The organism is Mammaliicoccus sp. P-M58, assembly GCF_022386165.1.
In the GTDB taxonomy this organism is placed as follows: domain Bacteria; phylum Bacillota; class Bacilli; order Staphylococcales; family Staphylococcaceae; genus Mammaliicoccus; species Mammaliicoccus sciuri.
The window spans coordinates 173,015-230,685 of the sequence record NZ_JAJNJI010000002.1 but is presented as its reverse complement, the minus strand read 5'-3'; the positions used below and the strand labels follow the sequence as shown (position 1 = coordinate 230,685).

Here is a 57,671-nt window from a genome sequence, read left to right as displayed (position 1 = left end):
CAAAGTATATCACACGTTTGAAAGCACAAAGACAAAAACCCTCCTAATAAATTAAGAGGGCTGAATTTTAAAAGTTGAATTTAATTTTTATCAATAATTTGCTTTGTTTGCATATGTGGATATCTAAAATCCCAGTTTTCATTTTTGAAACGATTATATATATAATGAGTTTGTAGTATATTGAATGGTTTATTAGAAATAACATAATAATTTGCTGTATTAATAGTTGCTTCATTTAAATACCTAGTCTTTTCAGGCGCTAACATTACCACCAAGTCTTTAGAAACGTTAATAGAATCTTCTTGAAATTCAATACATAAGTATGGAGAAATTGGTAGGATCATTTGTTTCCACTCATTAGTACCAATTATTGGGTTATCACTTGTTAACAGATTTCCTTCACTTATTGCAATATGGAAAGTCATTGTAGACGGCTTAGCAATTCGTTCTAAAAGATCCTCTAGCACACCTTCTTGTTTAAATAACCAGTTGAATTTTATTATTTTATCTCTATTATTTTTTATTTCTTCTAATTCAATCGGACGTGTTCTTGGAATATATGAATTAATATTTTCAATCATATCAATATATTTAATTCTACCAGAATCCGTTCTGATATATTGTAACCACATATATTTATATATGAAATCCTGTTGTTCTTCCGAAATATATACTTCATCGGACAAAATATTCTTCAATATGTCATCAATAATAGATCCCATCTGCGATTCATAATCACCTAATTTACTTTCTAAAATATTATCAATTACTTCATCACTTTCATATGAATTATTTTTAGCGCAAACTTTACTATAACTCATTTCACATTCTTTATTAGACTGATTTATATAAACATGAACCTTATCTTGCTCATTAGCAAAATGTTTTAATAAGCACCTTGGATAATAATGTTGTTTTTTAGTTACCATAAACCCTCTCCTTATAATTACTCAAAATAATTTACTTCTAAAAAATGGCTTGTTTAAATAATATTTTTATATACATATTTACACAAACATTTTTTGTAAGAGCCCTTGTTTACGTTCTTTTAAAGATTCAACTTTATTGGATTGTTTATCAATAATGTTATCGATTTTTTTAAAGAATTCACCGATTTTTTCTTGTTCTTTTTTAGAGCTTGAAAATTTCATGCTTTTTGTTTTTAAAATACTAAAATGTCTTTTATAACCTTCTGGAATAACATTAAAATATTGTAACAACACAAAAAGATACTGAACTAAACTGCCGTCTTTACTTGTTAATAATTTAACACCATCTCCTCCAATAATAAATGGTTCATCAATTTTCTTAATTACGGTTGTATGGTCTCCATAAACAATTAAATCATTATAATTTTCAATTCTTTTACTCATTTGATTTGAATATCCTAAAAATTTGTTTTTTCCCTGATCAACAACGGGAATATTACCATTTATCATTACTTCAGAGGATTTTATCTGATTACTTTTACTAGGTACAACTTTGAATATATCCAAGAAGTTTTTCTCTTCCCACTCCGGATACTCATTTCCATTCTCATCTTTAAAACGCAGTTCTTGTGAGAAAATCTTTTGCATATATCCCTTTTTCTGTTCTTCTAATTTCGCTAACTTTTGTTCCTCTAATTCAATTTGTCGGTCAAGTTTGCCGAAAAATCCACTTATTTTTTTTTGTTCTTCTCTAGAGACAGGTATATTTAAATTTAATGTTTTTAGATGTTCATTATACAAGTGAACTACGGTTTTTCCTTGAGACAATTTAGCTATTTTCCACTTATTTATTCCGTTCATTGATAATGAAATAAAATTACCATCTTTATTTATAGGTGTTAGTATGTTTAAATCTCCACCTATATAGACATCATCCTTTACATTTAGAGATGATGCTGTGGCAATATCTTCAGCAGTTTCACCGGATGATGGAAGTAAAACTTGGTTATTTTCTCCTTTCACTAATTTTTCTATGTTAACGTTTGTTTTACTTTTAACTTCATTTATAAAAAAGCCGTATTTTGTATAAAGTTCACCATATAGAATACAATAGTTTTCTCCACTCTCGTCCAAATCTTTCTTACCCAATAATTTTCCTTTTGAAAATTTTACAATTTGATTCAATTTCTTCTCTTCCCACTCCCCATCAAACTCTGGGAATCTCAATTCTGGTACTTTCTTTTCTTGATTAGTCATGTGTCACCACTCCTAATTCTTTTAAGTAGCTTTCTATTTCTTGTTCTACTTCTTTTATTTCCGCTTCTATCGTTTTCAAATCTGATTGTACTTGTTCTAAGTCTACTGGTTCTTCTTCTTCAAATGTATCGACATATCTTGGTATGTTAAGGTTATAGTCATTTTCTGCTATTGCTTCTAGGCTTGCTGTATGACTATATTTATCTATTGCTTCTCTATTTGTATAAGTATTGATGATTTTTTCTACGTGTTCGTCTGTTAGGTTGTTTTGATTTTTACCTTTTTCAAACTCATTTGATGCATCTATAAACAACACATCTTGATCTAATTTACGGCATTTTTTAAATACTAGAATACATGTTGGTATACTTGTTCCGTAGAAGATGTTTGCTGGTAAACCGATTACTGCGTCTAGATAGTTCTTCTCTTCGATTAAGTACTTACGTATGACACCTTCTGCTGCGCCACGGAATAAGACACCATGCGGTAAGACTACTGCCATTGTTCCTTCATCGTCTAAATAGTGCACCATATGTTGAATAAAGGCGAAGTCTGCTTTTGATTTAGGTGCTAGTTTACCGTAATTACTAAATCTTTCGTCATCGTCAAATTTACTATCCGCACTCCATTTTGCACTGTATGGTGGGTTTGCTACTACTGCATCGAATTTCTCATCTAAGAATGCTGGAGCTTCTAAAGTGTCACCGTTATGAATATCAAAGTTCTCAAAGCGTACGTCATGTAGTAACATGTTCATTCTAGCTAAGTTATATGTCGTATTGTTTCTTTCTTGACCATAGTAACGATATACTGTTGTTTCTTTACCTACACGTAATAGTAATGAACCTGAACCACATGTTGGATCATATACATTTCTTAGTTTATCTTTGCCTAATGTTACGATTTTAGATAAGATTTTTGAAACTTGTTGAGGTGTATAGAACTCTCCTGCTTTCTTACCAGCGTTTGCAGCAAATCGTCCAATTAAGAATTCATAAGCATCACCTAACATATCTATTTCCATATCACTATGTAAGAACGGTAAATCTTCTAAATTAACCATTACTTTACTTAATAAAGCCGTTCGGTCTTTAACTGTATTACCTAATCTTGTAGAACTTAAATCCATATCACTGAATAGTCCAATAAAGTCTTCTTCACTTTCTTCTCCAAGTGTAGATGTTTCTACTTTTCTAATTGCTTGTGCTAAATGTTCAATATCAAATCTTTGGTTTTCAATTTCTTTAACCATATTGCCAAACAAGTCTTTTGGCTCTATGTAATAACCAACATTTTCTAAAAGTTCTGCTTTTAAATCTTCACGATATTCTTCATCTTCCCATGCTTCTTCATATGTTAGATCTTCACCAGATAATGCTTCAGCAACTTCTGATTCTGCTTTTTCTGATAGAAAGCGATAGAAGATTAATCCTAGTATGTAATTACGGAATTCACTTGCATCCATATTTCCTCTTAAATCATTTGCTATAGACCATAAACGTTTATGTAATTCTGCTTGCTGTTGGCGTTGCTTTTCTGTAATTGACATTTTATTTCCTCCATTAATTTGGTACATTTTAGTTTTATTTTACTTATTTGAGTTTGTAAAAGCATATCAAAACCTCTGTAATATACTATTACAAAGGTTTTAATTACTATCTAAAAACTATATTTTGATGTCACTTCTTCAATAAATGATGCAATTGCTTTTTTAGTTTGTCGTTTTTCTCTAAGTTTCTTATCTCCGACAAGGTCCTTTAATTCATCTTGATTAACGATACCACTAAATTCAAACTCTCCCGTAATTGCCTTAAGTATTTCTTCATCTACTGCTTGTTGATGAGCAAACTTTTTAAACTCTTCTTCCCGTTTCGCATTTTCAAACTTGAGATAAACTTCATCTATATCATCTTCTTCAGATAACTTAGGCACTACTTCATCTATAAACTCACGTATTAAATCACGTTTAAGTCGAAGCGTTGGGTCGTCTGCATTGTCTAATATACGTCTAATTTGTTCACGATTTCGTTGTTGTTCTTCTTTGTCTTTCAAATCGATCTTACGTACGAGTTCCATGATATACGAAACATTAATTAAGTCATTACGCAGAATCTCTATTTCAAAATCTATATCATTTAATATCGTTACTTTTTCATTTTCGCCGTGTTTATTCTTAACTTCATCGTATATCGCGAAGTATTTACTCTTGTAGTCTTCAAACTCTTGTTCACCCATACCTATATTTTCATTCGTAAAGTTGAATTCTTCGAAAGTTTTCAGTCTTAGCACTAATTTAGAAACGAGGCGGAACGCTTCGACAAATGATTTTTTATCATTTTCATCAAAGACATTATCCATATCTTCTGGATTTTGAGCGATTGTTTTCAATTCAGCTAACGCATCTACAAACTCAGATAAATACTCTTCATAACTTCTCATTAATATACGATCTGTATCCTCTGTTTGAGAGAATAGCTTTAACGCCTCATCTGTTTGGCGTTTCAAATTACGATAATTAACAATTTTCCCGAATGGTTTTGTTTCTTTTTCCACTCGATTAGTTCTTGAGTAGGCTTGAATTAAGTCATGGTGTTTTAAGTTTCTATCTACATATAAAGTGTTCAACACTTTACTATCAAATCCAGTTAAGAACATATTCACAACGATTAGGACGTCTATTTTGCTATCTTTAACACCCTTTTTAACACTATTTGAAATATGATTGAAATACCCTTGGAACGTATCTGTTGAAAAGTTTGTACCAAATGTTGCATTGTAGTCCGCTATTATTTCATCTAATGAATCTCTAGAATGTTTTTCCTTTACATTACCTTCTGTACTTTCTTCATTTGGTGAATACGAATATACACCTGCGATATTAAGCGGTTTATCATAATCTTTACTAATCTCTTTAAACACATTATAAAATTTAATAAGTGCTGGGATACTTTGAACAGTTAAGATTGCTGAATACTGTCTATTTCTAGTATATTTATCATGATTTTCAACTATATATCTTGCGATGAGTCTAATTCGATCATCTGCCAGCCATACTTCATCCTTATTGATACCTTCAACCAATTCCTCTGAATCTAGATCTATATTTTTTGTTTTTATTGTATTAATATAATCCACTGAAAAGCCTAATACATTACCGTCATGAATGGCATTTTTAATTAAATAAGTGTGTAAACATCTACCGAAGATATCTGCCGTACTTCTACCATCTTGACTTTTATTTTCTTCAAAGCGAGGTGTTCCTGTAAAGCCAAAGTACTGAGCATTATTGAAATGTTGGCGAACAATACGGTGCATATCACCAAATTGACTACGATGACACTCATCAATAATAAATACGACTTTATTAGTCTTATATTGTTCTAATGCTTTCGGGTTACTTTGAATCGCTTTCGACATTTTTTGTATAGTAGTAACGATAAGCGGTAAGCTTCTATCGTTTAACTGCCTAACAAGTTGCGAAGTATTATTTGTTTTATCTACTGCACCCTTAGCAAATTTATTAAACTCTTCTTCTGTCTGACTGTCTAAATCTTTACGGTCAACTAGGAATATCACTTTTTGGATATCATCTTGTTCTGATAATATTTGACTCGCCTTAAACGAAGTTAATGTTTTACCGCTTCCAGTCGTATGCCAAATATAACCGTTATTGTTTGTTTCAGTCGCTTGATTGATCAATGCTTCAACAGCATGTACTTGATAAGGACGCATCGCCATGAGAATATGATCAGTCTCATTAATTATCATATAGCGTGAAATCATTTTAGCTAATTGGCATGGTCTTAAAAATGAATTAGTAAAGTCACTCAAATTATTAATACGCTTGTTATCTTTATCACTCCAATAAAACATATGGCTTTTTAATATATCACCATCATTATTAGATAGATAACGCGTTTCTACGCCATTACTTATAACGAATAATTGTATATATCGAAATAGTCCTGTGTAGTTTTGTTTACGATAACGCATAACTTGGTTAAATGCTTCATTAATATCGACACCACGACGCTTAAGTTCAATTTGAACTAGTGGCAATCCATTCACTAATATAGTGACATCATATCTTGCTTTATATTTATCGTTTACCGACACTTGATTTGTAATTTGGAATTTGTTTTTACACCAATTTTTTGTATCTAAAAATGATAAATATTCTTCAGTTTCATCATCACGCTTTAAAGGCAACTTATCGCGTAGAATACGTGCACTTTCAAAAATACTTTTCCCATTAATCATCGTCAATAAGCGTTGAAACTCTTTATCTGTTAATGGTTGATCTTTGAATTTATCAGCATGACGTTCATTGAGAATAGCACGGAAATTATCCAATAATTGTTGTTCATTTCTAATCGTTACAGTTTCATAGCCATTTGATTCTAACTGTTCCATCATTTCATTTTCTAGAGCAAACTCACTTTGGTATACCATAACATCCCCTACCTTTGTTTCTATTACAATTAATTATAATATATAACTCATTTTATGTGGTGTAAATTTTAAGATTATAGAATATATTTACCAATTATTTCGTTTTTCAAATGTATAACTACTGGGATATTTCGTTTACCGCTAGATTTCCCTACCTTCCCCACAGAAACTCTACAATCTCATTCGCGACTTGTTTGTTTTCGTGTAGTTCGCTGTGCTGGGCTGTTTTGCCTTCGTATTTGGATTCTTTATAGCTTTTTGGACTATTTCCTAGTAAATATTTTAAAGACATTAATAAATTACTAACCTTAAAATTACATCTTATAATCGAAAATAAATATATGTACTTCATACTATAGTTCTATATGACAAGTCATCAAACCTTGAAAATTATCTATCATATTTTTCTTCTTTAACATCAATACTGACAAAAAATATAAAAGTAAAAGCTATGAATCCCATAATGTTAAACATATTAAAAATTGAAAATAAATTTGTACTATTAGACATCATAAATATTATTAATAATATGTTAAATTGGTGAATTATCAACATAAACAACCACCCGAAAATCTCTTCCACTCTATGAATCACTTTAAAATTTGTAAAAACTAACATAAAAAGCAAAATACAAAACATAACGGTAGTTACTATAATGAGATATGTGTAAAATGCATAAAGGCCATGAATCATATCCAATTCAATATTTCCAAACAATTTATTAATAAGATTTCCTGTAATTACATTTAGTAATTTATTAAGACTAATTAAAATTTTTGTATCTAAAAAATACATAATAAAAATAGCGAAATTCAAGTATGTAATCATAAATAAAGGTGTTCCGAACTCTAGCCACTTTAATTTAATTTTAGGCAAAGTATGTCATCCCTTCTTTTTTTAATATATTTATTAGTATATTAAAAATTTAATACGCTTGATATAGATACACCTAAATATATCAAGCGTATATTAATCCATAAAAAAACTGTGCAAGTAGTATGCAACTTCTCTACTTACACAGTTTATTTTTTTACTATTCTTCTAGCTTTTTCATTACTTTCTTCGTAATATCATCTATCACTTTATCCATAGTTTTATTCTTATTTCTACTTCTATTTAAGTTATCAATATGATAAGTAGATATTGTATAAATACCTGATAGGTTTAATGGATATTTGAGTACATGGTATCCCATTCTTTTTTTCATTCTATGAAATACTTCTGGTCCGCCTTGTGTATATACAATAATTGCTTTTTTATCTTTCCATAGTCCTTTTCTGAAATACCGCTTCTGCTTAAAGCTAAATGCATATTCAGGCCAAAATGCTAAATCTATAAAACTTTTCATGATTGGTGTGACATTAAACCAATAAAGTGGATATATAAATATTAATGTATCAGACTGTTCTAGTTTATTAAGTATTTCTTGATGTTCATCTATGACTGTTGAATGATAGCCATTCTCTAATATAAGAGGTAAGTTCATTTGTTGTAAATTAAACACATAACGATTACTTTGATGAATATTCTTTATAATAGATTCATACACTTTAAAACATACCCCAGATTGATTACCACCATAAATGACACTAATCATTAGATCCTCTCCTTTGATTGAGCTCATTTAATATCAATTCTTTATTTAAGGCATACTGATTATTTTTAGATAAGTCATGAATGTTCTTTAGTTTATTAAGGATAAATATTTGGTTATTTAATTCTTCTTCTTTTTCTTCAATAACTTTATTGATATAGTCCATAGAAGTAACGTTACATGCTTCTGTAGCTGGTTCATGAAATAGTTGAATAATATATTTGATATCCTCTAAATCAATATTTAATGCCTTTAAGTTCATAATCATTTTGAGATCAATCATCGTTTGTTCATCAAAGTAACGATATTGATTCGCATCTCTCGGAATCTTTAGTAAACCTACTTTTTCATAATACCTAATTTGTGATTTAGTAATGTTTAAAGTTTTGGAAACATCGTCAATTCTCATACAATATACCTCCTTCATTTAAAACCTATCATTAAACCACACTTTAAGGTCAAATACTTTTTCAATTTACTTATTCATTCTCCCTACCTCCCCCACAGAAACTCCACAATCTCATTTGCGACATGCTTGTTTTCGTGTAGATCGCTGTGTTGGGCTGTTTTGCCTTCGTATTTGGATTCTTTATAGCTTTTCGGACTATTTCCTAGTAAATATTTCAATGACTTTGATGAGCTGTTGGACACGCGACCGTCTGAGTTGGTGCCGTCTTGTAAGTCACCATATATGTTTAATACTTCTATTTCTTGTCCTTTATAGATGTCTTTCAATTGTTGTAGTTCTGGATATGGTGGGTTCATGCGACTTGGTTTACCGCTTCTATCCACACTAATTTCATTTACTTGTTCATTCATATTTAATACACCATTAAACGTACCGGCAATGTTCACTTCTTTATTCAACTGCGGTAATGTTTCATCATCTCCGTATCTCAACATATATTTAGCAAATGATAAATTCCCCATTGAATGTCCGACAAAGTTAAATTTCTTAATGCCGTATTCACTTTGTAATTTCGCTAGTACGTTTTTAAACCACTCTGCATTGAGATCTAGATCGCCTTGTTTATTATTTTCAAGTTCTATTTGTACAATAGGATTAGTCGCATCTTTTTTAAGTTTGCCTTTTAATTCAACTTCTCCATCTTCAGATACATATGCTGTGATAACTTCTTTTGTGACACCTTTTTTCTTCGCTTGTTGAACCATATATTTTTCTGAGTTCGCACTTCCTGCATAACCGTGTAGAAATAGTGTCGGTATTTGGCTTTTTATATAAGTTGAGTCTGTTGATTTAACTGTTGTTGAATGATGTTCATTAGATGGTTTCGTCATAATCATGATTCCAACGATCATCAGAATAATGATACCCATCCCCAAAATCCATAACTTCTTCACTACGATAACCTCTATTCTGTCATTTTGATTTAAGTATAAAGTATGTCTACATAAATTTCCTTATGAAACAATTCATTTCCTTATGTATTACTTTAAACCCCGCAAGAGTCAGTCTGAGGGTTGTCTGATGTCATACTGCTTTCCTTATAAAAACAAGCATAAGACTGGGACATAGTGTATGTCCCGCTCCCATGCTTTGTTTCGCTATGCTTCTTTATAGCCTTTTTTAGATGTTGGGTTGATAATCGCTAATATTAATCCGAGTATTGCTACGATACAGATAACAACGTATGCGACGCGTACGCCATGCACTAATCCTTCTATTCCATATTCATGTGGGTTTAAGATTGCTGTGTTCATAACTGTTACTAATATTGCTGAACCCATTGCTGCGCCGACTTGTCTCATTGTATTATTCATCGATGTTCCATGTGGTACTAATTCACGTGATAAATTGTTTAATGCTGCTGTTGTTAATGGATTAAAGACCATCGCATTTGCTGCGAGTGAAATAGCAAAGAATATTGTGACATATGCGAATGATGTGTGTGCATCAAGTTGTGTGAAAGCAAATGATGTAATTACAACGATTGAAACGCCTATGATGGATAATAACTTACCGCCGTATTTATCGAATATTTTACCTGTGAATGGTGAAAGTAAACCTGTTATAATTCCACCTGGCATGAGTGCTAACCCTGACATCAATGGTGAATATCCGTGTAGATTTTGTAAGTAGAATGACAATACTGTTTGACTACCTATAAATGAAACAAAGACGATACAAACGATAATCATATTGATCGTAAAGGATTTATAGGTAAAGACGCGTACGTTAAGAAACGGCTCAGTCATGCTTAATTGTTTCACGATAAACATTGTTAAGATGAGAATACCTGCAATGATCATTGAATAAACTAATGGATGATGCCAGCCTAAATTACCCGCTTCGCTAAAGCCAAATAACAATGCCGCAAAGCCTAATGTAGACAGTGTGACAGATAGTTTATTAAGCTTCGGTTTCGTAACATCTGTTACATTCTTCACGAATTTCAACGCAAATAATAAGTCTATAATGACTACGATTAATAAAATATAAAATATCACTTTCCAACTGTAGTGAGAAACAACCCAACCTGACAATGTTGGACCAATTGCTGGTGCGAAGCTGACAACTAATCCAAACATCCCCATAGCTTGCCCTCTTTTATCAGCTGGATAAACAAGAAATAGGACTGTCTGCATTAAAGGCATCATAATCCCAGCACCCATTGCTTGAACTGCACGTCCTACGAGTATGACACTGAATTGATCCGTTATAACACAAATAATAGAACCTACTATAAAGAATGTTAAAGCTGCAAAGTATAACGTTCTAGTTGTAAATCGCTGTGTTAAATATGCAGTAATCGGGATCATAATACCGTTCACTAACATAAATATAGACGTTAGCCATTGTACCGTACTACTCGTTAAATGCATTTCTTTCATAATACTTGGTAAGGCTGTAGTCATGAGTGTCTGGTTCAAAATGGCCACAAATGACCCTACCATCAAAATCGTAATAAGCAAAGTCTTATCCCGGTGTTTCAACTCTTCCACGACGACATCTCCTCGAAATCTTTCTCTAATATCATCATGTTATACAAAGGCACACGATAAAGTCAAAATGCATGCTTTACGTCTCAAAATGTTTAGATGTTATGACAAGTAATCTGAATTAAAATGAGTAAATATCCTTTTGTATAAGTTGCACTTTTATGGTAATATCATCATGGATAAATATTTAATAAATTAATAAATAAGAAGGTTAAAATATATTATGAAAGAAAATTTTTGGAGTGAATTACCACGTCCATTTTTTATTTTGGCACCTATGGAAGACGTTACGGATATCGTCTTTCGTCACGTAGTCAGTGAAGCAGCGAGACCGGATGTCTTTTTCACTGAATTTACAAATACGGAAAGTTTTTGTCACCCTGAAGGTATTCACAGTGTTCGCGGACGCTTAACATTCAGTGAAGATGAACAACCTATCGTCGCACATATATGGGGCGACAAGCCAGATCATTTCCGAGAAATGAGTATCGGAATGGCAGAAATGGGCTTTAAAGGTATTGATTTGAATATGGGCTGTCCTGTAGCAAATGTTGCAGGCAAAGGTAAAGGTTCTGGCTTAATACTAAGACCTGAACGTGCTGCTGAAATTATTCAAGCAGCAAAAGCTGGTGGTCTACCGGTAAGTGTTAAGACACGCCTCGGTTATTATGACATAGAAGAATGGAGAGATTGGTTAAAGCACGTCTTCGAACAAGATATCGCAAACTTATCTATTCACCTTCGTACGCGTAAAGAAATGAGTAAAGTAGATGCACACTGGGAATTAATCGAGGCTATTAAGAATTTGCGTGACGAAATCGCACCTAATACATTGTTAACGATTAACGGTGATATACCTGATAGAAAGACAGGTCTTGAACTTGCTGAAAAATACGGCATAGATGGTGTTATGATCGGTAGAGGTATTTTCAATAATCCATTTGCATTTGAGAAAGAGCCTCGTGAGCATACAAGTAAAGAACTACTAGACCTACTCAGATTACATCTCACATTATTCGATAAATACGCAACAAGTGAAACAAGACAATTCAAAAGCTTACGTAGATTCTTCAAAATATACGTACGTAGCATGAGAGGCGCTAGCGAATTAAGACATCAATTAATGAGTACAGAAACAACAGACGAAGTACGCGCATTATTAGATGAATTCGAAGCCCAAATGGAAGACACCGTAGAATCTTAAAGTTAATAAATAAATCATCCCCTGTTAACGTTGGAGTTAGCAGGGGATTTTTTGTGTTAGTTAAAGTGGGATTGTCGGCTGAGTTAGTTACAAAACTCAACAGAAGTGTTACTAACGATGCCCTTAAAACAAAAAAGTGCCCATCATATGGACACTTTATCTTACGTTATTACATTGTGCTTGTATCTATTACGAAACGATATTTAACGTCTGATGATAAGACTCTTTCATATGCTTCGTCTATTTGATCTGCTGAAATCAGTTCGATTTGTGGTCTAATGTTATGTTCTGAACAGAAGTCTAACATTTCTTGTGTTTCTCTTATACCACCGATTGCTGAACCTGCAAATGATCTACGGTGACCTATTAAGTTTGCTACACGTAATGATACGGGTTCTGCTGGTGCACCTACGTTAACAATCGTACCGTCTAATCTTAATAGTTTAAGGTAAGCATCTATTGGTAAATTAGCACTTACGGTATTAATAATTAAATCAAATGAGTTAGCAAGTTCTTCAAATGTTGACTCATCAGTTGTTGCATAATAATGAGAAGCGCCTAATTTTAAGCCATCTTCTTTTTTATTTAATGTACGTGATAATACTGTTACGTCAGCGCCCATTGCATGTGCAATTTGAACGGCCATATGACCAAGTCCACCCATACCAATAACAGCTACATTTTTACCTTCGTAAGCTTTCCAGTGATTTAAAGGTGAATACGTTGTAATACCTGCACAAAGTAAAGGTGCCGCTTCATCTAAAGGAATATTATCCGGAATACGTAGTACGAAATCTTCATGTACGACGATATGTGTTGAATAACCACCTTGAGTAGGTTCACCATATCTGTCAGTACTTGCATATGTACCAACCATTCCTTTTAAACAATATTGTTCTTCGCCGTTTTGACAATGTTCACATTCACCGCAAGAGTCAACCATACAACCAACACCAACACGGTCATCTACTTGATATTTACTCACATCAGAACCAATTTCTTTAACAATACCCGCAATCTCATGACCCGGTACTAAAGGATAGTTCACTGGTCCCCATTCTCCATGTGCAGTGTGAATATCCGAATGGCATATCCCTGCATATTTAATTTCTATTAAAATATCATGTTTATCTAAATCTCTTCTCGTAATTTCTGTCGCAAAAAAATTAGAATCCGGACTACTTACTGCTCTCGCTTTAGCATTTAGCATCATAAATTCCTCCGTTACTTACTGGATAGAATACAGTGATTCGTATTCTTCTTTGCTAATATTAGACCCGTGTGTAAGCAAGGTCAATTCAAAAGTCTTGAAGGCTACTTTATACTATTTATACTCTATTTTCCGAATTAGTGCCCATCTTCATAATCGTTACTCTTTTAATTCTAAGCTAATATTAAAGGATAGCTTTCTGTTTACGATAGCTTGATCGGCTCCTTTTTTAGTACCTCTTTTTTGATGTGTGTTTTTATATTCTTGAGAATCTTGCCATTGTTTATATGATTCTTCGTTTTTCCAAATAGTTATGATTACATAATGTTCATTCGTACTGCATGGTTTTAAAAACAATAAACTTTCAAACCCTTGAGTATTTGTTAGGTTTATATCTCGATTTAGAAAAACACGCTCAAAATCTTCTTCAAAACCAGGATTTGCATATAAATGGTTAAACACGACATATCCATTTTGAGGTAAATTATTAATCTGTTCTAAAATAATATACTGATAACTTGCATTAAATTTATTGATTGTAACCTCATTGTTATTTTGAGTTAGATAAATACCGTGCATTTCATTTTTCAACAAATAAATCACTCCTTTTTAATGAATAACATATCAAAATTGTTTGAACTTATCCATCACATAATCTCTGCTTTTTTTATGATTCACGATAGTCTCTGGATATTCTTTTCCAATTTCGATATGATAAATTTCTTGCAAATTGTCTTTATATTTAGTTGGATCATGAATATATTTACTTGCCACATCATTAAATATTTCGAGCTCTGTTTTAATAAAATACCCTTGGGCATCGAAGCGCTCACTTTGACGTATAGGATTAAACATTCTAAAATAAGGCACTGCATCTGTCCCAGTTGATGCCGACCATTGCCAACCATGTACATTAGATGCATTATCATAATCTATCAAATACTGTCTAAAATAGTCCTCCCCCCCAAGTCCAATCGATAAATAAATTTTTAGTCAAAAATTGTGATACGACCATTCTTAAACGATTGTGCATATATCCTGTACGATTTAATTTTATCATTGCAGCATCGACAATTGGATAGCCAGTTTGTCCTTTTTTCCATGCTTCAAAATGTGCTTTATTATAAGACCATTTCATGTTGCGATATTTCTCAGAAAAAGATTTAGTGGAAGCTTCTGGATATTGTGTCATTAATACATAATAAAATTCCCGGAATATAACCTCTCTAATAAAAGATTCATAACTAATTTCATTGCTGTCGTATCCTTCAATTAAGTCATTTATAATTTCATTAATATCAAGCAACCCATATGCTAAATATTTACCTAAACCACCTACAAAATCCAGTGATACATCATCAGTCAATTTATCATAATGAGCTATATCACCATTTAAAAATTCACCCCATGCTTTGCGCGCTAACTGTTCTATATCTTTATTATTTTTAAAATTTAAGTCACTTTGATTTGAACCCTTTTCAGCAATTTGGGCCAAATGCTTAAATTGATAATTTTTTTTAGGTGTATGTACTAAATCTTGACGATTTGCTTTATAGAAACTCGTAAATATTTTATAAGGCTGATTTTGTTTATTAAAGGTCTTTGTTGGCTCAAAATAATGATTCACGCGCTGCCCAATTACTGTAATTTGATGATTTTCAAAAGCTTGTTTAACATGAGGATAATCGTATATGTCTTTGTGATAACTCATAATATCTTTTGCTACTAATACGTGAGATAACCCCAATGTATCAGCTAAGTCACCTAGCTTGTCATACGTAACAATATGGGGATGTATATCATACTTTTCTAAAGCATTTACAAACCCTTTTACTACTTTATAATAATACTCACGCTTTACTGCTGATGCATCATTTAAATCTTCTAATGGTAAGATAAAATATAATTTATTTAGCTCGTTTTGATGCTTCTCTATATAATGAAAAAGTGGATTATCTTGTGTTCTAAAAACTCTGTTTAGTATGACTCCTAAATGCATTTGAACGCCTCCTGGATTATTTTTACATAGTCACTTTATAATTTCGCTAAAAAGAGCGCTAAAATCACTTTCTTATGAGCAGTTTTAAGCGCGGTTTATATCCGTTTATTAATATTTTTCATTTGTGTGACTAATAACTTTATCAGATCAATCCTTATCGCCTGCCTCCTAAAAGATAACCTGTAAAAATATTTAAATACCTGTATATAATCTTTTTACTAGATTTTAAAAAGATTGATACAAGTATTTTGGGTTCAGTTATCTACTAACAATATAAAAAATGAGTCTGGGAAATCATATTATGTCCCAGACTCTCGAAAAATTGTATCGCTATGAAATTAATTATTAAATATGAGTCACATTTCATAGTTTTTATAAATTCAAAGCGGGTGACCAGAATCGAACTGGCAACCTCAGCTTGGAAGGCTGAGGTTATACCATTTAACTACACCCGCACAAATATTTCATTCGATTTATTACCTTTAAAAACAAATGAAATATTTACTATTTAGAATTATATAGTACCAAACCATAAATTTAAAATCAATATATCTAACAGCTAACTCTATATAAAAGCGAGTAAAATCCATTTCACTATCTTTTTATATTAGTTATATTTAAACAACTCATACCAACAAGAATCTTTAAATTAAAAACTACTATTTACACCAATTTATTATTTATACACATCTTAATATACGATTTATCGTCATGATTGATTAAACCACCCCTATAATGCTGTGGTTCATTGATACCGGTTAATAAAATAATACTTTCATCACTTTTAGTTTTCTCAACAATTTTTTTGATTGCTTCCTTTCTCGAACTCGCAATCATAATATTATTTAAATCATAATATTCCGGTAAATATTTAATCATCGTTGCAATAATATGGTTTTCATTTTCAAAACCTACTTGCTCAGAAGCTAAAATAATTTGATCAATATTATTAGGAATTAAATTCATTGTGTCTCTTATTTTATCTAAACCGCGTAAGCCTATACCTGTAAGCATTACTGTAAGCTTTTTTCTCTTTTTTGAAGAATATTTTATGGCTTCGCTAATTGATTCATTAATTGCTAATGGTGTATGTGCAAAATCTAATATAAATTCAAATTCTCTTATTTTAAATATTTCAAATCTATTATCAGGTGGTTTGATATACTTAACAACCTCTAAAATATTTTTTATATCAAAATTCAATTTATGTATTGCAAATATACTAATAGCAAGATTAATATAATTATGAATTCCATTCAATGCTATATTGATCTGATAAACATTTCCATCTATCCAAATAGATAACTTATTCTCCTCTATAGAATATTTATAATACATATCATTTTTTTGGTTATTAGAAAAATGATACCTGTCATAACCTATTTTTCTGTATTCTTCACTATCATAATTGACAATACTTTTTTTACTTAACGAATTCAGTTTTAATTTAGCTTCTAAATAATTTTCAAGTGTATGATGATACTCAAGATGCTCAGAGCTAAAATTAGTAAATATTGCTAGTTCGTTATATATAAAATTAACCCTTTTTTGGTCTAGCGCAATAGATGTAGCTTCATATACAATGTAGTCATAATTTTTTTCTGCAAAATACTTTATAATTTCAGCAAATTCAATATGCATTGGTGTAGTTGGTGTAGTTGGTGTAGAATGGTTAAAATTCATTTTGTTAAATTTAGAATCATAAACGCCTAATGTACCAACAACAGCTACTCGTTTATCTAGTTTTGATAATATTTTTCCTACCATATGACTTGTAGTTGTTTTACCATTAGTACCCGTTACTGCAATAAATTTTAAGCTTTCGATATATTTATCATAAAATAAATGTACTAATTTATTTATCGCTGATGCATAGTTAGATAAATATATAACTGGAATATCACTCTTCATATCATCCAAACTGTTTTCTTCCATATTCGTCAATATTAATATTGGATTTTTACTTATAGCCTTTTCTGCATAAATTTTAGAGCGATTAGACGCCTTTAATATAAAAACAGAAGAAGTTTTAATATTTTGGTACATGGTTGTAATATCAGTACACTCTTTATCTATATTGATTTTATAATTATTATTACTAACTAATATTTCTTGTTCAATTTGTGATATTACATCGAGTATTTTCATATTTTCTCCTTTTTAATAAATATAATATCCTTGAAAATTCAAAAAGAAAACTAGATTCAAATTTGAATTTAGTTTTCTTTATTCTATATAACGAGCCTATTTTTGTGCGCCTGTGTCCGGCATTTCTTTTGGCATATTCATTTCAAATTTTGATTTATTTTGCATTACGATTGCTTGACTTAAACCTTTAGCTGGCATAAACATATGCGCATACGCTTCTCTTACTTTCATTGTTGATGTTTTATAATCTCCTTTAGTGTAAGCATCAAATGAAGCTAACAACTGATTCACATGCATACCTAATCCTTCAGCTAACTCATCACTCTTTAATTGATTATCTGTAGCTTTAGATAGAAATGCGCCAAACTCTTTACTATAATTATCTAAGTTGCTTTTTGCTTCTTTTTTAGCGTCTTCGTCTTTATTTTTTGAAGCTTCTACGTAATCAACGAAATACCCAATATGCTCTGTCCACATTTTATCGAATTCCATACCCGCTTCTTTACCATACGCACCTTCTATTGCTTTTGATAAATCTTTTGTATTCATTTCTAACGCTTTTACTGATGCTTTGTAATTTTTAGATCCATCATATCCATTTTGCATAGCATCGGCTGCTAAGATGGCATGTTCACTCATTAAATAATTTAAATCTGATCTTAAGTCGGCTGCTTTTGTTGTTGCACTTGTATGGTGATAATCTTCAGGAAATTGTTGTGTTATAGCATTTGATAATCCTTTACTAACCATATACATGTGATGAATGGATTCTCTTTCGTATTTGTAAGCTTTGTCATAGTCCCCATTTACTGAGGCATCAAATGCGCTTACTAATTGATTCACGTGCATTTGTAAACCTTCTGATAAACCTTTCGCTTCTAATTTTTCATCTGTTGCTGATGCTAAAAATTGAGAGAAGTGCTCTCTATAATTATCTAAGTTCTTTAATGCTTCTTGTCGTGCATTTTCATCATGATCATTTGTAGCATTCACATAATCTACAAAGTACCCAATATGTTCTGCCCACATTTTCTCAAACTCTTTACCTGCTTCTTGGCCATATACATCACCGATAGCTTTAGATAAATCTTTAGTATTCATATTTAGTGATTTTACTGATGCATCAAAATCTTTAGACCCTTCTGCACCTTTTCTCATTGTATCAGTAGCTAAATACGCATGTTCACTTAGCAACATATCTAAATTACTTCTTAATTCAACTGCTTTACTATCTGTTTTTGTAACAGATTCATGTGACGCATCATGTGCTTGTGCAATTTGCGATACACTTGTTCCAGCTCCTAACAATGAAACCGATAATGACATGGCTAATACTTTCTGTGAAATATTCATCCAATCACTCCTTTGTTTTTTTGTTCATATGGTATACGCAATAAATAAAAAAAGAGATCACATTAATTAATGTAATCTCTAAAAATATCTAACCTTTTTCACCAGCCATAATAATATCACCTTCAGGAGCCTTATTATTTGGTGATGGTTCTAAAGTAATTGCTATTTTATCTTGCTTATCTAATTCGATATCACTTAAATCAAAGATAACTATTCCAGAATTTTTACTGGAAACAAAAGTACCTGCTCGATATGGCTTTTCTCCTTTAAGAATCCAAACTTGATATGCTTCATTGCCTTTCGTTTCTTGTAAATTTTGTGCTTGTACTACTAATTGTCTTTCTTTTTTATTTTTAGCTATAAACGCTTCGCCTTGAACTTGATTTTTTTCAGTAGATTTTAATTTTATTATTTGTGCACTGCTTTTATTGATTAAATGATGGTCTTTATTCTTACTTCCATGATCTTTTATATTAAAATGATATAAATTGCCTACTATAGATATTAATAATAATGCGGCCATACTAATGAGAGATACATTTTTAATGATATTTCGCTTTGTATTTAAAGGTCTATGCTGACTGTTATCATTATATTCTTGAGCTGAATTATCTACATTATTTTCATCATTTAGAATATTATTCATTATTCTACTTTTCATATCTTTAGGAGGAACAATATTTTCAACATGATAAGGAAGAGATTCATTTAATATATTCAGTTCATCTAATTCTTCTTGACAATTTTTACAAGTTTTTAAATGTTCTTCAAATTTTTGTTTTTCATCTTTACTTAATTGATCATTGAAATAATCATATAATTTTTCACATTCCATATTATTTCCTCTCTCCCTTCTTGTTTATTTTTAATTTGTGCTTTAAATGTTGAATAGATAATCTTAGCCTACTCTTTACAGTTCCCAAAGGTATTTCAAGCGTTTTCGATATTTCTTTATGATTGAAACCTTTAAAATAAAATAAATACACAATAGCTTGTTGCTTTGCGTCTAACTCATCTATACATCCTTTAATCTGTTCAGCTTCTTCTTTAGTTATGAGTTCTGATTCAGGTACATTATCCGTCTTTATATTATCCCTTTCTTCATCATATTCATAAGACGTTGTTTTCCTCTTACGTATATAATCAATTGCTAAGTTTCGTGAAATCGTAATAAGCCATGTCGACATCTTACCTTTACTACTATCAAATTTAGCTTTTTGATTCCAAATTTTCATAAATACATCTTGAAGTACTTCTTCACTCGATTGCTTATCTTGAGTGATTTTATAAATAAAACTGTATAGCAGCGATTCGTAACGGTCATATAATGTTTCTAAGCTATCTGTATCTTTAGATACTATTTTATCGTATAATTCTATATCCGATTCGCGCATTGTTTTACCCCCCGACAGTTACTATTATATGTTAGTAAATGTCCTATGCATAATTTCAACCATTTATTAATTTCGTATAAACCACTAATCTATTTGGTGTACTTCCTAGAGAAGTATTATATTCCCCTTCACAAGTAATCAAATTTAAATGTCTATTACTAGAATATCCAAATATTTTATCTACTGGTGCTTCTCTTAATTTATATAATTCTTTATCATATACTTTAAATACTAATTTCTTATTGTTTCTATCGCTAACCTCAACTTTATCACCTTTTTGAAGTTTATGAAGATTTGTAAATACACCTGGATTTACGCCATCATCAACATGTCCCGCAATCACAGCATTACCAAGTTCACCAACTTTAAAACCATCTTTAAACCAACTAGGTGTATGGATATCTTTAGGTACCGCCATTTCATTCTCTTGATTAGTTCCAGTGTGATCTAATTCGTGATTTACATTTATTCTTTTAATGTTTATTTTCAAAGGTACGATACCTTTTTGATATGTTTCGAATGCCTTTGATTCTACAGTTTGAACATTTTTCTCTTCGCTTGTTTTTTTATCTACATGATTCATTTGATTATGACATCCACTGAGTATTAAAACTGTCATTAATACCGTTATCATTTTACGCATAGCAATCACATCCTTTTATATATATACGTATATTTTTATGAATAAGATCACTCTATGTATCGATATCTAGACATACTTGGATTTTCTACTTATTTTTATAAGTTTATATTTTTCTAAAAAAAGGTATATATACTTCATACGGTTAACATAAATAGGAGTGATATGATGGGTAAAGTAGAAAAATTAGAAGAATTTGTTGAAGTCGTCAAAAAAGAAAGTGGTGTAGACTTTAAGAATTTCTACTCTTCAGAAAAACAATTAAAAAGTTTATTAGGTTTTAACAAGAATTTAAGACCACAGTTCTTAAAAGACTTAAATGATGAAGAAATATCATTTATTTATTCTGTCGTATATAATAACGGTTCTGAAAACGAAAAAGTTGATACTATGAATCATAATATTAAATATGAACTAGAAAACATGTCGGCAAATGATATCATTAATCATTATGAAGCGTTTAAAAGAAATAATAAATAGATAGTTGAAAAGCTCTGATGCAAGTGTATTTTGGGTTTAGCTATCCAATGCATTATACAAAAGAAATCTGGGAATAATATTATATCCCAGATTCAATGACTAATTATTTAACTGATAACTACTTTATAAGTAGTTCTACTATTAATTAATATACCAGCAACTATTAATATCTTTATAATATGCCTTTCTTTTGATTGATACTATTGACTATTTCCATCCATACTGTAAGTATTACTTAAAATACTTTTTGTTTTCGAAGCATTAGCTTTATATGTAAAAACACGTATTTTTTTTAATCTACTAAAATTTTGCTCAAACGATATATTACTATGAGTTTTGAGCACAGTCGAAAAATCTTTCTTGAATAATAACACCCCTTTAAGATTTAATGATATTAAATGTATTTGATTCCATTTCGGAAATTTTGATTTATGATATATGATATTTCTTGTCTCAAGTGCTATAAATTCATTACACCAGCTTCTCTTATGAATGATTTCTGTCATGGCTGGTATATTATTTTGTATCATAATACTTTGAAATTCTTCTAAATATTTATCTGCAACATCCACATGTTCAACAATATTTAAATTACATTTTAAAGACTTCAAGCTTTTCACATGAGCATTAGGGGTTAATTCCATGCATTCACGACGTATAGTTACATTCTTTGTTAAAGGTATTGTATTTATGATATCTCTATTATATTTAGACAAATCAATTACACATAATAAATTCCATTTATCCCCTCTACTATTAAAAAATAAATTAGATTTATAAAAAGTATATGTTTCTATATTTATATCATTTAATTTTTTTGAGAAGATTCTTTGATATTTCTTTTTTTCAGATTTACTATTAAAAATCAAAGTATCTATAAGATACATAAAAATCACTCCTATATTTTTTAATTAATATATTCAATTATGTTATGTTATGTCTTATATATTACACTCACACCTATTTTACTAACCACTTTTATTTAGGTATATATTAATATGCCAATGTCACTTTATTAATCTTTTTAACTTCTCCTACTAATCTAATTTTAGAAACCCTTATCACCATTTATCGTTGCAAACTTTTAACACGTTATCATTATTATAAACTTTATATTCAAACATATATATATATTCTATTTTTAAAAGTTATTTATTTGAAATTAACTTTTAAAAGGCATATTATTAAATTAAATACTATAAGGAGGTTTTATAAATGAAAGCAGCAGTTTGGTATGGTCAAAAGGATGTACGTGTTGAAGAACGAACTACGAAAGAATTACAAAGTAATCAGGTTAAAGTTAAAGTTTCTTGGGCTGGTATATGTGGTACAGACTTACACGAATACTTAGAAGGTCCTATATTTATTTCAACCGATAAACCGGACCCGTTCCTTGGACAAAAAGCGCCTGTAACATTAGGTCATGAATTTGCAGGTGTAGTAGAGGATATTGGTTCAAAAGTTACTAAATTCAATAAAGGCGATCGAGTTGTTGTTAATCCTACAGTTTCTAATCATGAAAAAGAAGAAAATATTGACCTTTATGATGGTTATTCATTTATAGGCCTAGGTTCAGATGGTGGATTTGCAGAATTTACAAATGTCCCAGAAGAGAATGTGTATAAACTGCCAAATAATGTTTCTGATAAAGAAGGTGCCCTTGTTGAACCAACAGCTGTAGCAGTTCAAGCAATTAAAGAAGGAAATGTCCTTTTCGGTGATACTGTTGCTATTTTTGGAGCTGGACCAATCGGATTATTGACAACTATAGCTGCTAAAGCTGCAGGTGCTAGTAAAATATTTGTTTTTGATTTATCTGAAGAAAGATTGAAAAAGGCGAAAGAAGTAGGCGCTACTCATACTATAAATTCTGGTGAATCAAACCCAGTTGATGTTATTAATAAACATACTGATAATGGTGTTAATGTGTCATTTGAGGTAGCAGGTGTAGCACCTACATTTAAATCTGCCATTGATGTTACTAAACCAAGAGGCACTGTTGTTATTGTTTCTATATTTGGACATTCAATTGAATGGAATCCAATGCAGTTAACAAACACTGGCGTAAAACTTACATCGACTATTGCTTATACACCTTCTACATTTCAACAAACAATAGACTTAATTAATGAAGGGAATTTAAAAGTTAAAGACGTCATAACTGATGAAATTGAGTTAAATGATATTGTAGAATCAGGTTTTGAACAACTTGTAAACGATAAATCACAAGCAAAAATTCTCGTTAAATTATAGTACAGTTTATAAAAAATAATGGATGGGTAAAATTTCAATTTATTCTTCCATTATTTTTATTACTTTTATTATTCTATAAAATTTATAATTGCTTATTCATGTTAATTTAGTAACCTCTTCTCCCCCCTCTATTTTTCATCATATAAAACCAAATTAAAAAAATAACATATTCATCTTTCCTCCGACCACTTACATACTTATATCTTTTTTTAATGTAAGTGATATATTGACATACATATTAGAAAATACTAATATGAAAACATATTAACTATAGATAATATGAGGTGATTTAAATGAACGACATACAATTAAAAGCACATTTTATACATGGACTATCTAATAAAACAAGATTAACGATATTAGAGTTGCTTAAATTAAAAGAAATGACTGTTAATGAAATTGTTGAAAAATCACAAATTAGCCAATCTAGTATTTCTCAACATTTATCCTGTCTTAAAGGATGTGGCTTGGTCATTTCAAGACAAGATGGTAAATATGTTTATTATCAAATAAAGAACAATCAGATTTTAACATTGCTTAAACTAATTGATTCTGTAGTAAAAGATACTGAAGAAGATATAGCTTGTTGCCAACACCATACTATTTAAAGAAAGAAGGTAACATATATGAGCAAGCAATGTTGTAGTAATCAAGAAACAAATAATAATTGTTGTACCAGTAATAAAGTACAAGAAAATAATTGCTGTAGCAATGAAATTAAAGCAACACCATCAAATAATAGTTGTTGTACAACTCATGAAGTTTCTAGTCATTCAACTGAGAACAATTCGAATATCACAAATCATAAAATAACTGAGGAAGAAGATGAAGTTGCCACCTCGGCTTCTAATTATAATTTTAAAGTGAGTGGAATGGACTGCAATTCTTGTGCTATAACAATTGAAAAAGCATTAAGTCTTTTAGATAATGTGACAAAGTCTAAAGTTAATTTTTCTACGGGGAATCTAACAGTTGAATTAACATCTCAAAATAATATCAATCAAGTAACGCAAACAGTAAAAAAATTAGGCTATGGTATAGAAACAAATCATAATCGAAAGTATACAACTTTCTCAGTAGAAGGGATGGATTGTGGGAGTTGTGCTAAAAGCATTGAAAAACATTTGAATAGTTTATCCTATGTGAATGATGCACAAGTCAATTTTTCTACTGGAAAAATGCAAGTTTATTTTGAAGGAAATCAAGTAAAAAATATAGAAAAAGAAGTTTCTAAAATCGGTTATATCGCAATTTTAAGTTCAAATGATAAAAGTAGTGATACCAAATGGAAATTATTTAAAAAGCCTATTTTATCAGCTATATTTCTCTGTATTGGTTTAGTTCTTACTGAAACAAATTTGCCAATTTGGATTTCTAATCTAATGTATATTTTAGCTATTGTGGTTAGTGGCATAAAACCAATGAAAAGTGCATATTACGCCATTAAATCTAAAAGCTTAGATATGAATGTGTTAATGTCTGTAGCTGTCATTGGCGCTATATTAATTGGTGAATATTTTGAAGGTGCAATTGTGGTCTTGCTATTTACGATTGGAACTTTATTACAAACTATTTCAATAGACAAGACACGTCATTCTATACAATCATTAATGAATATTACGCCATCAACAGCAACTGTAATTGCAGAAAATAGTTTAATTTCAAAAGACTTAAAAAATATTCGTGTAGGAGAAATATTGCTTGTTAAACCGGGTGAACGTGTGCCATTAGATGGAACGATTACTGAAGGTTACTCAAGTTTAAATCAAGCACCTATTACAGGTGAATCGATACCTATTGATAAAACGATCAACGATGACGTATTTGCAGGTTCCATCAATGAAAATGGCACTTTAAACATCCGAGTATCAAAATTAATAGAAGACACAACAATATCTACAATCATCCATATGGTTGAAGAAGCTCAAGAGAATAAAGCACCGACACAAGCTTTTATTGATCGATTCTCTGAAGTTTACACACCTATTGTCTTTGTATTAGCATTATTAGTCATGATCATACCACCTATATTCTCTTTAGGTACATGGGGCGAATGGTTCTATAAAGGACTAGAGTTACTTGTTATTGCATGTCCTTGTGCACTCGTTATTTCAACACCTGTAGCCATCGTTACCGCAATCGGAAGTGCTGCAAAAATTGGCGTGCTTATTAAGGGTGGTAATCATTTAGAAGCTTTAGGTACTTTATCTGCTTTAGCTTTTGACAAAACAGGTACTTTGACTGAAGGTCAGCCAAAAGTGGATACAATTAAAAGCATCGATTCTGGTGAAGAAACATTATTAAATATTGTGATGAGTTTAGAATCATACTCAACCCACCCTATCAGCAATGCAATCGTAGATTATGCTACTCAGTTTAATGCTAAAGCATCTTATATAACGAATTTTAAAAATATAGTTGGCCAAGGTATTAAAGGCAAAATAAATGAAAGTGACGTTTATGCCGGAAACTTAAAATTAATTACTTCTATCAACAAACAAATTGAAAATTATAAAGACGAAATAAACACATATGAGCAAGAAGGATATACTGTTATAATTGTTGCATCCTCCCATATCATTTATGGTTTAATAACAGTAGCAGATTCATTACGTTCAAATATCAACAAAACATTACAACAAATAAATGGTACACATATTAAAAATACTGTAATGCTTACAGGAGATAACAAAGGAACAGCTCATAAAATCGCACAACTTGTAGGTATTAAAGAAGTGTATGCTGAATTAATGCCTGGAGATAAATTATCTGCTATTAAAGGTTTACAAAATAAAGGGTATCGCGTCGGTATGATTGGTGATGGTATCAATGATGCACCAGCTTTAGCACAAAGTGATGTAGGCATTGCAATGGGCGGCATTGGTTCAGATACAGCAATGGAAACAGCTGATGTCGTACTTATGTCAGATGATATCAATCAATTAACACGTACAATTTCTATAAGTAAGAAAACTAAAAATATCATTAAGCAAAATATATATTTCTCAATACTTATAAAATTAATTGCTTTTATATTAGTGTTTCCAGGATTACTAACACTATGGTTAGCAGTGTTAAGTGATACAGGAGCTGCTATATTGGTTATATTAAACTCTTTGCGCTTATTAAAAATAAGAACTTAATAAATATTTTATTAAATAAATCCTTCAATTGCTAATAAATAATCATAACCCAACAATTGCAAAAAGCCACTTTTAAAGCGAACATTACACATATAGTCTTTGAAAGTGGCTTTTTTATTGATATCCAAAAATAGAAATATTTTCTATTTTAATATACTGATATATCTATAACACGCTATTTTAGTCATATATTAGGCTTTATAAATATACTGATATAACAAAATAGGATTGAATTGATTTTGAACATGGGTTATGATAGCGGTATTGATATTTATAGTACATGTCATGTACTAATGGATAAGGAGTTATGATTTTGAAGAAACCATTTGAAATTTTTATTGAAGATATTAAAAATATCAGACGTGTGCCGTTTGTGATTATATTATTATTAGGTCTTTCTATTTTGCCCTCATTCTATGCGTGGTTTAATTTAAGTTCTACGTGGGATCCTTACAACAATACGCAAGGTATTAAAATTGCGGTTGTGAATGAAGATAAGGGTGCTAAGGTTGAAGGTAAAGATATTAATGTTGGTGACCAATTAGTTGAACAATTGAAGAAGAACGATAAGTTTGGATGGGAATTTGTGAATCGTAAGAAGGCTGACGATGGTGTTGAAAAAGGTGATTATTATGCCTCTATATATTTACATAAGACTTTTTCTGATGAAGTCACAAGTATCTATCATAAGAAACCAAAGAAAGCCGTTATTGATTACAAAGTAAATGAGAAATTAAATGCGATTGCACCTAAAATGACAAACGCTGGTGCATCATCCATTGTAGATTCTTTAAATAAAGAGTTTGGCGAGAATGCAACGCAAGCATTATTAAAAGAAGCGAACCAAGTCGGTTTAGATCTTGAAAATGAATTACCTACTTTAAGCAAAATTAAAAATGCTGTTTATACCGCTGAAGATAATCTTCCAAAAATAGAAGAATTCAAAGAGAAAGTCATTGAAATTGATGAACATCAAGATGACATTACGAAGTATAAAGATGAATTCGAAGCGCTAGGAAATTACAAAGGCGACATTAATGAAGGCGTAACAAAAATTAATGAAGTAAACAGTAAAATGGGTGACATTAATCAAGCTGCTCAATTAATTACGAAGCTTAATGCCAAAATGCCTGAAATCGAAAGTGCTTTAGCAAAAGCGAATAAAGTACAACAACAATTTCCTAAAATCAATAAAGGCGTGCCTCAAGGTATTGAAGCAACTGAAAAAGCATTAGCAGCTATCAATAAAGCAGAGCAATACTTACCTGAATTAAATCGTAAATTAGATCAGTATGAAGCAGATGCTAAAAAAGCTCAGGAAAAAACTGAAAAAGCGAACGAAAAACTGAAAGCTGATCAAGATAAAGAAAAGAAAGACACTAAGGATAACAAAGCAAAACCTGAACAAAGTACGGAAGAACCTCAACAGTCGTCAGAAGAAGAAAACAAAGCAGACAATCAGACTGACCAAAATGCTGAAGAACAAGAAAGTGATAAAGAACAATCAGATGATGCTTCTAAAGAAGATACTGAAGAACAAGAGAAAGATAATGATATCGTAACAACGCAACAAGCTTACGAAGAAGACACTCATAAAGAAGAGAATGACCAAGCTTCTAAAAACGTATTAACTGATCAAGAATTAAATGAAATGAAATCTGCACTGAGTGAATCTTTAACAGCACTCGCAGACTACAGTAACGAACAAGCAACTATGAACAAAAAAGATTTAGAAAGCATGCAGGCTATCAATCAAAGTATCTTAATGAGTCAAGATAGTAAACAACTTGCAGACACTGTGAAAAACAATCAATCACGATTACAACAAGGTGTCGCTTTTAATAATTCAATGATTGATATTTTAAATGAACTTCAGAAATCTGAAGGTATCGATACTTCATCTGCCATTTCACAATTTGAATCAGCTAACAAAGATTTGCAAAGTGTTATAAATGGCCAAAGCAATCTGATTAATGCTTTAAATAATGGCAAATCTGGCAAAGAAGAAGTATTAGCATTAGATAAATTAATAGATTCTAATCTCGTATCTCTAGACAATTTATTGAAATATACGAGCAGTGATTTTAAGACGACTTTAATGGAAGGCGTTAACCAAATCGATCAAGCGTTAACTAAAGGTATAGATGATATCTCGACGATTAGAAGTTCCATGAACATGATAGATAATGTAATTCAAACTGGGAAAAGTTCCTTACAAAATGGTCATGATTTATTAGTCAGCATTAATAATGAATTACCTGAACTTGAAAGAAAATTTAATAACGTTAATGAAGTTGCGCAAACAAACTTCCCTAAATTTAAAGAACAAGTTGGTAAAGGTGCTTATTACGTTGAAAATGAACTACCAAATGTTCAATCAGAAGTTAAAAAGCTCGCACAGTTCTCAAATAACGATTTACCAACAATGATTGATAAATACGACCGTGCTGTTCAATTAATAGATGACAACTTACCAGAAGCACAAAAAGAAATTCATGACTTAGCAGAATTTGCACGAAATGATTTACCAGGTATTGAAGAAGATATTAAGAAAGCAGCGAAGAAAGTTAGAGAAATAGATAAAGATGATACAGTTCACGAATTGATTAAATTATTGAAAAATGATTTAAAGAAACAAGCTGATATTATCGCACATCCAATAGAATTAAAAGAAGAATCATTATTCAGTGTGCCAAACTATGGAACAGCAAGTACACCATTCTATACATCTTTAGCAATTTGGGTAGGCGCTTTACTATTATCTAACTTATTAACAACAGATATTAAAAATCCAGAAATTAAACAGAAATATTCATTAAGACAAACATTCGTTGGAAAGAGCTTTATATTCATCATAATAGGTGTCATACAGTCCATTATCGTGTCACTAGGAGATATGTTTATTTTAGGCGCAGCGATTGATAATAGATTATTATTTATATTATTATCCGTACTCGTTTCAATCGTATTTATAAGCATAGTTTATACATTAGTGTCCCTATTCGGTAACGTAGGTAAAGCATTAGCAATTGTCATTATGGTACTACAAATAGCAGGTGGAGGCGGAACATTCCCAATACAAGTCACACCAAAATTCTTCCAAGCCATACATCCGTATTTACCATTTACTTATGCCGTAGATGCTTTAAGAGAAGCGGTCGGAGGCGTCGTACCAGAAATACTCATATATAATCTCATTTGTCTTGTATTATTCGGCGTTGTCATATTCACAATAGGATTTATCGTTAAACCAATCCTCGACCCATGGAAAAAGAAAACAATCAAACGCGCCGAAGACAGTTACTTAATGGAATAATTAAATTACGTATAAAAAATAATCGCCCGATTTGTAGTAGTGAACTACAGAATCGGGCGGTTTTTGGGTTGAGTGTAGAGCGAATGATGCCACTCCACTTAACAGATAGTCAGACTGCATTTTTCTCATTCTCCAATACTATAGATCCACGGAATAAATAATATAGACAATCATCTATATAGATGTTAATCTATATAGCGAAAGGGAGGTATGGTTATGTCTTATCAAGAACTATCTACTATATTAAAAGTTTTATCTGATCCAAGCAGGTTAGAAATAATAGATTTACTTTCATGTGGTGAACTATGTGCTTGTGACTTACTTGAACATTTTCAATTTTCACAACCTACCCTAAGTCATCATATGAAGTCATTAGTCGATAAGCAATTAGTTCTTTCACGAAAAGAAGGTAATAAACATATGTATCGACTTAATCAAGAAATTTTGGATGATGTAAATCACAACTTAAATCTTATTACGACATCTAACGAACGATGTGTATGTAAATATATGAAACAAGGTGAGTGCTGATGACAATATTAGCAATTGCTATTTTTCTTTTAACTTTAACCTTTGTAATTTGGCAACCAAAAGGTTTAGATATTGGTATTACAGCTTTAATTGGAGCTGTCGTTGCGATCATTACAGGAGTCGTAAGTTTTTCAGATGTAATAGAAGTAACAGGCATTGTTTGGAATGCTACTTTAACCTTTGTAGCTGTTATTCTTATTTCATTAATATTAGATGAAATTGGATTTTTTGAATGGTCCGCAATACATATGGTCAAAGCGTCAAATGGTAACGGATTAAAAATGTTTGTTTTTATTATGTTATTAGGGTCAGTTGTAGCAGCATTTTTCGCAAATGATGGGGCTGCTTTAATCTTAACGCCTATTGTATTAGCGATGGTAAGGAATCTAGGATTTAATAAAAAAGTGATTTTTCCTTTTATAATTGCCAGTGGTTTCATCGCTGATACGACATCACTACCTTTAATTGTAAGTAATTTAGTTAATATTGTTTCAGCAGATTACTTTAATATTGGATTTATTGAATATTTTAGTCGAATGATTATACCTAATATATTCTCTCTAATTGCTAGTATTCTCGTCTTATGGGTATATTTCAGAACATCCATACCTAAAACGTTCGATACAGAAAATCTATCAGATCATAAAAGTGCAATTAAAGATCCTAAATTATTTAAGATTTCATGGGTAGTATTAGCCGTACTACTCGTTGGATATCTTGTTAGTGAGTTTATCCAAATTCCTGTATCAATTATTGCCGGTATCATCGCTTTTATCTTTGTTCTGTTAGCTCATAAATCTAAAGCAGTTCATACAAAACAAGTCATTAAAGGCGCGCCGTGGAATATTGTTTTGTTCTCCATTGGTATGTACTTAGTTGTATTTGGATTGAAAAATGTAGGAATCACAACTATTTTAGCTGATGTATTATCCAATATTTCAAGTCTTGGATTATTCAGTAGTGTTATGGGCATGGGCTTTATATCAGCATTTTTATCTTCCATTATGAATAATATGCCTACTGTTTTAATAGATGCAATCGCAATTGGGCAATCCAGTACAACAGGCATATTAAAAGAAGGCATGGTTTATGCGAATGTTATAGGTTCTGATTTAGGCCCTAAAATTACGCCAATTGGTTCGTTAGCTACATTATTGTGGCTTCATGTTTTAACACAAAAAGGAGTAAAAATTTCTTGGGGAACATACTTTAAAACTGGAATTATCATTACTATTCCAGTCCTTTTTGTAACCCTATTAGGTTTATATCTTACTCTAATCATATTTTAAGAAAAGAGGTTTTAATTATGCCTAAGAAAACAATTTATTTTATATGTACAGGAAATTCTTGTCGTAGCCAAATGGCTGAAGGTTGGGGAAAAGAAATATTGGGTGAAGATTGGAATGTCTATTCTGCTGGTATTGAAACACATGGTGTGAATCCTAAAGCAATTGAAGCTATGAATGAAGTAGGGATTGATATTTCAAACCATACCTCCGACTTGATTGATAGAGATATTCTAGAACAATCTAATTTAGTCATAACGTTATGTAGTGATGCAGATAATAATTGTCCTACATTACCAACAAATGTCATAAAAGAACACTGGGGCTTTGATGATCCAGCAGGAAAAGAATGGTCAGAATTCCAACGTGTAAGAGATGAAATTGGAGAAAAAATTAAATTATTCAATGAGAAAAACTAACTAAAATTTTTTAACTTAAATGCATAAGGACTGGTATATTAAATCATTTTCTCCTCTAGAGAATCACCTGATATGCTGGATAATATTTTCTATTCATTTATAAATTTATTGCTATTTTTTATTAATAGGACTATTATCTTTATATCTTATAATGCAGGTGATAAAAAAATGAATACTATATTCAAAGTTACTATGATTTATTTGACACTATTTTTAACGACTACAATCATAGGTTCGATATTACTCTACTTGCCAGTTACTGGACGAAAACCTATTGATTTTGTTGATGCTTTTTTTATCGCTACAAGTGCATTTACAGTAACAGGGCTTTCAACTGTTGATATACCTAACCAGTTCAATGAATTAGGATATTTGGTAATACTTCTATTGATTCAAATTGGTGGTTTAGGAATTGTTACTTTAATGATCTTTATAATGATTTTCACTAGAAAAAACATTTCGTACAAAAATAGAGAACTATTAAAGTATACGTGGAGTCTTGATAATGATTCAGGATTACTAAATATAACTATACGTCTTGTATTATTCAGCTTTATTATCGAGATTTTGGGTGCTATTTTTTTATCCATTGTTTTCATTCCAGATCACGGTATTGTTAGAGGTGGATTCATCAGTATATTTACTTCTGTATCATCATTCAATAACGCTGGTTTTTCTTTATTTTCAGATAGTCTGATGAGTTACAGTGATAACTTAATTGTTAACGTCATTGTTCCATTATTAATTGTAATTGGCGGTATAGGTTATATTGTTTTATTAGATTTGTGGAAAGCTAACCGCTTGAGTAAATTAAGTCTACATTCAAAAATCGTATTAACTACTACAGCTATATTAATCATGATTGGATCACTTTCATTTTGGTTATTAGAAGCAAATAATGTATTAAAAAACGATAATTGGATTGTTCAAATCTTTAAATCCGTTTTCCAATCGATATCAACTAGAACTGCTGGATTCAATACCGTTGACATAGGTCAATTACACGACTCTACTCTATTTATATTTGATTTATTAATGTTTATTGGTGCCGCACCTATGAGTACCGGTGGTGGTATAAAAGTTACGACCTTTGCTATCATTATCGTATATTTATACTCTTTATTAAAAGGTCAGACACATCCACATATATTTAAGAAAAGTATTATGACGGAACAAATAAATAAAGCAATAACTGTATGTTTTTTATCAAGTTCTTTGATTTTTATCTCAACATTGAGTATTTTAATTCAAAATCCAAAACTTGATACAACAAAGGTATTATTTGAAACGATTTCAGCTTTTGCGACGGTTGGACTTTCAACTGGCATAACCGCTGATTTAAACTCTATGTCTAAAGTTATACTCATTTTGCTAATGATAGTTGGTAAAATAGGCGTACTCATTATCATTTCGATATTTGTACACCCCAAAAAAGAGTTATATTTTTACTCAACAGAAAAGATTCATTTATAATTCTATAAAAAATAATCGCCCGATTTGTAGTAGTGAGCTACAGGATCGGGCGATTTTTGTTTAAAATATTTCATTATATACTACTTTATCTAGAAACTACTTAACAATTCTTTAAAGTCATTAGTAATCTATATATATTGTTCACTTAGTTCTGTTTTATTTTCTATATATAATCCTTCTTACTTTGATAAAAGTTTTTCATATCTTATATAATAATGCTTTCTACATAAATTCATAATAGCATCTACATTATCAGTTAAAGTATCCTCTATGCAAATTTTTTTGATAATCCAACAACAATTGAATTCGAAAACCTTATACCATTAGAAATATAGTAGGTATTACACCCAAACTATATATAAAATATATTTAGATATTAAATAAATCATTAAATGATTCTATCATAGTAGGGTGTGTATATATATTGTCACGTAAAACTGTATAGTCAATATTTTGGTCAATTGCCAGTTTTACTAAATTAATGATTTCCTCGGATTGTAAACCATATAAAGTAGCGCCCAGTATTTTATTTGTTGTTGCGTCTATCACAACTTTAAACAGACCTCTAGGATCATTATTAATTTTGTGACGAGGTATATTACTTACTGGTAGTTTACCTTCTTTAATTTCATACCCTTGTTCTTTTGCTTCTTTAGCAGTCAATCCTACACGAGATAATGGAGGGTCTATAAATACCGTATAAGGTACTGCACCTCTATTTTCTGTTGTGCGTGCACCTAAACCGAATAATTTGTCTTTAACAATTCTAAAGTCATCTAAAGAAATGTAAGTGAATTGCATGCCACCTTTAACATCACCTATTGCATAGATATGTTTTACAGCTGTTTCCAACTGATTATTGACTTCTATTTCGCCACGTTCACCTAGTTTAATATCAGTGTTTTCTAAATTTAAGTCAGTATTTGGCTTTCTACCAATTGCGAGTAATACCGCTTCTGCTTCAAAATCACCTTTATTCGTTTTAGCGATTGTATATCCATCTTTATCTTCAAATTCTGAAGTTTGAGCACCTAACTCGAATTTTACACCTTTATCTTCTAAATCTTTAATCGCATGTGAAACGATTTCTTCATCTTCTCTTGCCATTAATTTATCATTCGCTTCTAATACAGTCACTTGTGTACCAAAGTTCGAAAACATAGATGCGAATTCTAAAGAAATATATCCTCCGCCAACAATAACTAACCGTTTAGGTTGTTCGCTTAAATTCATTATTCCTGTAGAATCATATAAATGTTTAGATTCTTTAATGCCTTTGATATCAGGAATAACAGGTGTTGCACCAGTATTTATCACAATGTCATCTGCTGTTAAAGTATCTACAACTTTGCCTTGTTCATTTAATAAGTCTACTTCCGTATTGGATTTAAAGCTAGCCTTGTAATCTAATACTGTTATATTTCCATCGTCTGCTAAGTTATGATAATTCTTTTTATTAAGGGCCGTTACGACTTCTTCTTTACGCTCAAATGCTTGATTGAACGATCCACTTTCTAATCCTTCGTGCACTAATGTTTTAGATGGAATACAGCCGATATTGATACATGTACCACCATACATTTTTTTGGATTGTTCAACAACTGCTACTTGTTTCCCTTGAGCTGAAGCTGTTTTTGCTAGTGTTTTTCCACCTTTACCAAACCCTAAAATTAATAAATCATACTTTTTCATTATAACCCTCCATTAATATATCGTTTAATATATCTCCAATAGAAATATTTTGATAATATTTTTCAATTATTTCAAATTCTTTTCGATGATAGTTTGACATTACTCGACTCATTTCATTTGAGATTTTACAGTCACTTTCTTTTGTACCTGTATAAATTCTGCCAAACGATTGACTAGAAGTGAATAATTTAAATAAATTGGATAATGGCGTATCTAACACATTACCATTTATACGATACCCTCCATATTTGCCTTTTTGTGTAGTAATGTAACCTTCTTCTAATAATTTGCTCATAACTCTTCTTAATTGCACAGGATTAACACAAACTTTTGATGACAATTCGACACTACTAAACCTTTCAGATGAATGTTTACTTAAGAAAGTTAATACGTGAACCGCGATATTAAATTCTAAATTCAATGAATCATCTCCTTTTTAAATGTAACTATAATAATTACATTTAAACATATCTACTTCTTAAGTTCAAATAAAAAATCACGCCTATAATAAGACGTGATTTTTTCTTATAAAATTATTGATTGTTGTTGATATAAGAATCTGGATTAACTGAATATTCATTACCTACGCCACCTTGCATACGTTGGAAATGTAAATGTGGTGCCGTTGAATTACCAGTATTACCTGATTGTCCAATTTGTTGACCTGCTTTCACTTCGTCACCTTTATTTACATTTAATTTATTCATATGCATGTACCATTGATAATAATCACTATTTTTCTCTTTTATTGTTACTTGGTTACCACCACCGTAGTTACTCCAGCCACTTTGAATCACAGTTCCATCTGCTAAAGCGTATACAGGGGTATTTTCTTCCATAGCATAATCTACACCGTAATGTGCACCTCCGCCGTGATATTGACCATATTCTTGTAACTTTTTATTTTTAGTAAGCCAATTTGATGAAGCTTCTGCATTACCTTTGGCTTCCTTAGTGCTTGTTGCATCGTTGTTATGAGTAGATTGTTCTTTAGAAGCCGTATTGTTATATTGAGCTGTTTCTTGATTATCATTTGTTTCATTAGAAGTCGCTACATGTCCATTACTTCCTGTTTCATTATGCTTAGCTGTTTGATTATCATTTGCTATCGTTTCTTTATTTGTTTCAGATATTTGATTCTTTTCTCCATTATTTACTTGATAACCTTTATCCTTAATTGATTGAGATGGTGAATAATCATTATCACCTTTTTCAAAATAGTAATAATGCGTAACACCATTTTGATCTACTTCATACGATTTATATTCTTTATGATCAAACATAGATTGATTCCAATTGCCATCTAATGTGTGATGATAATTCCCTTTACTATCTATTGTATAATAAACATCATTTTCAATTCCCGTATAGTTGTGAGTATTTTGCGTAGATACAATATTTTGTTCTTCAGCTTGTGCATCTTGTTGAGCAATACTCATAGTTAGAATTCCAATAGTCGCTATTGAAGTTGTTAGTATTTTTTTCATTTTAATAAACCTTCCTTTTCTTAAACTATAGAACTCAATCTATCACGTGCTTAAATGAAAATAAATACTTGTAATCGATTTGTGTATACTAAATAAAAAGTTGTAATATTTTCAAAATAATATTACTGATTTCTGAATTTTTGATATTAGTGTCATTCCTTATTACACATAGGGTGTATACATTTAATGGGCTATTTTCAAAAAAATTCATTACAAGTTAAGAATCTAATAACGTTCAAAAGATAACTAAAGGGACATTATTATTACTCATAAAATTAGATGTTGAATTAACTAGCATTTAAATAATAAATATAGAGGCAAGGATATTAGATGATATCCTCGCCTCTATATTTATGATCGATTTAATTTTTACACCATCCAATTTAAATACTCTTAAGTACTGTATATAATAGTAATACTAATATGCCGACACATAATTTACTAAGTGCTTTTGAACTATTTCTTCCCAACCATCGTCCATAATACTTTGTACTACAGAATGAGGTTGCCCAAATTCTGTTTTTTTATTTTCATTCCATCCAGAATGAATCAATGTAAATTCAGTTGTGTGCTGATCAATTTCTTTCAATTTGAAGGTAAGATTCCAATCTTTCCCCCAATCAAAGCTAACTATACTTTTTGGTTCAATTTTAGTTACTTTACATGGAGAATCACCAAAATTACCAGCTTGTAATGTGAAATCTTTCCCTTCTTCTGCTACAAAGTCATTTGGCATCCACCAACCAGCAATACCTTCAGATGTTGCAATAGCATCCCAGACTTTATCTTTACTTTCATTTAAAATTACGCTTTTTTTAATTTCTTTTAACTCAGAGTTATTAGACATATATGTTCCTCCATTATTTCATTTTTTACTTATACCATGTGCAACACGAATACCACTAAATATACAACCACCTAAAAAAGTACCTTCTAAAGATCGATATCCATGTACACCACCACCACCAAAACCTGATGCTTCTCCAGCAGCGTATAGCCCTTCAATTAATTGATTATCTTGGTTAAATGCTTGTCCATCTAGGTTGGTTTGAATACCCCCTAATGTTTTTCGACTAATTAAATGAAGTTTAACAGCAATTAATTTATTATTACTTAGTAATTTATGTGGTTTTGCAGTTCTAATAAATTTATCTCCTAAAAACTTACGTGCATTATGAATAAAAGCAACTTGTGGATCTTTCGTAAATTTATTATTTATCTGTAAGTCTCTACTTTTTATTTGTGCTTTAATATGTTGATAATCTAATAAATCTTCATTTGTTAATTGATTCATTTTTGCAACCAATGATTCCAAATTATCTGCCGTAACAAAATCATCACCTTTTTCTAAAAAAGCTTTTACAGGACCAGTAACATTGCTTTTCAAACGCTCTTTTATTAAAAGTTTCACATCTTTATTTGTTATATCAGGGTTTTGCTCAGAACCTGATAAGGCGAACTCTTTTTTAATCATATCTTCAGATAGTACAAACCAAGAATAGTCATATCCCGTTTTTGTTATAGTTTCTAATGAGTGTAAAGTGTCAAAACCAGGGAAATCAGGTGCAGACATGCGATTACCTTTCGCATCTAGCCATATCGAAGAAGGTCCAGGAATAATACGAATACCATGTTTCGTCCAGATTGAAGAATGATTATGAATGCCTTCCGTATAATGCCACATACGATCTTTATTAACAATATTAACCCCCAAACTTTCTGAGAGTTCAATCATTTTACCATCTGTCGAATCTGGTACACCTTGTATCATGTAGTTAGGTGGCGTACCTAGACGCTTTGGCCAGTTCTTTTTAATCATATCTTGATTTGCACCAATACCACCAGTAGAAATAACCAAATTATCAACATCATAAGTAAACGTATCTATTATCTTACGAGAAGATGGTTCACCACGATTAACATCACTTGGTTCAAGAATATTACCCGAAATCCCTTTAATTTGATTATTATGTATATCAATATTCGTTACTTGGTGACGAGTTAAAAATCTAAATTTACCTTCTTTTTCCTTTTTCAATACATAATCAACAAATGGGTTAATTAACCCTGGTCCTGTTCCCCATGTAATGTGAAAACGAGGTACAGAATTACCATGACCGTTAGCTAATGAACCACCACGTTCTGCCCAACCCAACATTGGTGTTAACTTTATACCCATCGATTTTAAATATGCTTCTTTCTCATATGTAGCAAAATGCACATAAGCCTCTGCCCATTTTTTTGACCAAAAGTCTTCAGTTTCAAGTCTGTCAAATTGAGCAGTACCAAACCAATCATTAAGTGCAAGTTCATATGAATCCTTCACACCTAAACGTCGCTGGATTTTAGAATTCACTAAAAATAATCCCCCGAAAGACCAATAAGCCTGACCACCTATAGCTTGACGTGGCTCTTGATCTAGCATAGTTATCGTATATCCTTTTTTTAATAATTCCGTAGCTGCTACTAAACCACTCAATCCAGAACCTATGATATAAATATTTTTCTGCATTTATATACCCCCAGAAATTTTAAATTAATTGTTATAAAGTATATGCCCTAAACTTACACTATCCAAGTCAATAAAATAAAACAATTGTAAAAGCACATGTATTGATATTTATTAGTTAATATGAAAATGAAATAATACTATATTATAAATTGAAAAAAGCCTCATTCTAACATGGTTATTGTTAGGATGAGGTTTTGGATCTTGATAAATTGTATCTGCTAAATCTCCAACACTTTTATGTGATACTTCTTTCCTTTGCTTCTGTTGATTCTATAAATGAGGAAAGATATGGTCATATTTTTTCATTCCATTCACCAAATTTACCAATGACTCTCTTATGAAGCATTACCATCCTTACACTTCAAATAACTAAAATTTAATACCACTTATACTTTGATTTAGACCACTTAGATGAATTGTATAGCAATTTTAAATGAGTTCTGTTTTACTCTTAATTAAAGGAGGATACATTATGAAGGCTAAAGTTAATTACTCTGAAACAATGAATACTGATGAGTTATTGATTACTTGTCACCCCAATCATCCCAATATTGATGAAATTTTAAAATTTATTCATAACTGTGAAAAATCTAATTTTCATTCTGTAAAAGATCACAAAGGTAAAGTGATTTATTTGAAGTCCGAAGATATATATAGCTTTCGAATTGAGAATAAGATTTTAAAGGTTTATACATTAAAAGGTACTTTCACATATAACCAAAGACTATATAAAATCAAACAACACTTAAATAAAAATTTTTTACAAGTATCAAAGTCTGAAATTATTAATATTTTGTTTATCGATTATCTAAAACAAAATAAAAACGGTATTATTGAAATAATTTTCATAAATAAAGATTCTACATACTCTTCAAGACGCTTTTTAAATTCTATAAAGGAGGCATTAGAAATATGAAACGTATATTAACTGGTATTACTATAGGTATTGCTTTTGGTACGATAATATCCATTATATTCTCATTATTATTTGCGAGTGGACAATATAATCCTGTAAATCCATATTCATTTATGGGAGGCATTTATTATAACAATTTTACTAATATACAAATCATGATTTTTGCAGTCTTTGTTTGGTCAGCGATTGGCGTTACTTTTAGCTTAAGCTCATTAATTTTTACTAATCTTACCTTCTCAAGATTAGTAACTACCATTCTTCATTTCATTATTATGTTATGTATCTTTTTCCCACTAGCTCTATTAGCTGGTTGGTTCCCACTAAAAGTATCATCTATTCTAATTTTTGTTATTGTTTTTATTGTTATTTACTTCATTATTTGGAGTATTCTTAACCAAAAAAACAAAAGAGAAATTGATGAAATCAATACTTCTATAAAGAAAAGAAAGGAGGGTAATTATGAATAACAAACGATCTACAGTACTACCAAGAAATAATGTCACAGTATTTTTGATTGGTGTACATATTAATAAGCCATTAAAAATCACGAAATGGTTACCTGTTCTCCTAGCGATGCCACCCATGCTGAAAGAGTTATCAATTAATAAAAATTTAGGCTGTCTATCATTTGAAACACTTTTTAAGTATAAAGGTGTTCATATTATTCAATACTGGGAATCTAACGAAAAATTATTAACGTATTCCAAAATGCCTACACATTTAAAAGCATGGAAAACATTTAGTAAATGTCTTAAAAATAATGATGCTGTAGGATTTTATCATGAAACATATAATGTGAATGCTAAAGAGTATGAAAATATATATTTAAATATACCTAACTTTGGACTATCACGAGCTTTAATTTCTGAACCTATTAATAAAAAATCTAACACAGCAAAGTTAAGATTAAACACTAAGTAAACAATAGCTGGTTTTACCAAACCTTTATATTTAACCAACTTGACGAAGTTCACTTCAGCACTTCGTCTTTATTTTTGCCACAAATAATATTTCTTTAAATCTAATATATGTGTACCATCCATTCTTCATTCTATAACACTCAACTAATAGACATTTTAGGTATATCTATCGTTGATAACTCAATTTAAAGCTTAACTAAAAAACTTTAATAGTGTTCACATCCATTTCGAAGTTAAATACAACTTAATTTCTTGTTTTATTTATTATAGGGCTCTGCTTATCAGTAAATGATGCGGTTTTTTTATGAGTATTTCTTTATTTTAAGCAAATAATGTAACCTCCGCTTTGATAGGATCATAGCTCAGTTTAAACCTTTGGATTTCAATTTCAATTTCATCGGTAAAATCTTTTCCTGGAAGAGTCTCACCTTGTATCTTTACAAGAAGTTTTGGTGTGCTGATAATATAGCCAAATAGATAGAAATTAGTAGCATAACTAAATTCACTCGGTATACTAACTAAAAGATCCCTTTTTTACGATGCACATGATTTAAATAATGCCCTTATTACAAGCTCTGCACTTTTATATCTACCAGTACTCACACGGATAATTTCTCTATTAAATAGATCAATAAATAAGCATATATAATGCGATTTATTCGTTACTTTTACATAAGTTAAATGACTTACAATAAATTCCATCGCATATTTTCTATTAAGTCTATTATCTATCAATTGTCCATCATAATTTTGCTTTTTATGTTAACATCACGCTTTGATATATAATGAAATAACCTCGTTGGTCTTCATAATCTTAATGATTTTTCTTCTTGAAACAGCTATAGATTTTTTTATAGATATTCATTTAATAACTAGTGTAATCCCTGTTTTTTGTTTATTCATTTTATCCTCCTAACTAAAAAATGACTCCTGTTGATACCAATATCAACAGGAGTCATTAATTTTTTAACGGTTTTGGTGAACCTCATCGCCTATATTTTATATTAATTTTACTGTAAAAAATTTAAAAGTCAATTTTTCGTGAAATAAATGGATAATCTATATAAAGATATAAATTATGATTTATTATATTTATCATTAAAAATAGTACCTATAGTAAACAAATTGAAAAAATAAGGAACTTATTATTTTTTGAAGAATCAATAAAAATTGGACGAATAAAATATCCAATCTTTTTATTCAGTGAAACTTTTAGATCCTTTTAAATAAATTTATTTATCACTTGCTTGATATTGTACTCTAAGGTGTATTGTTTAATTATACTTAAAGAGGAGGTAATAAGATGAGTAAATATGAATCATTAAATGGTAAAGTCGTTGTAATTGCTGGTGGTGCCAAAAATTTAGGTGCTTTGTTAAGTAAGTCTTACGCAAAAGAAGGCGCAAAAATTGTTGTACATCACCATAATGATAATAGTAAGCAACACGCTGAGGCAACATTAGCTGAAATTAAATCATTGGGTTCAGAGGGAACTTTATTTTCCGGAGATCTCACAGAAGTAAAAAATGTGGAAGCTTTATTTAAGCACGCTGAATCTACTTTTGGAAAAGTTGATATTGCAATTAACACTGTTGGTAAAGTACTCAAAAAACCTATTTCTGAAATAACTGAAGATGAGTTTGACACTATGTCAGCTATTAATGCTAAATCGGCTTATTTCTTTATACAATATGCAGAAAAACATATGAATGATAATGGAAAAATTATAACACTTGCAACATCTTTACTTGCTGCATATACGGGTTATTATTCTACTTATGCTGGTGAGAAAGCACCTATTGAACACTATACTCGTGCTGCGTCAAAAGAATTTATGGATAGAGGTATTTCTGTTAATGCAGTTGCACCTGGTCCAATGGACACACCTTTCTTCTACCCTCAAGAAAGCGATGAAGCCGTAGAGTTTCATAAATCACAAGCATTACACAATCAATTAACAGATATCAATGATATTGCACCAATTATTAAGTTTTTAACAACAGATGGTTGGTGGATTAATGGACAAACTTTATTTGCAAATGGTGGTTATACAACACGCTAAATAAGGAGGAGTATTTTATGTATTATTTTTTAGCCTCTTATAATGGGGATACTACAACTATAAGTATTATTACCAAAGAAAAAGTCATAGATGAAAAAGAAACATATATAAATGTAGATAACTATGTTGAATCTTTAGCAAAAGCAATTATTGAACTTTCTCATCAAAATAATTTATATCATAATGATATACAGGGCATTGGTTTATTGGTTTCAAATATCGGGAAAATAAATTATAAAGATATCAACAGACTAAAAAATGATTTAGAATCTACTTTTGGATTTAAAGCAATTATTGAATCAAACTATGATACATTAATCCTAAATTTAACTGCTTAAAATTTTTAAATAATTAATCAAAAAAAGTTTATAAATGTGAGGTAGCCATACAGAGCTGCCTCTTCTTGTACTAAGGAGGTAAAATAGTGAACGTAAAAAAAGCAGCTGAAAGTGTCGGTATAAGTGAGCATACCATTAGATATTATGATAAATCAGGCCTATTTCCATTTATTGAAAGAGATAACAATGGTTACCGTGATTTTAAGGTTGAAGATTTGTATTGGTTAGAATTCATAAAATGTATGCGTCAAACACATATGCCTGTTTCCAAATTAAAAGAAATAGCTGAACTTTATGATCAAGGACGCTCTACAGTTTTAGAAAGGAAAAAAATATTTATCGAACACCAAGATAATCTAATTAAACAAAAGGAACTTATCGATCAAGCTTTAAAAACTTTAGATGATAAGTTCAAATTATTAGAAAAAGAGGATGATTGTTAAATGATCAAGAAAGAAGTTAGTATGTCCGAATTGTTTTTTGATTTAGTCTTTGTGTATGTTCTATCTACTATTAATCATACTGTTGAACATATATCTTCTAATATAGTATCGTTGGAAAGCTTAGGGAAGACATTTATGTTATTCCTTGTGTTTTTTGCTATTTGGACTTACAGAACATTTTTGGTAAATCGATTTTTTAAAAAGAAATGGTATCAATACATTTTTGTATTTACAGATATGTTTCTAATATTACTACTTTCAAAGGCTATTAACAGTAATTTTCAAGAAACATTTACACCGTTTGTAGTAATAACTGCGATAATATTTATGAGTATTTTACTCCAATATGTTATTAATTTTACTTTGAATAGAGAAGCTGGAACATTAAAACTTGTTTTAACGTATACCGCAGGTCTATTCACAGCTATAATTTTTTCTATTATTTCTATATTTTTATCACCTAATATAAATTTTTGGATTTATTTTACAGGTATTTTAATATTAGCTTTTTTACCGGGTATTTTATATAAAACATCCAAAGAAAAACCTGTATACTTTACACACTTAACTGAAAGATTAAGTTTATTTATAATTTTATTGTTTGGTGAGGGTATCGTAGGGATGATTGATACAGTAGAAAGTCTAAATCTAAATATTAATGATATATTAAGTTTTATGGTTATTATCAGTTTATTTATCATTTATACATTACATTATAAATATAGTTTAACTGAGGAACTGCAAAACTCCACAGGCTTTAAAACGGCTTATTTACACCTCTTCATTATTTATTCTTTAGATTTTATTTTCATGATTATGAATAAATCATTGTCAAGTGAAGAATTATTAACAACAGAAATTGTAGGATATGTGATAGCCTTTTTAGTATTTTTATTAGCTATCCTTCTAGATACTCAATTTCACAAAAATAATGAAAATAATGAAAATATAGTTCTTATGACAGCAATTGTTCTAATAAATAGCCTTATATGCTTATTTTTAACAGAAATTATGTATATAATCATCTTAGAATTATTAATTATTTCATACATTTGTTATTTATATATTCGACCAATATCGAAAAAATATAAGACCTAATTTAGTATTTTCAGAGTAATACTAAATTAGGTCTTATCCTTAAAAAAACAATGAAATTAGCACATTAACTTGGTAAGACCGGTTTTATCAAATAATAAAAGCTTTATATCTGGTTTTTGCTTTCGTCTTTATGAAGCCAAGTATCATATATAGCAAAAAACCACATTCGATTTGTAGAGTTGTTTAGGGTTGTTTTAATATATTTATATGATTTTCCTTCACATTACCTTAAAAATTCAGGGAAATCTTGATAGCCTTCTCTAATATTCACGACATTTTCAAAGCCTTTGTTTTCTAATATACCCACTGCTATTGAACTTCTAACACCTGACTGACAATGTACGTATATTTTATCCTCTTTATTAAATGGAATATTTTCATTCAATAATTTACCATGCGGAATATTGACTGATTGATCTAAGTGCCCATTATTCCACTCTTCTTCATTACGTACGTCAAGTATATATTCTTCTTTACCAGTCATATCAACGCTATGGATGGACTGGGTTAAAATTTCTGATTTTGGTAAACGATAACCTGCTACATTATCAAAGCCAATTAATTGTAAAGTATGTGTTGCTTGATCAACGGTAGATTTATCACCAATTAAATCTATACTGTTTTCATAGTCTAAATACCAACCGATTTGGTTAATGAAGTTTTTGTTGTAAGGAATATTGATTGTACCTTCAGTATGACCGCCATGAAAGGCTTCTTTACTACGAAGATCAAAGGCTATTCTTACATTATCTAAACTAGGAAAAACGTTGTATGGTTGATACATGTTCATACCAAACTGATTAATTTTTTTCATATGTGCAAAGTGATGGGGTGGCGCTGGTTGATTTGATGTTAATGTTTCAACAAATTTAGATTCATCTGTTACATTAAATGCCCAGTTATTTATTTTTTCATAACCTAGCGTAGACATTGGTATGGCACCTAATGCTTTACCACATGGGCTGCCAGCACCGTGTCCAGGCCATATTTGAATATAATCTGGTAAATCTTTAACACCTGCTATAGATTGATACATCTGTTTTGCACCAATCTCTGTAGTACCTTCCATTTGTACTGATTTTTCTAGTAAATCAGGTCTACCGATATCACCAACAAAAATAAAGTCACCACTAAATAAACCCATTGGAACACTTGAGCCGCCACCTTCATCCGTAAGTAAGAAACTAATACTCTCCGGGGTATGACCAGGTGTATGCAAGACTTCTAATTTAATGTTACCTACTTGAATAATATCTTGATTTTTAACAAAATTTGTTTGTTCCGGCATATTTTTATAACTTAATTGATTATCACCTTCGCCAGATACATATATATTGGCGTTTAAACGTTCTGCCACATCCCGAATTCCAGAAGCAAAATCAGCGTGAATATGTGTTTCTGCAGCTTGTGTAATTTTAAAACCTTCGCTATCTGCAACTTCCATATATTTTGTTAAATCACGAACAGGATCAATTACTATTGCCTCTCCTGTACGTTGACAGGCAACTAAATAAGATGCTTGAGATAAATGATTATCGTAAAATTGTTTAAAAAACATGGTAAAACTCCTTTTTTAGTATATTTAATTAGATGAATAAATTATGATTCGCATTTTCTGTATCACCAATATAAGTACCTACGCCACCGTACTCAACTTCGTCTCTGAGCTCTTCTTTCTGAATTCCCATTACATCCATGCTCATCGTGCAAGCGATTAATTTGATACCTTGATCAATAGCTTGATTGATAAGCGATGGTAATGAATCAACATTTTTCTTTTTCATTACGTAGCACATCATTATATTACCTAAACCAAACATATTCATTTTAGATAGCTGCATACGTACAGGCGTTTTAGGCAACATTAAATCAAATATTTTTGCAATACCTTTCTTTTTAACGTTAACTGTTTGCTCTTTTTTCAATGCGTTAAGTCCCCAAAAAGTAAAGAAGATAGTTACATCTCTTCCTGCAGCTCTAGCTCCATTTGCAATAATCATTGCTGCCACTGCTTTGTCTAACTCTCCACTAAATAGTACAATTGTCGTACCTTTAGTAGTATGATTCACTTGTAAGTCTTTTGGTTTTTCTTTTTGAATGATAGCATTAATTCCATTATTACTTTCATCCAATTCAACTAATGTATGCCCTGTTTGTTTCACCCAGCTTTTAATGTCGCTAAGGAAACCAGGATCAGTCACTATAACTTCAATTTGCTCGCCTACTTCAATATTTTTCATTTCTTTACTGATGTTTACAATTGGACCTGGACATTGAAGATCACTATAGTTAAATTGTTTACGCTCTGCTTTAATTTCTACATTTGTATTTTCTTCTTGTGTATCGTGATTATTATTTTGTTCTTCATAAGCATTATAGCCACCGTCTAAATTTACAACATCATAGCCTTGTTTAGCTAAATATCCACTTGCTTTGGTGCTTCTATTACCACTTTTACAGTGAATATAATAGGTTTTGTTTTTATCTTTATTGAACGATTCAATCTTATCTACAGGATGTAATGTCGCACCATTTATGTGTGCTAGCTCATATTCTTCTTCTGTTCTTACGTCAATCAGTTGACCTTGTGCACCTAATTTTTCTAATTCTTGTTTACTGAATTTGTTGATATGCTTTTCGTTATATTGTTTCATAATATCCTCCTAATAAATACCTATAGGGGTATATTAACTGATTGTTTACAGTATGTCAAATACCCTATCGGGTATTTGACATTTTTGGTTCTATCTATTATTATGACTTTATTCAATTAAAAGTGGAGGGAATAACTATGCATTATGATAAAAAAATGATTAATCGTATTAATAGAATACAAGGTCAACTCAATGGAGTTATTAAAATGATGGAAGAAGAAAAAGATTGTAAAGATGTCATTACTCAAATCAGTGCATCAAAAAGTTCAATCCAGCGTTTGATGGGGATTATCATTAGTGAAAATTTAATAGAATGTGTAAAGGCAGCAGAGGATAATGGTGAAAATTCTGAAGAATTGATTAATGAAGCCGTTAACTTATTAGTAAAAAGTAAATAATGGATATTTCAACTGTTATTATGATGTTACTTATAGGGGTATTCGGAGGCTTTATTTCGGGTCTAGTAGGTATCGGTGGTGCTATCATTATTTATCCAGCTATTTTATTATTACCGCCACTATTTGGTGTTCCTGCATACAATGCATACATCGCTTCAGGACTTACTTCCAGTCAAGTCTTTTTCAGTACTTTAAGTGGGTCATTAAAAGCGCGAAAAAAAACAGAATTCTCTCCGCCATTAGTTATTTATATGAGTGGAGGTATGATTATAGGGAGCATGTTAGGCGCACTCCTAGCAAATTTATTTAATGCTGCATTTGTAAATGCGATATATATTATCATTGCTTTAATCGCATTAATTTTAATGTTTATTAACGTAAAACCAAATTTAAATCAGTCTTCCTTTAACAAACCATTATTAGTTACGGTTGGTCTTTTCGTTGGTATCATTTCAGGTATAGTCGGAGCAGGCGGTGCCTTTATTATCATTCCTATATTATTAGTTTTATTCAAATTACCAATGAATACGGTGGTTGCTAATAGTATAGTAATTGCTTTTATATCTTCAATTGGTGCCTTTATCATTAAACTTATACAGGGGTTTATTCCTTTTGAAGACGCTTTATTTCTAATAATAGGGAGTATTATCTTTGCTCCCTTAGGTTTGAAATTAAGTAAAAAGATCCCCAACTTCATACAAAAATGGATTATAAGTATTTTAATCATTGTTGCAATTATTCAACTTATCTTTTAAACAATGAAATTTATCAGACAGGTCCTAATATGTAAAATTATACACGTCAAATATTAGCTAATAGTATCACCAAACAAGCATTCAATAATTATGGATACCTTAAAGGGATTAGTAATGGGAAACATAAAATCAATAATAAAGAATTCGATTATTCAAAAGACCTTTGTGACGTCGTATCAAAAGACAAAAAGCTTATCATTATCTATTTAAATCTTAGTTATAAAGAACAAGAATAAAATCACTTTAAAAGTGTCACTTTTATTATCTTTATATGATTTTCAGGATTATTTATTATATGGTTCAAGTAAACATAAGTACTCTTTTTTAAAACCTCATACGTTCTGATACGGTCAAAATCCCTTTACAATGGGGCTAAAAAAACCGCATCATTTATGATACGCTTCTGCTTATCAGTTGATGATGCGGTTTTTAAGTAATAAGTTCATTAAAAAAATAATTGGCTTATTATGAACAACTAACAGAATTGATTCCAATTATACTACTTCACAATTTATATAGTAATCTTCAATAGATATGATTTTTAATTTTAAATTATTAACTACAATCACCTCATAATAATGGCTTTCTTCGCCTGTTAAATTACCTACATAGAAAGCTGGTGTTCCTTTTTTTACTTTTACCCGTAATTTGTAACCTTCTTCTCTTGATTCGTACCCTTTTATTAATGAAGTGTGTAAAATTCCAAGTTCAAACAAATCTACTCCATTTAAGTTTTTAGCATTTTTCTCCATTAATTTGTATATCCGAGGACTAACCGTTCTATAAGTAGTTATATCCTCTTTTACTTTATATTTATCAAATACCTCTAGAATTTCTTTGTGATCATTAGTACCACTTCTTAAATCTTCATTTATTTTTTCCCCACTACTAGCTAATATATATTCTTCAGTTGGTTGGCCGTTTCTACGTGTTTCAGTCTCATATTCAAGTACTCTATCTACATAACTATGTATATTTTCATGGGATAAATTACTATTGTCCCACTTTTCACCGACACGGCAAAAATAGCCTTTTTGTTTTAAATACCATTTTTTTAATCTAAACACAACTTAAAACCTCTCTAATTAATTATTATCTATAAATATTGTCCGTCGAATACTATTTCTTTAAAGAATCTACAGCTTTAAAAAACATTGATACGTTGTACTCAATATTGTTATGCTTTGTTTTTTTTCTAGGATAGTAGTAATTCTTATAATAATCAATTTTAGCTTCTAACATATTCTGTTCAATAGACAAAGTCGCGATTGATAATTCTTCTTTCAACGCATTTCCAAATCTTTCAATCTGTTCTTTTACATATCTGTACTTTTTAATGGATTCCTCTATCAGTTTAATTCTTTTTTGATTATCTGATTCTTTTTCGCATTCATCCACAATACGCCTAATAATATATAACCTAACAGTCGGTAATCTTATATCTATAAGTAAAATAATGACATATGATTGAATAAATGCGTTCAATCCTTCTTCAAATTCATGGCCAGTTTTCTTTTGTCCTTTAAATGCCTTCAAATATAATTCTATTAAATAAAATAATTCATTTAAAAAAGCCCATGCATATTCCTTTTCTAAAGCAACATAACTAATTAATTGATTAGTAAGATTATAATACTGAATCTCATTATGTAAATATTCCCAATGCTTCTCCATCTTTGTATATGATATTTTTCCTCCTAACCGTACATACTCATTTTCTTTTTTGGATCGATTATAGAGAATATTTGGCTTTGTAACCAATCTTTTTTGCGTCTTGTTTATATCTGCTAATGCTTTTGAGGTAATAGATGGGTCATAACTCAAATGTTCATCTACTTTCTTTATCGCAAGTAGTGATTTTAATTGTTCTTCATTTATAAATGGTTTAAGTTTAAATTCATTGTTTTGACTATTGATATACGTCATAGTATTTAAATTTCTATAAATTTTATTCATACTTCTAAATTCTGAGTCATCTAACAAATAATCAAAATTAGGGTTAAAGTGTTTTTGTATAAATGAAACTCTATGCATCTTTTGGTGTTCATTTAAATCGCTTAAACTTCTTAATAACAATAAGTCTTCATAAACCTCACCTGATATATCAAACTTTAGACAATCTACTAAACTGCCATACTTGTCAATAATTTCTTCTATCGTAGGTATCATATATACCCCCCTCCCTATTTTTTGTTCCGCGTCTAATTAAAATGCTTCATTTATGCTTATTATAGCAATCAACCATTGAGGTGTTAAGCATCTACAGTATTGATTGACTAATAAGACTTATTTGGAGGAACTTATGATGAAAGAAAAAGAATTTTATACACTAAAACGTGCTGTTACAAGCATCGCATTTAATTTACCTGTAGGCACCATGTTTATGTATCACGATTTGAATGTGAGGGCTAATGTTTTGTGCTCGACTGAAATTCAACAAGATGTTGGTCGTTGGTTTGCACATTTTGTAAAATATACACCTAACCTTCCATTCATTGTAGTTGGAAAAAAAGGTTCATCTTTGCTCTACCTTAAAACTGCACCAAATCCGATGAATCATCAAAATAACTGGAAAGGTGGTAACAACTAATGACTAACATCATCTTTAGTGAATATCCATACTGGCTTACTGAAGATTCATGGTATGAAGTTATACCACCGAAAGGTAAAAATGATCAGCAAAAGTCCATACGCTTATCTAGTCCAATTTTAATTAAAAACAAGTTTCTTGACCCCAAATCTGGGGTTGAGAAACTAGTTATTTCCAACGGACAAAATATTGAACGTATTGAAACATCAGATATTTTAACATCGCAAAAGTTACCTTCACTAATCATGTATGGCTTCAGCATCAATGAGAAGTACATTAAATCATTAAGCAATGCACTACAATTAATGCGCCAATCACTGCCTCTGTCATCGTTGTATACGGGTGTCGGTGTGTTAAATACTGATAAAGGTGTCGTCATTTCATTAGATGAACCATATCTTTCAAAAGAAATTACACAGTCGCAGGCGGATGAAATCATTTGTGAAACACAGTACGATCTACAACCTAAAGGCACTTTTGAAGACTGGTGGCAAATGTATCTTGATGAAGTAAAAGGAAACTTGTTACTCGAACTTGCTGTAGTGTTTGGTATTTCTTCATTAGTAACTGCGTTTTTAAAAACAAAACATGAGGTTGAATTCGCAGGTACGATTTTCTCATTTACGGGAAATTCAAGCACGGGTAAATCAACTGCAGCGGCTTTAGGAGTCTCAATAACCGGCAACCCTACTAAAGGTAGTAATACGCTGTTTAGATCATGGAATGGCACTAGAAACGCGCTTGAAGGATATCTAAGTAACAACTATGGTGTACCTATTGTATTGGACGAACTGTCATCTGCAACCTTTAAAGATACAACTGGTTTGCTCTATTCAATTGCCGAAGGTCAAGGAAGACAACGTTCTAATATACACGGAGAAGTCAAGTCACTAAAAAACTGGGGAACCTCAGTAATTAGTACTGCCGAACACAGTATTTTCAATAATAGTGCACGTAATGATGGTTTGAATGTACGTACCATTGAAATATCTGAAGCTTTTACAACTAACGCTGACAACGCAGATACTATTAAAAAAGCAACATCAGCTAATTATGGTCATATCATGCCATTAGTAGCTGAATATCTACTCAATCGTGAACAAGAAGTCATTAAATGGTTCCAAAATGAGCACCTAAGGTTCAAAACTCAACTAGAAAAGGAAACCAGCAATACAGGAATTCGGATGTTCAAACGCTATGCAACCATTACAACATCAGCACGTATATTGGAACGTGTCATTGCCACACCTGTTGATTTGAATGCTGTAAGGGACTATCTTATTAACTATCATTTAGATTCTGTTAGTGAGCGAAGCCTAGCTGATAAAGCAATTGAAGTCATTGTCCAATTTGTAGCACAAAATCGTGGTAAGTTTTCTGACGACACTAGGTTATCAACGCTTATTGAAAATTATGGAATGATTTCACTTGAAGATGATCATATCCAGGTGAAAATGATTGCCTCGGTTTTTAAAAATATGTTAAAAGAACATAATTTCCAAGATACAAATAATGTCATTGATGCACTGAGGGATAAAGATTACATCCAGTCAGACGCCAATCGTAAAACAACAAAACGTAGTGTCAAAGACAAAGAAGGCAAACCAAAAACCATCGTATTTTATCATCTTAAGCTTGATAAATCATACGCTCCTATTTTTGGTCTATCTGAAAAAAGTAAATTCAATATACCCTTATCATTTATCTCTGAACACCAACATCCAATACTACGAGACATGATTTCAAAAGCAAGAGAATGGGATAAAAACGGTGATATTGACTTTTAAAGCTTAAAATATGTTATTAAATAAATTTGCTACAACACCTATTTAAAGGTGTTGTAGCACAAATATTAAATCAATGGAGGAATTGTACTATGAATACAGTAGCACTAGCTCACGAAATTGAAGATGAAAGATTTGAATACTTAGAAAGCACACCCCTAGATACTGTGAAGGAATGCTGTAAACAAGAAGGTCGTCAAATAAGTAACACTTACACTGAGGAGTACAAGTTAATAAATGACATTTTGGAGAAAGTAATCAAACCTACGTCCATTGTTGCATATGGAGAATATGAAGATTACATTCATTTAAAAAAATTTGCTCAAAGAAGAATATCGAATTCGTTACTACTTTTGAGATGCAACTAAAGAATTGTTGTTAATACTATGAATAATGAGGTGATATACATGGACGAATTAATCATACTATTAGCCGATCTGGTTATTGAAGAAATCAATCACGCTGATGACTAATAATACCGCCCAACACCCGACTGGTGTTGGGCTTATCTATAATTTCGTTCATAAATATATATTATCTCTTTGAAAGGAGGAAATACTATGAAACGAGCCATTGGTTATTTGCGCCAAAGTACAACGAAACAACAATCACTCCCAGCTCAAAAGCAAGCAATAGAATTATTAGCTCCAAAGCACAATATTCAAAATATCCAATACATTAGTGATAAGCAATCAGGCAGAACAGATAATCGAACAGGCTATCAACAAGTCACCGAACGCATCCAACAAAGACAATGTGACGTATTATGTTGTTATCGCTTGAATCGACTTCATCGCAACTTGAAAAATGCATTAAAACTCATGAAACTCTGTCAAAAATATCATGTTCATATTCTAAGTGTTCATGATGGCTATTTTGATATGGATAAAGCGTTTGATCGCCTAAAACTCAATATATTCATGAGTCTGGCTGAACTTGAATCCGATAATATTGGAGAACAAGTCAAAAATGGACTTAGAGAAAAGGCAAAACAAGGTAAACTCATAACGACCCATGCGCCTTTCGGTTATCACTATCAAAATGGTACTTTCATCATTAATAATGATGAATCACCTACCGTCAAAGCTGTATTCAATTATTATCTTCAAGGATATGGCTACAAGAAGATTGCACAATATTTAGAAGACGATAATAAACTTATTACCCGCAAGCCTTATCAGGTACGAAATATAATTATGAACCCAAATTATTGTGGTCGTGTCATCAATCAATATGGTCAATATAACAATATGGTACCACCTATTGTTTCGGCAACGAAATATGAACATGCTCAAGCAATCCGTAATAAGAAGCAACTTCACTGTATACCTTCAGAGAATCAGCTGAAACAAAAGATCAAATGTCCTTGTTGTGACTCAACACTGACAAATATGACAATAAGAAAAAAACATACATTGCGATATTATATTTGTCCTAAAAATATGAATGAATCTCGCTTTGTCTGTTCATTCAAAGGAATAAATGCACAAAAATTAGAAGTTCAAGTCTTAGCTACATGTCAGAACTTCTTTCAAAACCAACAGCTCTATTCAAAAATTAATAATGCAATTCATCAACGCCTCAAAAAACAAAGAGTGATAGAAGCTAAAAGTACGCTAACTCAAGAACAACTGATAGATAAACTTGCCAAAGGTATGATTGATGCTGAATCATTCAGAAAACAGACTCATTTGATGAATCAAAAGCACAAAACCATATCCTCCATAAGTGATAATCAGTTACAAACATCACTACAAAAGGTTATACAGAAAAGTTTCACGTTAAACATGCTGCATCCCTATATTGATGAAATTCGCATTACAAAAAATAAAGCCCTTGTTGGGATCTATTTCAAAAATGAACCATTGAACATTGTGAACCAAACCTCGCAATCATCGATTGCTTAATCAGAAAGGATGAAAAAATCATGCAACAACTCAAACAAAAACGTGTCGGTATCTATGTTCGTGTATCAACGGAAATCCAAAGTACTGAAGGCTATAGTATCGATGGACAAATCAATCAAATTCGAGAATATTGTGATTTCAATAACTTTGTTGTTGTAGATGTATACGCGGATAGAGGTATCTCTGGAAAATCTATGAACCGACCAGAACTACAACGTTTGTTAAAAGATGCGAACGAAGGTCAGATTGATTCTGTTATGGTCTACAAAACAAACCGACTAGCACGTAACACTTCTGACTTACTCAAAATTGTTGAAGACCTTCATCGTCAAAATGTCGAATTCTTCAGCTTATCTGAGCGTATGGAAGTCAATACAAGCAGTGGTAAATTGATGCTACAAATTCTAGCGAGTTTTTCAGAATTTGAAAGAAATAATATTGTCGAAAATGTATTCATGGGTCAAACCCGACGCGCTCAAGAAGGCTATTATCAAGGCAATTTGCCGCTGGGCTATGACAAAATACCGGATAGCAAGCATGAACTCATGATAAACCAACATGAAGCGAATATTGTCAAATATATATTTGAGTCATATGCTAAAGGCCACGGATATCGTAAAATTGCGAATGCACTCAATCACAAAGGATACGTGACTAAAAAAGGAAAGCCTTTCAGTATTGGTTCAGTGACCTATATCTTATCTAATCCATTCTATGTTGGTAAAATTCAATTCGCAAAGTACAAAGATTGGAATGAAAAGCGTCGTAAAGGGCTGAATGATAAACCAATAATAGCTGAAGGTAAGCATTCCCCTATTATTATTCAAGACTTATGGGATAAAGTCCAATTACGTAAAAAACAAGTCAGTCAAAAACCTCAAGTCCACGGTAAAGGAACTAATCTATTAACAGGTATCGTTCATTGTCCACAATGTGGTGCACCAATGGCAGCTAGTAACACAACGAACACATTGAAAGATGGTACCAAGAAGCGAATACGTTATTATTCTTGCAGTAACTTCCGAAACAAAGGCTCAAAAGTATGTTCTGCGAATAGCGTTAGAGCTGATGTGATTGAGAAATACGTCATGGATCAAATACTCGAAATTGTCAAAAGTGATAAAGTCATTAACCAAGTCTTAGAACGTGTCAATCAAGAAAATAAAGTCGATATTGGTGCATTGAACCACGATATCGCTTATAAACAACAACAATACGATGAAGTCAGCGGGAAACTCCATAATTTAGTTAAAACCATTGAAGATAATCCGGACCTAACATCTGCATTGAAAGCAACTATTCATCAATATGAAACACAACTCAATGACATTACAAATCAAATGAATCAACTCAAACAGCAACAAAATCAAGAGAAACTATCTTATGATACGAAACAAATCGCTGCCCTATTACAACGAATATTTCAAAATATAGAATCAATGGATAAAGCACAACTCAAAGCATTATATCTTACAGTCATTGACCGTATTGATATTCGTAAAGACGGTAATCATAAAAAACAGTTCTACGTTACACTAAAACTCAATAATGAAATTATTAAACAACTTTTCAATAATACCCCTCTCGACGAAGTGCTCCTCAGCACTTCGTCTTTATTTTTGCCTCAAACGCTCTTTCTTCAAATCTAATATCTATGTACTGTCCTTTCGTCATTCAATAACACCCATCTAACGAATCTTTTCAACATACTAACAAGTCACAACTCAATGTGAAGCTTATATTGTATGACGAAAGAACATCCCAAAATAAAATATGAACGGGATAGCAATGGGATTTGATAAATACATGTAGGATAAGGATTACGCAAGCGTAATCCCGAAATCCCATTATTATTTATAAATAAATAATATAAAAAGAAAAAGTAAGTCGTACTGACACCACCAAATCCAAATGATATATAAATATATCGCTATATTTCCTGAGAAATGAGCGGGATAATGGGATTTCCTTGTCATATCAACAATTGTGATAATTTTCTATTGGGATATTTTCTTAATAACAATGGGATTCACAAACGAAACAAAATTTTTTTGAAGCATATATTATCTATAT

Annotated in this window: 50 protein-coding genes, 1 tRNA gene, 3 pseudogenes and 1 riboswitch; of the genes and pseudogenes, 24 read left to right on the top strand and 30 right to left on the bottom strand. The window is 30.9% G+C overall.

What is annotated here, in order from left to right:
* Positions 1 to 80: 80 nt before the first annotated feature.
* The 10 genes and pseudogenes from LQ694_RS03460 to LQ694_RS03415 form a co-directional block, all read right to left on the bottom strand.
* On the bottom strand, positions 81 to 929 hold the full coding sequence (locus tag LQ694_RS03460; protein ID WP_196968647.1) for a DUF4238 domain-containing protein: 849 nt from the start codon (positions 927 to 929) through the stop codon (positions 81 to 83).
* A gap of 78 nt (positions 930 to 1,007) precedes the next feature.
* A complete protein-coding gene (locus LQ694_RS03455; RefSeq protein ID WP_196968648.1) occupies positions 1,008 to 2,186 on the bottom strand; it encodes a restriction endonuclease subunit S in 1,179 nt (392 codons plus the stop codon).
* Positions 2,179 to 3,735: a type I restriction-modification system subunit M gene (locus tag LQ694_RS03450; RefSeq protein WP_196968649.1), complete on the bottom strand. Its 1,557-nt coding sequence runs from the start codon at positions 3,733 to 3,735 to the stop codon at positions 2,179 to 2,181. Before LQ694_RS03450 ends, LQ694_RS03455 begins: the two co-directional genes overlap by 8 nt.
* A gap of 110 nt (positions 3,736 to 3,845) precedes the next feature.
* The gene (locus LQ694_RS03445) at positions 3,846 to 6,638 is read right to left on the bottom strand and encodes a type I restriction endonuclease subunit R (RefSeq protein WP_196968650.1); all 2,793 of its coding nucleotides are present in this window, start codon (positions 6,636 to 6,638) and stop codon (positions 3,846 to 3,848) included.
* A 151-nt stretch (positions 6,639 to 6,789) separates the two neighbouring features.
* A pseudogene (locus LQ694_RS03440) lies at positions 6,790 to 6,927 on the bottom strand (alpha/beta hydrolase); the annotation flags it as partial.
* Between the two features lie 101 nt (positions 6,928 to 7,028).
* Positions 7,029 to 7,514 (bottom strand): hypothetical protein, encoded by a 486-nt coding sequence (locus LQ694_RS03435; RefSeq protein ID WP_196968652.1) that lies wholly within the window; start codon positions 7,512 to 7,514, stop codon positions 7,029 to 7,031.
* A gap of 157 nt (positions 7,515 to 7,671) precedes the next feature.
* Positions 7,672 to 8,235 carry an NAD(P)H-dependent oxidoreductase gene (locus LQ694_RS03430; RefSeq protein ID WP_196968653.1) on the bottom strand — a complete coding sequence of 188 codons (564 nt, stop codon included), beginning with the start codon at positions 8,233 to 8,235 and terminating at the stop codon, positions 7,672 to 7,674.
* On the bottom strand, positions 8,228 to 8,641 hold the full coding sequence (locus LQ694_RS03425) for a MerR family transcriptional regulator (protein ID WP_196968654.1): 414 nt from the start codon (positions 8,639 to 8,641) through the stop codon (positions 8,228 to 8,230). Before LQ694_RS03425 ends, LQ694_RS03430 begins: the two co-directional genes overlap by 8 nt.
* An 83-nt stretch (positions 8,642 to 8,724) precedes the next feature.
* Positions 8,725 to 9,594, bottom strand: a complete 870-nt coding sequence (locus LQ694_RS03420) for an alpha/beta hydrolase (RefSeq protein ID WP_370688580.1) — start codon at positions 9,592 to 9,594, stop codon at positions 8,725 to 8,727.
* 204 nt (positions 9,595 to 9,798) lie between these two features.
* Positions 9,799 to 11,196, bottom strand: a complete 1,398-nt coding sequence (locus tag LQ694_RS03415) for an MDR family MFS transporter (protein WP_081359372.1) — start codon at positions 11,194 to 11,196, stop codon at positions 9,799 to 9,801.
* A gap of 220 nt (positions 11,197 to 11,416) precedes the next feature.
* Between LQ694_RS03415 and LQ694_RS03410 the strand changes: the two genes are divergently transcribed.
* Positions 11,417 to 12,397, top strand: coding sequence for a tRNA dihydrouridine synthase (locus LQ694_RS03410; protein WP_058611771.1), 981 nt, complete (start codon positions 11,417 to 11,419; stop codon positions 12,395 to 12,397).
* A 169-nt stretch (positions 12,398 to 12,566) separates the two neighbouring features.
* Here the strand turns inward: LQ694_RS03410 and LQ694_RS03405 are convergent, their stop codons facing one another.
* The 9 genes and pseudogenes from LQ694_RS03405 to LQ694_RS03365 form a co-directional block, all read right to left on the bottom strand.
* Entirely contained in the window at positions 12,567 to 13,607 is a 1,041-nt protein-coding gene (locus LQ694_RS03405) for an NAD(P)-dependent alcohol dehydrogenase (protein ID WP_196968655.1), read from the bottom strand.
* Between the two features lie 159 nt (positions 13,608 to 13,766).
* Positions 13,767 to 14,201, bottom strand: a complete 435-nt coding sequence (locus tag LQ694_RS03400) for an antibiotic biosynthesis monooxygenase family protein (protein ID WP_058611769.1) — start codon at positions 14,199 to 14,201, stop codon at positions 13,767 to 13,769.
* A 30-nt stretch (positions 14,202 to 14,231) separates the two neighbouring features.
* Positions 14,232 to 15,606, bottom strand: a pseudogene (locus LQ694_RS03395) (cryptochrome/photolyase family protein).
* 384 nt (positions 15,607 to 15,990) lie between these two features.
* Positions 15,991 to 16,061 (bottom strand) — tRNA-Gly (locus LQ694_RS03390).
* A gap of 208 nt (positions 16,062 to 16,269) precedes the next feature.
* Positions 16,270 to 17,754: a Mur ligase family protein gene (locus LQ694_RS03385; RefSeq protein ID WP_239771816.1), complete on the bottom strand. Its 1,485-nt coding sequence runs from the start codon at positions 17,752 to 17,754 to the stop codon at positions 16,270 to 16,272.
* A 96-nt stretch (positions 17,755 to 17,850) separates the two neighbouring features.
* Complete coding sequence (locus LQ694_RS03380) at positions 17,851 to 19,107, bottom strand: hypothetical protein (RefSeq protein ID WP_058611767.1); 1,257 nt, start codon at positions 19,105 to 19,107, stop codon at positions 17,851 to 17,853.
* An 88-nt stretch (positions 19,108 to 19,195) separates the two neighbouring features.
* Positions 19,196 to 19,942, bottom strand: a complete 747-nt coding sequence (locus LQ694_RS03375; protein WP_218697029.1) for an anti-sigma factor — start codon at positions 19,940 to 19,942, stop codon at positions 19,196 to 19,198.
* 1 nt (position 19,943) lies between these two features.
* Positions 19,944 to 20,501: an RNA polymerase sigma factor gene (locus tag LQ694_RS03370; protein ID WP_025905379.1), complete on the bottom strand. Its 558-nt coding sequence runs from the start codon at positions 20,499 to 20,501 to the stop codon at positions 19,944 to 19,946.
* A 55-nt stretch (positions 20,502 to 20,556) separates the two neighbouring features.
* Entirely contained in the window at positions 20,557 to 21,144 is a 588-nt protein-coding gene (locus LQ694_RS03365; protein ID WP_218697028.1) for a class F sortase, read from the bottom strand.
* A 165-nt stretch (positions 21,145 to 21,309) separates the two neighbouring features.
* Between LQ694_RS03365 and LQ694_RS03360 the strand changes: the two genes are divergently transcribed.
* A complete protein-coding gene (locus tag LQ694_RS03360) occupies positions 21,310 to 21,621 on the top strand; it encodes a hypothetical protein (protein WP_048540344.1) in 312 nt (103 codons plus the stop codon).
* 200 nt (positions 21,622 to 21,821) lie between these two features.
* Here the strand turns inward: LQ694_RS03360 and LQ694_RS03355 are convergent, their stop codons facing one another.
* On the bottom strand, positions 21,822 to 22,508 hold the full coding sequence (locus tag LQ694_RS03355) for a hypothetical protein (protein ID WP_218697027.1): 687 nt from the start codon (positions 22,506 to 22,508) through the stop codon (positions 21,822 to 21,824).
* A gap of 328 nt (positions 22,509 to 22,836) precedes the next feature.
* On the opposite strand from LQ694_RS03355, the gene LQ694_RS03350 reads away from it, so the two are divergent.
* The 8 genes from LQ694_RS03350 (at position 22,837) to LQ694_RS03315 (ending at position 34,042) form a co-directional block, all read left to right on the top strand.
* Positions 22,837 to 23,874, top strand: a complete 1,038-nt coding sequence (locus LQ694_RS03350) for a 2,3-butanediol dehydrogenase (RefSeq protein ID WP_048540342.1) — start codon at positions 22,837 to 22,839, stop codon at positions 23,872 to 23,874.
* 293 nt (positions 23,875 to 24,167) lie between these two features.
* Positions 24,168 to 24,482 carry an ArsR/SmtB family transcription factor gene (locus LQ694_RS03345; protein WP_070369332.1) on the top strand — a complete coding sequence of 105 codons (315 nt, stop codon included), beginning with the start codon at positions 24,168 to 24,170 and terminating at the stop codon, positions 24,480 to 24,482.
* An 18-nt stretch (positions 24,483 to 24,500) separates the two neighbouring features.
* Positions 24,501 to 27,017, top strand: a complete 2,517-nt coding sequence (locus tag LQ694_RS03340) for a heavy metal translocating P-type ATPase (protein WP_231493009.1) — start codon at positions 24,501 to 24,503, stop codon at positions 27,015 to 27,017.
* A gap of 313 nt (positions 27,018 to 27,330) precedes the next feature.
* A complete protein-coding gene (locus tag LQ694_RS03335; RefSeq protein WP_218697026.1) occupies positions 27,331 to 30,333 on the top strand; it encodes a YhgE/Pip domain-containing protein in 3,003 nt (1,000 codons plus the stop codon).
* Positions 30,334 to 30,549: 216 nt separating this feature from the next.
* Positions 30,550 to 30,864: an ArsR/SmtB family transcription factor gene (locus tag LQ694_RS03330; RefSeq protein ID WP_196968661.1), complete on the top strand. Its 315-nt coding sequence runs from the start codon at positions 30,550 to 30,552 to the stop codon at positions 30,862 to 30,864.
* Positions 30,864 to 32,153 (top strand): arsenite efflux transporter membrane subunit ArsB, encoded by a 1,290-nt coding sequence (arsB, locus tag LQ694_RS03325; protein WP_218697025.1) that lies wholly within the window; start codon positions 30,864 to 30,866, stop codon positions 32,151 to 32,153. The genes LQ694_RS03330 and arsB overlap by 1 nt, the downstream gene beginning before the upstream one ends.
* 17 nt (positions 32,154 to 32,170) lie before the next feature.
* Positions 32,171 to 32,569 (top strand): arsenate reductase (thioredoxin), encoded by a 399-nt coding sequence (arsC, locus tag LQ694_RS03320; protein WP_048540336.1) that lies wholly within the window; start codon positions 32,171 to 32,173, stop codon positions 32,567 to 32,569.
* A 168-nt stretch (positions 32,570 to 32,737) separates the two neighbouring features.
* Entirely contained in the window at positions 32,738 to 34,042 is a 1,305-nt protein-coding gene (locus tag LQ694_RS03315) for a TrkH family potassium uptake protein (RefSeq protein WP_096791501.1), read from the top strand.
* 369 nt (positions 34,043 to 34,411) lie between these two features.
* Here LQ694_RS03315 and merA read toward each other — a convergent pair whose 3' ends face one another.
* From merA to LQ694_RS03290, 5 genes are all read right to left on the bottom strand, one after another.
* Entirely contained in the window at positions 34,412 to 35,734 is a 1,323-nt protein-coding gene (gene merA / locus LQ694_RS03310) for a hypothiocyanous acid reductase MerA (protein WP_196968662.1), read from the bottom strand.
* Entirely contained in the window at positions 35,721 to 36,155 is a 435-nt protein-coding gene (gene hypR, locus LQ694_RS03305) for a redox-sensitive transcriptional regulator HypR (RefSeq protein ID WP_196968663.1), read from the bottom strand. Before hypR ends, merA begins: the two co-directional genes overlap by 14 nt.
* A 112-nt stretch (positions 36,156 to 36,267) precedes the next feature.
* Positions 36,268 to 37,221 carry a M23 family metallopeptidase gene (locus tag LQ694_RS03300; protein WP_218697023.1) on the bottom strand — a complete coding sequence of 318 codons (954 nt, stop codon included), beginning with the start codon at positions 37,219 to 37,221 and terminating at the stop codon, positions 36,268 to 36,270.
* A 418-nt stretch (positions 37,222 to 37,639) separates the two neighbouring features.
* The gene (locus LQ694_RS03295) at positions 37,640 to 38,068 is read right to left on the bottom strand and encodes an SRPBCC family protein (RefSeq protein WP_002511810.1); all 429 of its coding nucleotides are present in this window, start codon (positions 38,066 to 38,068) and stop codon (positions 37,640 to 37,642) included.
* Between the two features lie 18 nt (positions 38,069 to 38,086).
* Positions 38,087 to 39,733 carry an FAD-binding dehydrogenase gene (locus LQ694_RS03290; protein ID WP_196968666.1) on the bottom strand — a complete coding sequence of 549 codons (1,647 nt, stop codon included), beginning with the start codon at positions 39,731 to 39,733 and terminating at the stop codon, positions 38,087 to 38,089.
* Between the two features lie 472 nt (positions 39,734 to 40,205).
* Here LQ694_RS03290 and LQ694_RS03285 point away from each other — a divergent pair, with 472 nt between their 5' ends.
* Genes LQ694_RS03285 through LQ694_RS03275 form a run of 3 tightly spaced genes read left to right on the top strand, consistent with a single transcriptional unit; the run spans position 40,206 to position 41,570 of the window.
* Positions 40,206 to 40,649, top strand: a complete 444-nt coding sequence (locus tag LQ694_RS03285; RefSeq protein ID WP_196968667.1) for a LytTR family DNA-binding domain-containing protein — start codon at positions 40,206 to 40,208, stop codon at positions 40,647 to 40,649.
* On the top strand, positions 40,646 to 41,116 hold the full coding sequence (locus LQ694_RS03280) for a DUF3021 domain-containing protein (RefSeq protein WP_196968668.1): 471 nt from the start codon (positions 40,646 to 40,648) through the stop codon (positions 41,114 to 41,116). The genes LQ694_RS03285 and LQ694_RS03280 overlap by 4 nt, the downstream gene beginning before the upstream one ends.
* A complete protein-coding gene (locus LQ694_RS03275; RefSeq protein WP_196968669.1) occupies positions 41,109 to 41,570 on the top strand; it encodes a DUF4188 domain-containing protein in 462 nt (153 codons plus the stop codon). The genes LQ694_RS03280 and LQ694_RS03275 overlap by 8 nt, the downstream gene beginning before the upstream one ends.
* Positions 41,571 to 42,127: 557 nt before the next feature.
* On the opposite strand, the pseudogene LQ694_RS15620 reads toward LQ694_RS03275, so the two are convergent.
* Positions 42,128 to 42,268 (bottom strand): annotated as a pseudogene (locus LQ694_RS15620) (IS3-like element IS655 family transposase); the annotation flags it as partial.
* 243 nt (positions 42,269 to 42,511) lie between these two features.
* A riboswitch (Fluoride riboswitch) is annotated at positions 42,512 to 42,571 on the bottom strand.
* Between the two features lie 301 nt (positions 42,572 to 42,872).
* Between LQ694_RS15620 and LQ694_RS03270 the strand changes: the two are divergent.
* From LQ694_RS03270 to LQ694_RS03255, 4 genes are all read left to right on the top strand, one after another.
* The gene (locus LQ694_RS03270) at positions 42,873 to 43,631 is read left to right on the top strand and encodes an SDR family oxidoreductase (RefSeq protein ID WP_196968671.1); all 759 of its coding nucleotides are present in this window, start codon (positions 42,873 to 42,875) and stop codon (positions 43,629 to 43,631) included.
* 17 nt (positions 43,632 to 43,648) lie between these two features.
* A complete protein-coding gene (locus LQ694_RS03265; protein ID WP_017001027.1) occupies positions 43,649 to 43,969 on the top strand; it encodes a hypothetical protein in 321 nt (106 codons plus the stop codon).
* Between the two features lie 86 nt (positions 43,970 to 44,055).
* Positions 44,056 to 44,412 carry a MerR family transcriptional regulator gene (locus tag LQ694_RS03260; protein ID WP_196968672.1) on the top strand — a complete coding sequence of 119 codons (357 nt, stop codon included), beginning with the start codon at positions 44,056 to 44,058 and terminating at the stop codon, positions 44,410 to 44,412.
* Complete coding sequence (locus LQ694_RS03255; RefSeq protein WP_196968673.1) at positions 44,413 to 45,510, top strand: low temperature requirement protein A; 1,098 nt, start codon at positions 44,413 to 44,415, stop codon at positions 45,508 to 45,510.
* 223 nt (positions 45,511 to 45,733) lie between these two features.
* On the opposite strand, the gene cstB is transcribed toward LQ694_RS03255, so the two are convergent.
* Together cstB and cstA are read right to left on the bottom strand one after the other, a co-directional pair.
* Entirely contained in the window at positions 45,734 to 47,068 is a 1,335-nt protein-coding gene (gene cstB, locus LQ694_RS03250) for a persulfide dioxygenase-sulfurtransferase CstB (protein ID WP_218697020.1), read from the bottom strand.
* Between the two features lie 28 nt (positions 47,069 to 47,096).
* Positions 47,097 to 48,164 (bottom strand): persulfide response sulfurtransferase CstA, encoded by a 1,068-nt coding sequence (cstA, locus tag LQ694_RS03245; protein ID WP_196968675.1) that lies wholly within the window; start codon positions 48,162 to 48,164, stop codon positions 47,097 to 47,099.
* 137 nt (positions 48,165 to 48,301) lie between these two features.
* Between cstA and cstR the strand changes: the two genes are divergently transcribed.
* Positions 48,302 to 48,562 (top strand): persulfide-sensing transcriptional repressor CstR, encoded by a 261-nt coding sequence (cstR, locus tag LQ694_RS03240; RefSeq protein ID WP_019468539.1) that lies wholly within the window; start codon positions 48,302 to 48,304, stop codon positions 48,560 to 48,562.
* On the top strand, positions 48,562 to 49,317 hold the full coding sequence (locus tag LQ694_RS03235) for a sulfite exporter TauE/SafE family protein (protein ID WP_218697018.1): 756 nt from the start codon (positions 48,562 to 48,564) through the stop codon (positions 49,315 to 49,317). The genes cstR and LQ694_RS03235 overlap by 1 nt, the downstream gene beginning before the upstream one ends.
* A 494-nt stretch (positions 49,318 to 49,811) precedes the next feature.
* Here the strand turns inward: LQ694_RS03235 and LQ694_RS03230 are convergent, their stop codons facing one another.
* Both LQ694_RS03230 and LQ694_RS03225 read right to left on the bottom strand, forming a co-directional pair.
* Entirely contained in the window at positions 49,812 to 50,384 is a 573-nt protein-coding gene (locus LQ694_RS03230; RefSeq protein ID WP_000489177.1) for an ADP-ribosyltransferase, read from the bottom strand.
* Between the two features lie 52 nt (positions 50,385 to 50,436).
* Entirely contained in the window at positions 50,437 to 51,486 is a 1,050-nt protein-coding gene (locus tag LQ694_RS03225) for a hypothetical protein (RefSeq protein ID WP_000613217.1), read from the bottom strand.
* A 136-nt stretch (positions 51,487 to 51,622) separates the two neighbouring features.
* Between LQ694_RS03225 and ssb the strand changes: the two genes are divergently transcribed.
* The 5 genes from ssb (at position 51,623) to ccrB (ending at position 57,247) form a co-directional block, all read left to right on the top strand.
* Entirely contained in the window at positions 51,623 to 51,907 is a 285-nt protein-coding gene (ssb, locus tag LQ694_RS03220; protein ID WP_000659554.1) for a cassette chromosome ssDNA-binding protein, read from the top strand.
* Positions 51,907 to 53,694, top strand: coding sequence for a cassette chromosome replicative helicase (cch1, locus tag LQ694_RS03215; protein WP_000181743.1), 1,788 nt, complete (start codon positions 51,907 to 51,909; stop codon positions 53,692 to 53,694). The genes ssb and cch1 overlap by 1 nt, the downstream gene beginning before the upstream one ends.
* A gap of 89 nt (positions 53,695 to 53,783) precedes the next feature.
* On the top strand, positions 53,784 to 54,059 hold the full coding sequence (locus tag LQ694_RS03210) for a hypothetical protein (RefSeq protein WP_001791132.1): 276 nt from the start codon (positions 53,784 to 53,786) through the stop codon (positions 54,057 to 54,059).
* A gap of 192 nt (positions 54,060 to 54,251) precedes the next feature.
* Positions 54,252 to 55,598, top strand: a complete 1,347-nt coding sequence (gene ccrA, locus LQ694_RS03205) for a cassette chromosome recombinase CcrA (protein ID WP_000816499.1) — start codon at positions 54,252 to 54,254, stop codon at positions 55,596 to 55,598.
* Positions 55,599 to 55,618: 20 nt separating this feature from the next.
* The gene (gene ccrB / locus LQ694_RS03200; RefSeq protein ID WP_001186596.1) at positions 55,619 to 57,247 is read left to right on the top strand and encodes a cassette chromosome recombinase CcrB; all 1,629 of its coding nucleotides are present in this window, start codon (positions 55,619 to 55,621) and stop codon (positions 57,245 to 57,247) included.
* The last annotated feature ends 424 nt before the right edge of the window (positions 57,248 to 57,671 follow it).

Bases quoted from the DNA above. Each gene is read 5' to 3' on its own strand.
- LQ694_RS03455 (WP_196968648.1), bottom strand. From the start codon at position 2,186: ATGACTAATCAAGAAAAGAAAGTACCAGAATTGAGATTCCCAGAGTTT.
- LQ694_RS03405 (WP_196968655.1), bottom strand. From the start codon at position 13,607: ATGCTAAATGCTAAAGCGAGAGCAGTAAGTAGTCCGGATTCTAATTTT.
- LQ694_RS03445 (WP_196968650.1), bottom strand. From the start codon at position 6,638: ATGGTATACCAAAGTGAGTTTGCTCTAGAAAATGAAATGATGGAACAG.
- LQ694_RS03410 (WP_058611771.1), top strand. From the start codon at position 11,417: ATGAAAGAAAATTTTTGGAGTGAATTACCACGTCCATTTTTTATTTTG.
- cstB (WP_218697020.1), bottom strand. From the start codon at position 47,068: ATGTTTTTTAAACAATTTTACGATAATCATTTATCTCAAGCATCTTAT.
- ssb (WP_000659554.1), top strand. From the start codon at position 51,623: ATGAAAGAAAAAGAATTTTATACACTAAAACGTGCTGTTACAAGCATC.
- LQ694_RS03385 (WP_239771816.1), bottom strand. From the start codon at position 17,754: ATGAAAATACTCGATGTAATATCACAAATTGAACAAGAAATATTAGTT.
- LQ694_RS03365 (WP_218697028.1), bottom strand. From the start codon at position 21,144: ATGCGTAAAATGATAACGGTATTAATGACAGTTTTAATACTCAGTGGA.
- LQ694_RS03350 (WP_048540342.1), top strand. From the start codon at position 22,837: ATGAAAGCAGCAGTTTGGTATGGTCAAAAGGATGTACGTGTTGAAGAA.
- LQ694_RS03295 (WP_002511810.1), bottom strand. From the start codon at position 38,068: ATGTCTAATAACTCTGAGTTAAAAGAAATTAAAAAAAGCGTAATTTTA.
- LQ694_RS03235 (WP_218697018.1), top strand. From the start codon at position 48,562: ATGGATATTTCAACTGTTATTATGATGTTACTTATAGGGGTATTCGGA.
- LQ694_RS03345 (WP_070369332.1), top strand. From the start codon at position 24,168: ATGAACGACATACAATTAAAAGCACATTTTATACATGGACTATCTAAT.
- arsC (WP_048540336.1), top strand. From the start codon at position 32,171: ATGCCTAAGAAAACAATTTATTTTATATGTACAGGAAATTCTTGTCGT.
- LQ694_RS03265 (WP_017001027.1), top strand. From the start codon at position 43,649: ATGTATTATTTTTTAGCCTCTTATAATGGGGATACTACAACTATAAGT.
- LQ694_RS03360 (WP_048540344.1), top strand. From the start codon at position 21,310: ATGGGTAAAGTAGAAAAATTAGAAGAATTTGTTGAAGTCGTCAAAAAA.
- arsB (WP_218697025.1), top strand. From the start codon at position 30,864: ATGACAATATTAGCAATTGCTATTTTTCTTTTAACTTTAACCTTTGTA.
- ccrA (WP_000816499.1), top strand. From the start codon at position 54,252: ATGAAACGAGCCATTGGTTATTTGCGCCAAAGTACAACGAAACAACAA.
- LQ694_RS03280 (WP_196968668.1), top strand. From the start codon at position 40,646: ATGAAACGTATATTAACTGGTATTACTATAGGTATTGCTTTTGGTACG.
- LQ694_RS03275 (WP_196968669.1), top strand. From the start codon at position 41,109: ATGAATAACAAACGATCTACAGTACTACCAAGAAATAATGTCACAGTA.
- LQ694_RS03270 (WP_196968671.1), top strand. From the start codon at position 42,873: ATGAGTAAATATGAATCATTAAATGGTAAAGTCGTTGTAATTGCTGGT.
- cstR (WP_019468539.1), top strand. From the start codon at position 48,302: ATGCATTATGATAAAAAAATGATTAATCGTATTAATAGAATACAAGGT.
- cch1 (WP_000181743.1), top strand. From the start codon at position 51,907: ATGACTAACATCATCTTTAGTGAATATCCATACTGGCTTACTGAAGAT.
- LQ694_RS03425 (WP_196968654.1), bottom strand. From the start codon at position 8,641: ATGAGAATTGACGATGTTTCCAAAACTTTAAACATTACTAAATCACAA.
- LQ694_RS03375 (WP_218697029.1), bottom strand. From the start codon at position 19,942: ATGGAATGTGAAAAATTATATGATTATTTCAATGATCAATTAAGTAAA.
- LQ694_RS03225 (WP_000613217.1), bottom strand. From the start codon at position 51,486: ATGATACCTACGATAGAAGAAATTATTGACAAGTATGGCAGTTTAGTA.
- LQ694_RS03300 (WP_218697023.1), bottom strand. From the start codon at position 37,221: ATGAAAAAAATACTAACAACTTCAATAGCGACTATTGGAATTCTAACT.
- LQ694_RS03460 (WP_196968647.1), bottom strand. From the start codon at position 929: ATGGTAACTAAAAAACAACATTATTATCCAAGGTGCTTATTAAAACAT.
- LQ694_RS03380 (WP_058611767.1), bottom strand. From the start codon at position 19,107: ATGAATATTTCACAGAAAGTATTAGCCATGTCATTATCGGTTTCATTG.
- merA (WP_196968662.1), bottom strand. From the start codon at position 35,734: ATGAAAAAGTATGATTTATTAATTTTAGGGTTTGGTAAAGGTGGAAAA.
- LQ694_RS03450 (WP_196968649.1), bottom strand. From the start codon at position 3,735: ATGTCAATTACAGAAAAGCAACGCCAACAGCAAGCAGAATTACATAAA.
- LQ694_RS03255 (WP_196968673.1), top strand. From the start codon at position 44,413: ATGATCAAGAAAGAAGTTAGTATGTCCGAATTGTTTTTTGATTTAGTC.
- LQ694_RS03210 (WP_001791132.1), top strand. From the start codon at position 53,784: ATGAATACAGTAGCACTAGCTCACGAAATTGAAGATGAAAGATTTGAA.
- LQ694_RS03330 (WP_196968661.1), top strand. From the start codon at position 30,550: ATGTCTTATCAAGAACTATCTACTATATTAAAAGTTTTATCTGATCCA.
- cstA (WP_196968675.1), bottom strand. From the start codon at position 48,164: ATGAAACAATATAACGAAAAGCATATCAACAAATTCAGTAAACAAGAA.
- LQ694_RS03290 (WP_196968666.1), bottom strand. From the start codon at position 39,733: ATGCAGAAAAATATTTATATCATAGGTTCTGGATTGAGTGGTTTAGTA.
- LQ694_RS03370 (WP_025905379.1), bottom strand. From the start codon at position 20,501: ATGCGCGAATCGGATATAGAATTATACGATAAAATAGTATCTAAAGAT.
- ccrB (WP_001186596.1), top strand. From the start codon at position 55,619: ATGCAACAACTCAAACAAAAACGTGTCGGTATCTATGTTCGTGTATCA.
- LQ694_RS03315 (WP_096791501.1), top strand. From the start codon at position 32,738: ATGAATACTATATTCAAAGTTACTATGATTTATTTGACACTATTTTTA.
- LQ694_RS03430 (WP_196968653.1), bottom strand. From the start codon at position 8,235: ATGATTAGTGTCATTTATGGTGGTAATCAATCTGGGGTATGTTTTAAA.
- LQ694_RS03340 (WP_231493009.1), top strand. From the start codon at position 24,501: ATGAGCAAGCAATGTTGTAGTAATCAAGAAACAAATAATAATTGTTGT.
- LQ694_RS03355 (WP_218697027.1), bottom strand. From the start codon at position 22,508: ATGTATCTTATAGATACTTTGATTTTTAATAGTAAATCTGAAAAAAAG.
- LQ694_RS03285 (WP_196968667.1), top strand. From the start codon at position 40,206: ATGAAGGCTAAAGTTAATTACTCTGAAACAATGAATACTGATGAGTTA.